Here is a 57,671-nt window from a genome sequence, read left to right on the forward strand (position 1 = left end):
CCCAGCCGGATGCGGTGGTTCGCCACATGCTTCGAGTCGGCGGACCACTCCTGGATGAAGGTCGTGCCGATGTGCGCGTCGCGTCCGGTGACGATCTCGACGCCTTCGGCCAGCCGCGCGTCGCCGTCGTGTTCAACGACGACGTCGCCGTGCACCTGGTCGCGCGCGACGATGACGAGGTGCAGCGCGTCGGGGTCGAGCCCCTCGCCGTGCACCTGCACGAGCACCGGATGCGCCGGCTCGCGCTTGAGTTCGACGACCCATGCCCTCCTCGCGCTGTTCCATTCGACGGCCGCGGCGCGGTCGGACGGCTTGCCGACGGTGCCGCACGGCGCCTCGCCGATCGCGACCTCGCGCACGTCCACGTCGTCGTCGTCCAGCGGCGAGCCGTCGATGTAACCCACCGAGATGCGCGTGGCGCCGCTCGGCTCGAAGGGTTCGAAGAACTCGGGGATGCGTTCGACCGGAGTGAAGCGCCAGTCGTCCTGCTTGCGCGTCGGCGTGGCGAAGTCGGCCACGTCGAAGGAGCGCGGGCTCGTGTCGGCGCTCGACGGCATCGCCGCCGGCACCGCGTACGGATCATCGGGATCCGCGACCGGGATGTTGATTTCCGCGTTGTCTGCCATCGGTCAGCCCACCGATCCTTCCATCTGCAGTTCGACGAGTCTGTTGAGTTCGAGCGCGTATTCCATCGGCAGCTCGCGGCTGATCGGCTCGACGAAGCCGCGCACGATCATCGCCATCGCCTCCTTCTCCTCGATGCCGCGGCTCATCAGATAGAAGAGCTGGTCCTCGGAGACCTTCGAGACGGTCGCCTCGTGCGCCATCGAGACGTCGTCCTCGCGCACGTCCACATGCGGGTACGTGTCGGAGCGCGAGAAGTCGTCGACGAGCAGTGCGTCGCACACGACGTTCGAGCTGGCGCCCTCGGCGCCGTCGACGATCTTCACCAGTCCGCGGTAGGCGGAGCGTCCGCCGCCGCGCGAGATCGACTTCGCGACGATCGTCGAGCTCGTGTGCGGCGCCAGATGGATCATCTTCGCGCCGGTGTCCTGATACTGCCCGGCGCCGGCGAAGCCGAGCGACATCGTCGAGGCGTTCGCGTACGGCTCGGCGAGGATGCACGCCGGGTACTTCATCGTCGCCTTCGAGCCGATGTTGCCGTCGACCCATTCCATCGTCGCGCCCTCGCGCACGTAGGCGCGCTGCGTGACGAGGTTGTAGACGTTGTTCGACCAGTTCTGCACCGTCGTGTAGCGCACGCGCGCGTTCTTCTCGACGATGATCTCGACGATGGCCGCGTGCAGCGAGTCGGTCGAGTAGATCGGCGCCGTGCAGCCCTCGACGTAGTGCACGTAGGAGCCTTCGTCGGCGATGATGAGCGTGCGCTCGAACTGGCCCATGTTCGGCGTGTTGATGCGGAAGTAGGCCTGCAGCGGGATGTCGACGTGCACGCCCTTGGGCACGTAGACGAACGAGCCTCCGGACCATGCGGCCGTGTTGAGCGCGCCGAACTTGTTGTCCTCCGGCGGCACGACGGTGCCGAAGTACTTCCTGACCAGATCGGGGTATTCACGCACCGCGGTGTCGGTGTCCACGAAGATGACGCCCTGCTTGGCCAGATCCTCCTGAATAGAGTTGTAGATGACCTCGGACTCGTACTGCGCGGCGACGCCGGAGACGAGACGGCTCTTCTCGGCCTCGGGGATGCCGAGACGGTCGTAGGTCTCGCGAATGTCGTCGGGCAGGTCCTCCCAGCGGGCCGCCTGCTTGCCGACGGGCTTGACGTAGTATTTGAAATCCTGCGCGTGGAAGCCGGACAGGTCGACGCCCCACTTGGGCATCGGCTGTTCGACGAACGCCCGGTAGCCGCGCAGGCGCATGTCGAGCATCCATTCGGGTTCGTGCTTGTCGGCCGAGATCTCGCGCACGACGTGCTCGTCGATGCCCTTCCTCGCCGCCTCGCCGGCCGCGTCGGAATCGTGCCAGCCGTACGAGTATTCGCCGAACTGACCGATGATCTCGTCATCCTGTCTTATCTTGTCCTCGTTGACGCGGCCGCGATCAGCCAGATACTGATTCATCTCCACGTCGGACGCTGCGTTGGGCATCTGATCGTCTGCCACAGGTCGCCGCCTCTCGTTCTTCTTGGTTGTTCCGCATTACATGGTAACGGACAGTGTATGGACACGCCAGAGCGTTTCGCGGCCGCCGCATGCCGCATCCGCCGCGCACCGCGACGTCCACGAAAACGGCGGCAGGCCGGAACCCTGTGGGGTCCCGGCCTGCGATGCGCGTGGGGCCGCGAAGAGCAGCCTACTGTTGGACGTGCACGGTGACGCCGTGGTCGGCGCCCTGCACGGCGAAGTCGTAGAACCATTCGGCGGCGTCCCAGCCGATGCCCACGCAGCCGTGCGACGTATTCGCGCCCATCGCGGCGATCTGCGCGTCGGTGTACGGCGTCTCGGTGGCGATGCGGTGAATCGCGCAGCCGGTCTTCGAGAAGTAGTTGACGAAGCCGACGTCGGGCGCGTCCCACGTCTCCTTCGTGCCGTCAGCGAGCGTGAGCGTGCCGCTCATGTGCTGCGACGGGTACTTGAGCCAGACCTCGAAGTCGCCCAGCGGCGTGCATAGGTCGCCGCTCGGCTGGCATGCGCCAGTGGCGTAGTCGTTGCCCTGACCGGCGGACATGTTGAAGGCCTTGATCTGCTTGCCGTTCTCGTAGGCGTAGACCTTATGGTCGCTCAGGTCGACGACGACGTGGCGCTTCGTCTTCTTGACGACCATCGGATCGACCTCGCCATCCACCGTCACGTCGCCGTCGCCGGCGGCGAAGGCCTTGGCGGCCTGCTCGCCGATCCGCGCGTCGGCACCGTCCTTGATGCGCACGCCGTCATGGCCTTCCTTGAGGACGACGACGTCCTCGTCGTTGTTGTTGACGATGACCTCGCGGTCCTCCTTGGTCGTCGAGTAGTGCGGCTTGATGTCCTCGTCGTAGTGGCTCTGCAGCTTGTTCGCGTCGAAGACGACGACGCCGGCGCGCGTCTCGCCGTCCTTGAGCGTCGATTCCTCGTTCGGCTCGATGCGCGAGGCGTCGAGGATCGCCTCCGGCGAGAAGGTCGCGACCTTCTCGCCCGCGATCGCGACGCCGGCCTTGGCGTCGATGAGCCGGTTGAGCGCGTCCCTGGCCTGATCGGCCGTCGCGTCGGGCACGTTCGGCTCAATCGTGTCCATCGTCAGCGTCACCGTTTTCGCGCCGTGCGAGCCGAGCGACTCGATCGCGGCGACGGCCTCGTCGGCGACGGCCTTCGCGTCGGCGCCGGAGCCGTTCGCGCCGGCGACGGTCTCGACGTGCGTGCCGTCCTCGGTGAGCTTGAGTGTGGCATCGACCGGCTTCGCGCTGTTCGTGCCGAGCTTGGCGTCGAGCACGGTCGGATCGGTCTCGGGCGTGATCGTCGGGGCGACGTCGCGGCGCTCCCACGGCAGGTAGCGCGTCCAGAAGGTGCCGTCGCGCTTGGCGTCGACGGCCTGCTTCGCGATCGCGTCCGCGTCGACGTCGATGCCGAGGTCGGCCGCGTCAATCGTCGCCTGCGTGCCCTCATAGGTGACGGGCACCTGCACGGCGGCGACCTGGTCATCGATCATGCGCGCGATCTGCTGCTCGTTCTTGCCGGCGACGGAGTGCCCCCACAGCGTCGTGCCCGGCAGCGCGCGGTTCTGGAAATAGGCGTAGGTCCCGCCGCACGCAGCCGCGGCGAGCACGGCGACGCCGAGCACGACCCACGGCCATACGCGGCGGCGCTTGCCCGTCTCGGGATCCTGCTGAGCGATCGCCAGTTCGTCGACCTGCGGCGCCGGCGGCACTGCGGGATTCGCGCGGAAGCCGTCCCCATCCGCGCCCATGCCATGGTTTCCATTGGGAAAAGACATAGAGTTCCTTGTACGAAAAATACGATGATTCGCTTCGATAATAGGGGAAGGTCGTGAACATGGCGAGCTTCACGGCCGAATGATGACAAAACATCCACGTTTGGCGTATATCCGCCCGGCGCATCCACTGCCGACCGGCCGGTCCCCGCAGAAGATCGCATGCGGGAACCGGCCGGCAGAGTGCATGAAGTGCGCGGAGTAGGCGGAATGCGCGGCGCGCTCGGGATGCGCGGGCGCGCCGGCATGCTCAGCGCTGCGCCTGATGGTCGAGCGCGGCCTTGACGAGGCCCGCGAACAGCGGATGCGGCTTCGTCGGGCGCGACTTGAACTCGGGGTGGGCCTGCGTCGAGACGTAGAACGGGTGCACGTCCTGCGGCAGCTCGACGAATTCGGTCAGCTCGCCGTCCGGGCTCTGGCCGGAGATGACGAGGCCGCCCTCGCGCAGCCGGTCCTTGTACGCGACGTTGACCTCGTAACGGTGGCGGTGGCGTTCGGTGACGTGGGTCGTGCCGTACAGGCGGGCGACGAGCGAATCCTCGAGCAGCTCCGCCGGGTACGAACCCAGACGCATCGTGTGGCCCATGTCGCCGTTGCCGGCGACGATGTCCTTCTGCTCCTCCATCGTCGCGATGACCGGGTTCGGGCAGTCCGGATCGAATTCGGTCGAGCCGGCGTCCTCGATGCCGAGCACGTCGCGCGCGTATTCGATGACCATCGACTGCAGGCCGAGGCACAGGCCGAGCACCGGCAGCTTGTGTTCGCGCGCGTAGCGCAGCGCGCCGATCTTGCCGTCGATGCCGCGGATGCCGAAGCCGCCGGGGATGACGATGCCGTCCATCTGGTCGAGCGCCGCGGCGGCGCCCTCCTCGGTCTCGCAGCGGTCGGCCGCGACCCACTTGACGTTGACCTTCGCCCAGTTGGCGAAGCCGCCGGCCTTGATGGCCTCGGTCACCGACAGGTAGGCGTCCGGCAAGTCGATGTACTTGCCGACGATCGCGATGCTGACCTCGTGCTTGGGATGGTGCACGCGCTCGAGCAGGTCCTCCCACTCGTCCCAGTCGACGTCGTGGAACGGCAGGCCGAGCTCGCGCACGACGTAAGTGTCGAGGCCCTCGTCGAAGAGCACCTTCGGCACGTCGTAGATGCTCGCGGCGTCCACGCAGTTGACGACGCCCTCGGGGTCGACGTCGCACATCAGCGAGATCTTGTCCTTGATGCCCTGGTTGAGCGGACGGTCGCTGCGCAGCACGAGCGCGTCCGGCGCGATGCCGAGTTGGCGCAGCATCATGACCGAATGCTGCGTCGGCTTCGTCTTAAGTTCATGGGCAGCAGCGATGTACGGCACGAGCGAGACGTGGATGAACATGCAGTTCTCCGGCCCCAGTTCGCGGCGCACCTCGCGCGCGGCCTCGAGGAAGGGCTGCGATTCGATGTCGCCGACGGTGCCGCCGATCTCGGTGATGATGACGTCGACGTCGTCCGACGCCTGCGCGCGCATGCGCGACTTGATCTCGTTGGTGATGTGCGGGATGACCTGCACGCACTGGCCGAGGTATTCGCCGGCTCGTTCCTTGCGCAGCACCTCCTGATAGATCTGGCCGGTCGTCACGTTCGCCTTCTGCGAGAGGAAGACGTCGAGGAAACGCTCGTAGTGGCCGATGTCAAGATCGGTCTCGGCGCCGTCCTCGGTCACGTAGACCTCGCCGTGCTGGAACGGGTTCATCGTGCCCGGATCGACGTTGATGTACGGATCGAGCTTCTGCTGGAGGACGCGGATGCCGCGACTGCGCAGCAGGCGTCCGAGGGAGGATGCGGTCAGTCCCTTGCCGAGGGAGGACACGACGCCTCCGGTGACGAAGATGTGCTTGGTGACGTGTTCCTGAGCATTGCCATGTTGTCTTCTTGCCATGGGTCTTCATGGTATCGCCGCGTCGTGACATGCACAAGAAGGCGTTTCCGCTTCATCTCGCCTCGATGATCAGCTCGCTCGCCACGCCGTTGAGCTCGACGACGTTGGGCGAATCCTCGTCCACATGCACGCCCGCGCCCACGATCGTGCGCGTGCGCAGCCCGCGTGTGCGCACGGCGAGCGGACGGTCCTTCGGCACCGTGATTCGCGAGGTCGCGGACAGCTGGTTGACGTCGACGCGGCCGTCGAGCGACAGGCATGCGATGTCCATGTCGAGGTTGCAGTTCACCTCGACGTGCGCGTGCACGTCGTCGAGCGTGAGCCGCTGCGTGCGCACGTCGAGTTCGACGCCGGCGCAGTCGAGGCCGTGCACCTCCACCTCGTACGCCTTCGCCGCGCATTCCATCGTCGTGACGTAGCGCAGCGGCACCGACAGCACGACGGAGACGTCGTCCTTGGCGAGCGTCTCGCTGATGCCCGGGCCGCGGTTGACGACGACGTCGAGGCGTTTCGGGCGGTCGTCAATCGAGACCTTGAAATGCCGCGCGAGCGTCGCAACAGTATTCGACACGACGCGCACGCGCAGCTGTTCGCCGTCGTAGCCGCGGACCGTGCACGCGTAGAGCGACCCGCAGTCGATGTCGAAATGCTTGGCCTGCCCGATGTCGTAGTTCGTGACGCTTTCGTAGCGGTATTCGCCGGCGCCGCCGGCCTGGTCGATCGCGATGCCGAGCAGCGCGTCGACGCTGACGGCGAACACGTCGGCGAGCGCGACGAGGTTCTCGAGTTCGGGGCGGCCGGTGCCGCTCTCCCATTTGGAGATCGCCTGCCTGGAGACGCCGACGCGGTTCGCGAGCTGCTCCTGCGAGAATCCCGACTGCCTGCGCAGGTCCTTGAGTTTTGTCGTGAAATCCATGGATGTCTTATTCCTTTTCTTGCATTTTCTTGCATTGCCGTGGTGTTGGAGTGCATTGACGACATATATTGTTTTGTCTCGGCATGGGCGCGGCCGACGTCGCTCACCGGGTGATGAGCGCATAGAGCAACGTGGATTTGCCGGCGCCCGACGGTCCCATGATTGCCGTGACGTCGCCGCGGCGCATGTCCAGATCGAGGCCGTCGAGCACCTTCTGGTCGCCGCCGGCGCCGGCGAAGGTCTGCGTCAGGCCCCGGGCGCTGATGATCGTCGATCCGGGCATGCGCCCCTCGGCTTCGGCGCGCCGCGGCTGCGCAGTGCGCTGCTGTGTCATCGTGGTTTCCCATCTGCTTGGCGGGAATGCCCTGATGGCGTTCCCGTATCGACGGCTCCACGCTAGAGGGGCGATGCACGGCCGTTCCAGCAACGGACACCGGCACATGCGCCCGCGGACGCAACGATGCGTAGCATCGGCGTCATTGCAACGTTTGCAACGCCTCGTTCATCATTGCGACGTCTCGTTCACCACTGCGACGCTCTGCTCACCACTGCGGGGTCGACGGGTCGACGGCGCGCGACGCGGCCGGGTGCGTCCCTTTCGTCGCTCCCGCGTACAGCGCGACGGCCGAGGTCGGCGCAAGCGTCACCTGCACCTTGCCCTTGCGCACCTTCACGGTCTTCGAGCAGTCCTCGACGGCGTAGACGTCGCAGTACTCGCCGTCGGGCATCGTCGTGGCGAACTCGTGCGTGACCTCCTTTGCGCCGTTGTTGAACGCGACGAAGCCCTTGTCGCCGCGCGAGAACGCGAGCAGCGACGAGTCCGGCTCCTGCAGATCCTCGACCTTCGTGCCGTGCACGTAGTTGTGGAACGCGATCATGCCGCGCGTCGGCGTCCAGCGCTGCTGGCAGTTCCAGTCGCCGCCGGCGGCCGCACACGCCTCGTCGAAGTCGACGGCCGGCACCGACGTGTCGGTCGCGCCGGGAGCCCCGGCGTCGCGGTCGGCGAAACGGTAGTCGGAGAGCAGCCGCGGCGTGCCGTAGTCATAGGCGAGCAGGAACGCGTTCGCGAGCGCGTAGAGCGCGCCGTCCTTGTAGGTGATCGCCTGACCGGGGTTGCGCGCCGTGTCCCAGTTCGTCACGAAGACGTTCGCGTCCTTCGAGGCGATCGCGAACTTGTTGCGGCCGGTGTCGCCGAGGCGTTCGCCGAGGTCGGCGAGCGCCGAGACGTCGCCGCGCAGCGCCGAGTTGAGGTTGGAGACGTAGGCGAACTGCGTGACGGAGCCGGTGTTGAGGTAGTTGCGCGGCTGGATTCCGGACGCCTCCGCGGCGTTGCCGATGACCTCCTGGATCCAGTAGATGTCGTCGGGATCCTTGCCGACCTTCTCGGCCATCTGGTCCTTGATGGCCTTCATGTCCTCGTTGTTGATGTGCTTGACGGCGTCCATGCGGAAGCCCTTGACGCCCATCTTGTAGAGCTTCTTGAGGTAGTCGGTCTGGATGTCGCGCACCTTGTCGCTGGACGTGTCGAAGTCCCACATGCCGCTCAGGCGCCCCTCCTGCACCTCCTGCTGGTCCATGTACCCGGAGATGCTCGCGCCGTGCTCCCAGTCGTGGAAGTCCTTCGCATCGACGCCCTGCGGGTACTGGTCGTGGCCGCCGGTGAAGGCCGGGTATGCGCCGGTCGTCGGATCGTACTTCGAGCCGGCCACGCCCTCCTTCCATCCGCCGTCGTGCGCGGCGCCGGTCGTCTGGTTGAGCACGACGTCGGCGATGATGCCGACGCCCGCGGCAGCGCACGTGTCGATCATGTCCTTGAATTCGGCTTCGGTGCCGAGTTTCGAATCGAGCTTGTAGCTCACCGGCTGGTAGCTCGTCCACCACTGCGTGCCCTGAATCGACTCCTGCGGCGGCGAGACCTCGACATAGGCGACGCCTTCCGGACCATAGGTGTTCGTGCATTCCTTCGCGATTGACGTCCACGGCTGCTGGAACGCGATGACCTCGACGTCGGTGCGTTTCGTCGTCGCCGCGCTGCCGGTGTCCTTTGCGCCGCACGCCGGTGCCGCCGCGACGACGAGCGCCGCGCATGCGCATGCCGCCGCCGTCCTGATCGATGCCCCGCGCCTGTTCCCGTATGCCATGTTGACCGCCTTTCCTCCCGCCGTCGACCTCGACGACGTCGCACCCACTCTAGCGCATGGCCGCGCGTGGCGCGTCACATCGCCGGCAGGCGGATGGATATCGATGGAAGGAGGGAAAAGATGATTGATGATCGATATAGAACATCGATACCAAAAAGAGGAGGAAACCCGCTGTGGGTTTCCTCCTCCCCTGTCATCCGCGCTTGTCATCCGCGCTGCGTCGTCATGCGCGCGTCATCGGCGTGCGGATGACGGCCGAATCAGTTACGCGTCGCGCGCTTTGAGGCGAGCAGCGTGACGCCGGCGAGCGCCAGAGCGGCGATCGCCGCAAGCGCCAGCGCGATCGACGAGCCGGTGCTCGCGATGTCCGCGGGGGTCGTCGTCGCGTCCGACGGCGTCTGTGCGCCGTCCGCCTCAGGCTTCACGGCAGGCGTGGCGTCCGGCTTGCCGGCGTCGCCGGGCTTGTCGGTGTCGCCGGGATCGTCGGTGTCGCCGGGATCGTTAGCGTCGCCGCCGTCGGCGCGTTCGAAGACGGCCTCCACGTAGACGGCTTCGCCCGGCATCGCGAAGGTACCGTCGGCGCCGACCTCGACGCCACCCTTCGTCACCTTCCAGCCGGCGAGTCGGTAGCCCTCGTCCGGCGTCGCGGTCAGCGTCACCGTCGTGCCGGGCGCGACATCCTGCATGCGGTCGGCGCTCGCGGTGCCGCCGATGCCGGCGGTGACGTGCACCGGGAACATCGTGTTCGCCACGCGCCACAGCTGGGTGCCGTAGAACGGGTTGGCGGTGCCGATGAGCATATGGTCATCGGTGTTCACGAAGATGCGCAGGCCGTGGTTGAAGGGGTCGCCGAAGCCGTCGTCGGCGACGGTCGTCACGTTGACGCCGCCGTCGGCCTGTTCGCTGATCTCGAAGAGGTTGAAGCCGCGCTTCGATTTGGCCAGATACGGCAGCGACTTGAAGAAGGCCTTGAGGTTGTTGACGCTGAGCAGCTTGACGAGCGTCTCGTAGATCTTCTTGAGGTTCTCAGGCATCTGCGGCGCGGCGGCGAGCAGCTGCTCGGTCTCCTCGTACATCTCGGCGAAGTCCTCAGAGGCCTTCTCGTCGAGCTGCGTGCCGAGCACGGTGAGCAGGTCGTTCGCCTGCAGCATGCGGGCGGCGGACTCCTCGTCGTTCAGGCTGCCGGGGACGATCGAGCCGTCGTTGATGCCGTCGACGAGCGCCTTGCGCTGCGCGTCGCTCAGCGTGACGTGCTGCGCCTCCTCGTCGGCGTCGTCCATGTCGGCGAGCGTCGCGGCGTTCAGGCGCGCGTCGGCGGCCTTGACCGCCCAGTCGACGAGCGCGTCGGCGTCGTCGGAGCGCGGACGGTCGTCGTTCTGCGCAGTGTCGCCGTCCTCGGACGCAAGCGTCGCAGCGGACGCCGTGTCGCGGTTGAGGATGAGCTCGACGAAGGTGCGCAGGTAGTGGACGGTGTTGTTCCAGTCCTTCTCGCTCATGTTGAGGATGTCGCCGTTCGTGAACTGCGCGATCGGCTCGAGCAGCGTCGTCGTGTTCATCGTCGACAGGTACATCTTGCCCTCGTGCACGGTCGTCTGCCACGTGTACTGGTTCATGTGGTTGCCGTATCCAGAGCCCAGGCCCGTTGTGCCGCCGTCGGGGAAGGTCTCGTTCGGGTCGCCGACGAGCATTTCGACGTTTTCGTCGGCGTCCATGCGGTACAGGTTGATCGACTGTTCGAGGTTCGTCGCCTGTGTCACGAAGTTCATGCGCAGCGCGAAGCCCTGCAGCGCGCTCGAGACGTCGTTGTAGTCGCCGATGTACAGGTGGTCGTTGTAGATCTGCAGCGTGCACGCGCCGGCGCTCACGCGGCTCGCGTCGAGGCCGAAGGTGTACTTCGCGCCCTTCGACTTGTCACCGACGAGCGGACGCCACGTCCAGTCGGCCTTCTCGGTCGGGTCGCCGGAGTTCTCACCGACGTAGATCGCGAAGGAGCGCACGGTGCCGGTCTGCTCGTTGCGTGTGTCGACGCTGCCGGTGCACACGACGACGTACAGCTTGCCCTTGAATTCGAGCACCTGGTAGATGCCGCCGCCACCGTTGACGTCGGAGCGGTGGATCGCCGGGAGGTTGTCGAAGCTGGCCATGTCGGCGATGACCTTGTAGGAGCCGGGCTCCGAAGGCGTGTTTGACGCGACGAGGTAGGCCGCGCCCTTGCCGTCGGCGGTCGGCTTCAGGTCGCCGGCGATGAGCGTGTCCTTGAACGAGCCGATCGCACGCGTCGACGTGAACACGTTCTGCTTGACAAGTTCGCGGAAACCGGCGGCGTCGACGCTGTCGTAGACCTTCGTCAGCTTGTCGCCGTTGGCCGGGTCGACCTCGTAGATGCACGGGAAGCCGTTCTGCATCGCCATCGCCGTGCCGATCTCCTGGGCGGTCAGGTCCTTGTTGTTCGTGTCCATGACCATGCCCTCGAAGTACAGCTTGCCGTTCATCTTGAACGCGCTGCGGAAGGTCGGGATGACGCCCTTGCCGCCTTCGATGCCTTCGGACTGGGACATGAGGATCTGCGTCTCGCCGGTCTTCACGTTGAATTTGAACAGCGTGCCGCCGGCGCTCTTGCCGTCCGGCTCGCCGAGGTACATGTTGCCGGCGTAGAGCGTCTGGATGAGCGCGGTCGCCTCCTCGACGCTCATGCCCATGTTGGCCGACAGGCTGCCCTTGAGGATCGCCTGGACGCCGAGGCCGCCGTACATCGTGCCGATGTAGACCCAGTCGCCGACCGATTCGGCGGCGTAGCTGTAGGACTGGCCGCGGTCGCCCTGACCCTTGTCCTTGGCCGAGATCGCACCGTTGCCAACGTAGTCGACGACGCCGTCGGCCGTCTCGAGGCCGTTTTCGGGATGGCTGACCTTCTGGAAGGCCATGCCGTTGCCGGCCGTGTAGACGTTCGTGATGTGTCCATCGAGATCGGTCTCCTGCGCGCCGGCGGGGCCGACGAGCGCGCCGATGAGCACGGCGCATGCCGAGACCGCGCCAATGGCGGCGCGTAGTTTGGTGGTCATTGTTCTCCTCGAAGTTCGCTCGTTGGGGGAAAAGGACGGCGCGGGTGATTGCGCCTACGGCGAACAAGCATAGCATGCCGGGATGCATCCGCAGGCCCTATTCACGCAACGTTTGCTTCCTTGCCACGCAACGTGCCCTCGATGCCACGCGGCGTGTCCGGTGCATGGCCGTGCACGACGGGCGCATACGCGAAAGCGGGCAGACGGACCCGAAGGTCAGTCTGCCCGCTTTTGGTTGCCGTGACGCCGTTCAGGAGGACGACGTCATGTCAGCGTCCGACGCTCAGTGCGAGCGGCGCTCGCGGTTCACCACGAGCAGCACCGCGGCCGCGATGATTGCGACCACCGCGACGACGATGACGATGGCGACCGAGGAACCGGTCGAAGCCATGTCGCTCACCGTGCCGGCGGCGTTCGTGGAGCCCGTGTCCACATGGTCGTTCGCGCCCGGCTGTCCCGGCTTGCCCGTGTTGCCCGGATTGCCCGGCTGGTCCGGGTTGTCCGGGTTGTCCGGGTTGTCCGGCTCGACCGGGTCGACGAGCGCCGACTCGGGGCCGAGCACGAGCGCGCTGTTGGCCGGCACGACGACCGAGTCGCCGTCATGCACGGCGATCTTCGCGCCGGCGACCGACGCGTCGACGCCCTGCACGGCCTCGTCGGCCTGCGCCGCGGCCTCGGGGGCGTGGCGGTAGGTGCGGCCGTTCGAGACGAGCACGCCGTAGTCGCCGGAGGTGACTCCCGGCAGCGCGACCGCGTCGGCGTTGTTGTTGAGCGCGACGACGTAGGTGCCGCTGTCGTCGGAGATCTCGTAGGCCACGACGCCATCGGCGGACTTGAGGACCTTCGAGTTCCTGCCGATCGCGTCGTAGTCGCCGATGCGGAACGCGGCGGTCTTTTTGCGCAGCGCGATGAGGTCGGCCACATACTGGGCGTTGTCGCCGTAGGCGGCGTCGTTCATGCGGTCCCAGTCGAGCGCGTTCTTCGTGGCGGCGTTCTTGTAGCTGTTGCCATCGCCGTCCTTCGAACGCAGGAACTCCTGGCCCAGCTGGATCTCGGAGATGCCGTTGGCGAGGAAGATCGACGAGTTCGCGAGCTTCGAGGCGGCCACCTTCTGCGCGACCTGACCCTCGTCGAGTCCGTCGTCGGTCTTGGCGCCGAACATCGAGACATTGAGCTTGTCGTTGAGCGTCAGGTTGTCGTGGATTTCGACGTAGTTGACGATCTGGTTCGCGTTGTCGTACTTGACGTTGGCGTTGCCGTTCGTGCAGTACGCACCGTCGAACTCCTCGCCGTTGCGGCAGCCGAGCATGTTGTTGAGGATCAGCTGCTCGGTGTTCGCCTTGCCGGTCGCGAAGCCGGTGTCCTCGTCGGAGAACACGGAGCCCTTGAGCCCGTCGCGGATCGAGTCGTTGAAGAACGCGACCGTCGAGTTGTGGGTGTCGAGCTCGTAGGCGTTCGGCTGGATCGACATGAGGGACTTGTCCATCGTCGTATTCATGTCCCAGCCCTCGCCGACGATGACGATCGACGGGTCGATCGCGTCGAGCGCGGCGCGCACGGCCTTCATCGTGTCGAGGTCGTGCAGGCCCATGAGGTCGAAGCGGAAGCCGTCCATGTTGTATTCCTTCGCCCAGTAGGTGACGGAATCGACGATGTACTTGCGCATCATCGCACGTTCGGACGCCGTGTCGTTGCCGCAGCCGGAGTTGGAGACGAGCGAGCCGTTCTGGTAGCGGAAGTAGTATCCCGGCACCGTCAGGTTGAACGGGTTCGTGTTGACGTCGCCGACGTGGTTGTAGACGACGTCCATGATCACGCGAAGGCCGTTCTTATGCAGCCCGTTGACCATCTCCTTGGCTTCGACGATGCGCGCCTTCGGATCGGCGGCGTTCGACGAGTAGGAGCCTTCCGGAACGTTGTAGTTCTCCGGATCGTAGCCCCAGTTGTAGTTGTTGTCGTCGGTCGGCTTCGTCTCGTCGACGCTCAGGTAGTCGTACATCGGCTGGATCTGCACATGCGTGACGCCGAGTTCCTTGAGGTAGTCGACGCCGGTCGCCTTGCCCTCGGAGTTCTTCGTGCCGTTCTCGATCATGCCGAGGTACTTGCCGCGGTTGGCTTCCGAGACGCCGGAGTTGGCGTTGCTCGAGAAGTCGTGCACATGGGTCTCGGCGATGACCGCGTCCGTGTTCTTCGAGAACGGGGCCATGCGGTCGGAGCCTTCAACCGTCGTCTGCTCGTCAGACAGGACGACGGAGCGGCGGCCGTTGACGACCGATGCGCGCGCGTACGGATCCGGCGAGTCGTTCTTCGTGCCGTCGGCGAAGGAGACGCGGTAGACGTAGGCGGTGCCCGGCGCGACCGTCTCGGTCGCGGACCACACGCCCTTGGCGCCGCGCTTCATCGCGACCGTCTTGTCCTCGGGCGCGTCGGCGGTGTCGGAGGCCTTGAACGTGACGAGCTCGACCTTCGCCGCGGTCGGCGCCCACAACTTGAACGTGGAGCCGGCGTCGTTATAGGTCGCGCCGAGATCGTCGCCGTCGTAGGCGTATTCCTTGTCGAATGCGTCGGTGCGCACGACGGATCCGGCGACGGCGTCGGCGGAGCCGAAGCCTTCGATCGTCACCGTGTACTTCGCGGTCAGGTCGAGGTCGTCCTTGAGCGTGACCGTGACGACGGTGCCGTCGGTCTTCACGTCGGCGATCGCGAGCTTGTTGCCGTCGGCGTCGGTCACCTTGACGTCCGACGCCTTGACGTCGGCCGGCTTCGTGAGCTTCGCGTCGATCGCGTTGTTCTGCGCGATCTCGGCCGTGGAGATGCGGGCGCCGAGCGCCGGACGCGCCGTGTAGACGGTCGGGTCGTCCTGCATGAGCCACACTTCGGCCTTCGCGGTGCCGTCTGCGGAGAAGACGAGCGCGTCGGCGCTCATCTTGATGTCGCCGTCGGAGCCGTCCTTCTTCTTCCACTCGTCGACGCCGTAGCGGCGCAGCAGGCCGAAGTCGGAGTCACCGTTCGAAGCCTGGTAGGTGTAGTTGGAGAAGGAGGCCGTGGCCAGCTCGCCCCAGTCGTCATGGCTCGTGAACTTCGCGGCGAAGCCGTTGCTGTTCGAGTTCCACATCCACAGATCCCACTGCGGGACCTTCGTGTCGGCGTCGGCGGCGTCGAAGTACAGGCCGTCGTTGCGCATGTAGTGGACGGTCACGTCGACCTTGTCCGCCTTGCACTTGTAGTCGGCGGGAGCCTCGGTGAGCGTCGCGTTTGCGTCGCCGGTGCCGTCGACCCACACCTCGACGGTGCCGGTCTTGCTCACGGTGACGCTGCGGTCGCCGCCGAACTTGTTCCAGTCCTCGGTCGTGATGATGAAGCCGAGGTCCTCGAACTTGCCGTCGAAGGTGAGGTCCGCGACCTTGCCGTAGCAATCCTCGCCGGTGAACGGATGGTTCACGGCCGTCATGTCGGCACCGGCGGTGTCCTTGCCCCAGACGTAGACGCCGCGGTTCGCGGTGGCCTCATCGGCCGCCGGCTTGTAGTGCACGACGAGACGGGTCTGCGCGCCGATCGCCTCCGGGTTGCCCACGCTGAGCGCGCCGTTCTCGACGCCGACCTGCGTGATGCCCTTGGCGATCAGGTAGTTGGAGCCGTTGTTGCTGTCCCAGTCGCTACCGCCGTCGTTGAAGCAGATCTGGTGCTCCTCGCCCTTGGTGTCGATCGTCTTCTTGTAGTAGCCCTGCGCGTCCGGTCCTTCCATCTCCTCGCCGGGGGCGGCCGTCCAGTCGCTGCCGGCGCCGTGGTGCACGAAGACCTTGTCCCACTTCTTGGTCGGCTTGTACCAGACGGTCGTCGTCTGGTCGTCCGGCTTGACGGTGGTGTCCGGGATCACGACGTCCGGGGTGCTCGGATCGACGGCCACGTCGGAGGCCGGGTGCGTCGCCTTCGTGGCGCCGCCGTAGATCGCGACGGCCTGCATCGCCGGCACCGTCGTCTTGACCTTGCCGCCGGAGACGGTGACCGTCTTCGAGCAGTCCTGCACGGCGTAGACGTCGCAGTACTCGCCGTCGGGCATCGAGGTCGCGTATTCGGCCTCCTTGTCCTCGGTCGAGTTGTTGATCGCGACGAAGCCCTTGTCACCGCGCGAGAACGCGATGTTGTTGGCGCCGTCGTCCTGCCAATCGGAGACCGACGTGCCGTCGACGTAGTTGTGGAAGGCGATCATGCCGCGCGTCGTCGTCCAACGCTGCTGGCAGTTCCAGTCGCCGTCCTTCGTCGAGCACGCCTGGTCGAAGTCGACGTCCGGCACCGAGGTCTCGGTCGCGCCAGGGGCGCCGGCGGCGTTGTCGTCGTACTTGTAGTCGGAGAGCAGACGTGGCGTGCCGTAGTCATAGGCGAGCATGAATGCGTTCGCGAGCGCGTACATCGAATCGTTCTTGTACGTGATCGCACCGTCGTTGCGAGCGGTGTCCCAGTTCGTCACGAAGACGTTCGCGTCCTTGGACGCAATCGCGTTCGGATTCGACGACAGGTCGCCGATGCGCGCCGAGAGGTCCTTGAGTTCGGCGATCTTGCCCTTGAACTTCGCGTTGAGGTCCGACTTGTAGTCGAACTGCGTCACGGTGCCGGTCTCCAGGTAATTGCGCGGCTGGATGCCGGGCGCTTCGCTCGCATTGCCGATGACTTCCTGGATCCAGTAGATGTCGTTGGCGTTCTTGCCAACCTTCGTGGCCATCTGGTCCTTGATGGCCTTCATGTCCTCGTTGTTGATGTGCTTGACCGCGTCCATGCGGAAGCCCTGCACGCCCATCTTGTAGAGCTTGGCGAGGTAGTCGGACTGGATGTCCTGCACCTTGGCCGACGACGTGTCGAAGTCCCACATCGAGTTCAGGCGGCCTTCCTGCACCTCCTGCTGGTTCTTGTAATCGGAGACGCTTGCGCCGTTGTTGTAGTCATGGAAGTCGGCGGCGGTCACACCTTGCGGATATTGGCCGTTTTCGCCGGTGAAGCCCGGATAGTCGCCGGTCAAGCCGTTGTACTTTGTGCCCGCCACACCGGTCTGCTCGCCTGCAGCGACATCCAAACCGGTCGTCTGGTTGAGCACGACGTCGGCGATGATGCCGACGCCCGCCGCGTCGCAGGTCTCGATCATGTCCTGGAACTCGGCTTCGGTGCCGAGCTTCGAATCGAGCCTGTAGCTGACCGGCTGGTAGCTCGTCCACCACTGCGTGCCCTGGATCGATTCCTGCGGCGGCGAGACCTCGACGTATTTGACGCCCTGCGGCCCGTAGGTGTTCGTGCACTCCTTCGCGATCGACTTCCAGGTCTGCTGGAACGCGATGACCTGCACGTCGGTCGCCGCGGGAAGCGCCGTGCTTCCCGTGTCGGCAGGGGCGGCGTTGGCCGCCATCGGCACCGTGAGCAGCGCACCCGAGCAGGCCATGGCGAAGGCCACGCCCATCCCGGTCGTGCGGCGCATCGCAGTGCGGAACTGCTGATTCACCATATGTTGTCATTCCCTTTTTCTCTGACCGGCCAGGTCCGCCGGCGGCATCGCGATGCCGGCCGTCTCGCCCATCCGGTTTGCCAATGTATGCAGACCCGCTTGCATATCATGCAAGGATTTCCGGGGCATTCGCCAACGAATGGTGCATACGTTTGCAGCGAAATCATCCCTCATAATACCTCAGCTGTGAGCAAAAATCCACCGGAACGCGCGTGCGTGGACGATGCACGTCCCCCTTTTCCCTCCCCCACCACCTTGCTGGGGCCTCTTCAGCCATCGTCGCCCCATGCGGCAGCCAACCCGGAGTCACTTCGGAAACCGCCGATGGCATCCGTATCTGTGGGACGACGAAAAACGTCCGGGTCCCGCAATCCTCTTGGATTATTGCGGGACCCCGACGTCGTCCGCCGCGATATACGCGTACTTCAGGAAATGCACTCCGGCTTCGAACGCGCTCAGCCCTTCGTCAGTTCGGCGACGGCCTCGAGCGCGAGCTTGTAGCCGAGGAAGCCGAGGCCGGTGATCGTGCCGGTGGCCACCGGGCTGATCACCGAACGCTTGCGAAACTCGTCGCGCGCCGCCGGGTTCGAGATATGCACCTCGATGAGCGGCATGTCCGCGTCGAGCACCATGTGCGCCGCGTCGGCGAGCGCATACGAGTAATGCGTGAACGCCGCCGGGTTCATGACGACCGCCTTGAGCTGCTCGGCGGCCTCGTGCATCCACTGCACCATCTGCGCCTCGTCGTCGGTCTGCCGCACGTCCACGTCGAGTCCGAGCCCTTCGCCCCACTGCGTGCACAGCCTGCGCAGCTGCTCGAGGTCCTGCCTGCCGTACACGTCCGGCTGGCGCACCCCGAGGCGACCGAGGTTCGGCCCGTTGACGACGATCACCTTGACCGGCTCATTTTCGGCCATATCCACTCCATTCCTTGGAAAACGTTGTCAGCCCCATGATAGTGCGCGACGATGCCGGGCGTCGTGCGCGTTACGCCTGCTGGCGCACCCGTTCGAAGGCCTTGCGCACCGCCTGAGGGTCGGGGTCGTCGAGGTGGAATGGCCTGCCGATCTCCTCGAGGCCGACGAAGCGCAGCGTGTTGCCGCGCGCCTTCTTGTCGCGGTGCATGAGCGCGAGCACCTCGTCGAAATCTGCGCCGTTCCACGAGGTCGGCAGCCCCAGACGCTCGAGCAGGTCGTAGGTGTATTCGACGGTCGGCCGGTCGAGGTGCCCGGTCAGGTTGGACAGTTCGGCCGCGTAGACCATGCCCACAGCGACCGCGTTGCCGTGCCGCCAGCGGAAATGCTCAAGCTGTTCGATCGCATGGCCGAAGGTGTGCCCGTAGTTGAGGAACTCGCGCAGGCCGGCCTCCTTGAGGTCGGCGGACACATGGTGGGCCTTGACGCGCACCGTGCGTTCGATGAGCTCGGCGACGACCGGCTTGAGCGGCGAGTCGAGGAAGGTCTCGCCGTCGAAGGCGCGCAGTTCGTCGGCGTGGTCCTCGAGGATCGTGAGGATCTCGGGGTCGCGGATGAAGCCGGATTTGGCTACCTCGCCGAGTCCTTCAATGAAGATGTCGTTCGGCAGCGACGTGAGCGTGCGCAGATCGGCGAGCACGCCGGCAGGCGTGTAGAACGAGCCGACGAGGTTCTTGCCCTGCGGCGTGTTGACGCCGGTCTTGCCGCCGGTGGACGCGTCGACCATCGCGAGCAGCGACGTCGGGCAGTTCACGTAGCGCACGCCGCGCATCCACGTGGCCGCGACGAAGCCGGCGAGATCGGTGCAGGCGCCGCCGCCGAGACCGACGATCGCGTCGGAGCGCGTGAAGCCCTCGTTGCCGAGCCGCTGCCAGATGCCGTCGGCGACCTGGACGGTCTTGCCGGCCTCGGCATCCGGGATCATGATGTCACTCACCTGATAGCCGGCCTTGCGCAGGATCGCGCGCGCACGGTCGGAGTGCCGCTGCACCGACTGCGTGTGGATGAGCGCGACGCGCACCGGCCTCTCGCCGAGCACGTCGGGCAGATGGTTGAGCGCTCCCTCGCCGATTCTCACGTCGTAGGGTTCGATGCCCGCGCCGTCCACATGGACGATGCCTTCGTTCGTCATGTCGATCATCTTCCTTGCCGCTGCCTTGGGCGTCATGCCGTGCGTGCGCACGATTACGTTCGCCACCTTCCTGTAGATCGGGTCGCGCTTCTCGTAGAGCGCCATCCAGCGCGCGTCGGCGTCGCCGTCGAGCATCGGGCGTCCGCCTCCCCTGCGCGCGCGTTCCATCGCCTCCGCCGGATCGGCGAGCAGATAGATGACGCGTCCGCCGTGCGCGGCGTAGTCATGCAGCGCCTCGCGCACCGCCGGCGTCATCGGCGCGCCGCCGCCGAGCGCGTAGATGCCGTCGAAGGAGACGAGCGTATCAGCGACGACGCGCCGTTCGACGTCGCGGAACGCCGCCTCGCCGTGTCGGGCGAAGTACTTCGGGATCGACATGCCGATCTCGTCCTCAATCTGCTGGTCCGCGTCCTCGAAGCCGATGCCGAGCATCTGCGACATCTCCTTGCCCAGACGTGTCTTGCCGGCGCCCATCATGCCGACGATGACGGCGGCCGGGCGCCTGCGCGCGCCGGCGCCGTGTCTGCTGTGCCTTGCCATGGCCGTCCCTCCGCGCGCTCAGCGCATGTGCTCGGGCCAGGAGGCGAGGTACGACTCGATGTTGCGGCGCGTCTCGTCGACGCTGTCGCCGCCGAACTTCTCGAGCAAATACTTGGCGAGCGTGAGCCTGACCATCGCCTCGGCGACGACGGCCGCCGCCGGCACCGCCGTGCTGTCGGAACGCTGGTTGATCGCCTGCGCCGCCTCGCCGGTCGTCACGTCGACGGTGCGCAGCGCCTTGGGGATCGACGGGATCGGCTTCATCGCGGCGCGCACACGGATCGGCTGCCCGTTGGACATGCCGCCTTCGATGCCACCGGCGCGGTTCGTCAGCCGTTCGATGCGGCCGTCGGCGCCGGCGACCATCTCGTCGTGCGCCTGCGAGCCCGGGCGCATCGCCTCGAGGAAGCCGTCGCCGATCTCGACGCCCTTGATCGCCTGGATGCCCATGAGCGCCGAGGCGAGCGCCGCGTCGAGCCTGCGGTCGGATTCCACATAGGTGCCGACGCCGGCGGGCATGCCGTAGGCGATCACCTCGATGACGCCGCCGAGCGTGTCCGCGTTCGCCTTCGCCTCGTCGATGCGGGCGACCATGCGCGCCTCGGCCGTCTTGTCGAGTGTGCGCACCGGGGACGCATCGAGCATGTCGACGTCGTCGGGCGTCGGCAGCGGCATCGTCGTCGGATCGTCGACGCCGACACCACCGATCGAGACGACGTGGCTGACGGTGCGCACGCCGGCCACCTGTTCGAGCAACTGGCGCGCCACCTCACCGAGCGCGACGCGCGACGCCGTCTCGCGCGCGCTCGAGCGTTCGAGCACCGGACGGGCGTCGTCGAAGCCGTACTTGCGCATGCCGGTCAGGTCGGCGTGGCCCGGACGCGGACGGCTCAGCGGCGCGTTGCGGCCTTCGCGCGCGAGCTCGTGGTCGAGCGGGTCGGCGCTCATGACCTCGGTCCATTTCGGCCATTCGGTGTTGCCGATCTCGATCGCGATCGGCGAGCCGAGCGTGCTGCCGAAGCGCACGCCGGTGAGCATGCGCACCTGGTCCTGCTCGAACTTCATGCGCGCGCCGCGGCCGTAGCCGAGACGGCGCCGGGCGAGCGCCCCCCGGATGTCGTCCAACGCGATTTTCACTCCTGCGGGGACGCCCTCGATCATCGCGACGAGCGCCTCGCCGTGGGATTCACCGGCGGTCTGCCAACGCAACATGCCAACTCCTTTGGTCCGTGGGAAAACTGTGACTATCTTAACGGTATGCCGTACCTTTGCTGCCTTCCGGGACTGCTTTGTGGAATCGCGGCGTGCGTGACCGACCTCAGGCGGCGCACGGTCCCGCGGCGGCTGATCATGACCGGGATCGCGATCCAGCTGCTCGCATGCGTGCTACTGGCGTGGCTCGGCGCCGATCCGGCCGCGCCGCTGCGCGCGTGCGCCGGTCTTCTGTGCGGCGCGGGGATCCAGCTCGCGTTCGCCCTCGTGCGTCCTGGCTCGCTCGGCTTCGGCGACGTCACGGCGAGCGCGCTCGTCGGCTGCGCCGTCGGCGTGTTCGGCCCAGCCGCCTTCGTGCTGTGGTGGCTCGGGATGGCCGCGCTTGGCATGCCGTGGCTCGCGGCGTGGTCCCGGTATACGAAACGGCGCCCCGGCATCGATGTCAGGGCGCCATTCGTGCCGGTGATTGTCGCGGCGGGGCTGTTCGCCGTGCTTGCGACGCTCGTCTGAGGTTCGGACGCAAGCGTTCGGGCGCGGGCGCGCACCCGAACCGGTCAGTTCGCGTGCTCGTTGTTGGCCTTGTACTCCTGCACGTATTGCTCGAACTGGTCATAGTTGGACGTGAACTTCGTCTCGCCGGTCTTCAGGTCGGTCGTCACGAAGTACAGCCAGTCGCCGTCCTCGGGGTGCATCGCCGCCTGGATCGCGTCGTCGCCGGGGTTGGAGATCGGCGTCGGAGGCAGCCCCTTGTTCACGCGCGTGTTGAAGGGGTTCGAGCCGTCGTTGAGCTGCTCGTTCGTCAGCTCGGTGCCTTTGATCTTGAATCCGTAGGCGACCGTCGAGTCCATGCCGAGCGGCATGTCGTCCTTGAGCCTGTTCTCGATGACGCGGCTGACCTTGCCGTAGTACTCCTGCGAGTTGACCTCGGCCTCGACGATCGACGCGATGATCAGGATGCGTTCGCGCTGGTCGCCTTCGGGTACGCCGAGCTCGTTGAGCTTCTCGATCCTCGCCTGCACCATCTGCTGCAGGATCGAGGCAGGTGTCGGATTCTCGCCGATGTTGTACACGCCGGGTTCGAGCCAGCCCTCGAGCTCGCCCTTCGCACAGGCGGGCAGGATCTGGCCGGTCTTCGTGGCGTCGGACGCGTAGTCCTCGAATTCCTTGAGCTCGATGCCGGAGGATTCGGCGGCCGTCTTGAGCACGTCGTCGAGGCGTTCGCCCTGACGCACCTCGACGAAGCCCTTCGCGTTGCCCTCGTCGGAGAGGATCTTCGCGGCGGCCGACGCCTTCATGTGGCGTTTGAGCTCGTAGGTGCCCGGATACAGCGTGTAGGAGTTGCTTGCGACGACGGACGTGAACGCGTCGACCGATTTGATGACGTCCGCGCGCTGCAGGCCTTCGGCGATCTCGGCGACGCCCTGTCCGGACTCGACGGTGAAGGCGACGTCGCCCTCCCCCGGCCCTGGGTAGTCGTCGACGACCGCCGTGTCGGCGAGCGTGCTGCGACGCCACTGCTTGACCTTGCCGACGGCGAAGACGCCGACGCCGATGCACAGCGCGACGACGATGATCGATGCGATGACGACGATGAACCGCTTGCGGCGCTTGCGCTTGCGGTGCCGGCGCATATCGCGGCGCGAATGCGGCGGCTTCGGCGGCCGTGGCGTCTCGTCGCCCCCGGCGGCGGGATGGTCGGCTCCGGTGCCGTCATCCCATGCGTCGTCGCTGAAAAAATCGTGCAAATCCTCAGGCACTCTCACTCCTCTGAACCGTGCGCGTCGGCGCGACGTCCGTCCAACGCCGTCTGCAGGATCGTCACCGCCGCCTGCTGGTCCACGACGGCGCGGTGCCGACGGGTGCCCAGCTGCGCGGCGGACAGCAGACGATGCGCGTCGACCGTCGTCAGGCGTTCATCCACGAGCATAATATCAGGCATCCAGTCGATGCCGGACAGTTCGTCTTCCATTTCGGCCGCGAGCCGCCTGTCGAGCGACTTCGCCCACCGGCGCGCCTTCTTCGCGCTCGCACCCTCGGTGCCGTCCATCTGCAACGGCAGGCCGACGACGACGCGTTCGACGTGCTCGTCCTCGATGACGTTGAGGACGTCATCGAATGCCTGAAAATAGTCACCGTGCACGGTGACGTTGCCCGCAGGGTGCGCGAAGGTCAGCTCCGGGTCGGACAGCGCGAGTCCGACCCGGGCATTTCCTAGATCGATGCCTAACCAGACCATGTGGCGAAGGCTCAGCCCTTGCGCGCGTCCTTGATGAGCGCCGCAACGGCGTCGTCGACCTTCGACGCGTCAGAGCCGCCGCCCTGGGCGAAGTCCGGCTTGCCGCCGCCACCGCCGCCGAGGATCTTCGATGCGCCGCGCACGAGGTCGCCGGCCTTGATGCCTTCCTTGCGGGCCGCCTCGTTCGTCGCGACGGCGACCATCGGCTTATCGTCCTCGTTGACGCCGGCGAGCGCCACGACGACCGGGCGGTCGTCGCCCAGACGGTTGCGGATGTCCATGACGGTCTTGCGCAGCACGTCGAAGGAACCGAAGTGGCCGACGTTCTTCGCCGCCACGACTATCGGCGCATTGGAGCCCTTCGCATCCTCGACGATCTGCGGGACGGACGCGGCGAGCTGTGCCTCGTACATCGCCGCCAGACGGCGGTCGGAGTCCTTGAGCTTGGCGAGCAGCGTGTTGACGCGTTCGGCGAGCTCGTCGGGGCGCGCGTTGAGCGTGTCGGACAGCTGCGAGACGAGCGCGTGCTCGCGGGCGTTGAAGTCGTAGGCGCCCTGACCGACGAGCGCGTCGACGCGGCGCACGCCGGAGCCGACGGAGGCTTCGGACATGATGTTGACCAGGCCGATCTTGCCGGCGAAGTCGACGTGCGTGCCGCCGCACAGCTCACGGCTCCAGCCGTCGTCGCCGATTGTGACGACGCGCACGACATCGCCGTACTTCTCGCCGAACAGATGCATCGCGCCGAGCGCGATCGCATCGTCGAACTTCATCTCCTGCGTCGAAACGTGCAGGTTGTCGCGCACGCGGTCGTTGACGCGCGCCTCGACAGCGCTCATCAGCTCCTTTGTCGGCGCCTTCGGCCACTGGAAGTCGAAGCGCAGACGGTTCGGGGCGTCCTCGGAACCGCGCTGCGTCGCCTGCGGGCCAAGCTCCTCGCGCAGCGCCTTGTGCACGATGTGCGTCGCGGTGTGCGAACGGGCGATCGCGCCACGGCGTTCAATGTCGATCTCGGCGGTCACTTCGGCGCCGACAACAAGCGTGCCCTCGACAAGGCGGCACTGGTGCACAATGAGGTCCTTGATCGGCTTCTGCACGTCGTCGACCTCGAGCACGGCGCCGTCGTCGGAGACGATGTCGCCCTGGTCGGCGAGCTGTCCGCCGGCCTCGGCGTAGAACGGCGTGCGGTCGAGGATGACCTCGACGGTCGCCGGCGCGGAGACGGCCGGCACGGCGCCGACGCCCTCCATCATGATGCCGAGGACACGGCTGCGCGATGTCATGTCGGTGTAGCCGAGGAACTCGATCGGCGCCTCGAGCTTGTTCTTGAAGTCGTCGTATTCGCTCAGGTCCACGTTGTGGCGCTTCTTGAGCGCGTCCTGACGGGCGCGGGACTTCTGCTCGTTCATGAGCTCGCGGAACTTCTCCTCGTCCACCTTGACGCCCTGCTCGGCCGCCATCTCGAGTGTGAGTTCGATCGGGAAGCCGTAGGTGTCGTGCAGCGTGAACGCGGCGTCGCCGGAGACAACCGGCTGCGCGTCGTCCTTGCCGGCCTGCGCCTTCGCCTTGTTCACGGCCATGTCGAAGATCTCGATGCCGTTCGTCAGCGTGCGGCGGAACGCGTCCTCCTCGCCGTAGGCGGCCTCGGAGACGTCGTGGAAGGTGTTCGCGAGCTCCGGATAGTTCGGCTCCATCGCGGCCTCGGAGACCGGCAGCAGCTCGGGCATGACCGGCGTCGTGACACCGAGCACGCGCATCGCCTCGATCGTGCGGCGCAGCAGGCGGCGCAGCACGTAGCCGCGGCCGGCGTTGCTCGGACGCACGCCGTCGCTCATGATCATCAGGGCGGAGCGCACATGGTCGGCGACGACGCGCATCTTGACGTCAGCGTCCTTGTCCTCGCCGTACTTGATGCCCGAAAGCTTCTCGGCGGCCTCGATGACCGGGAAGACCTCGTCGGTCTCGTAGATGTTCTGCTTGCCCTGCAGCAGGTAGGCGAGACGTTCGAGGCCGGCGCCGGTGTCGATGTTCTTGTGCTTGAGCTCGCCGGCGATGTGCAGTTCGGTCTTCGACTTGACGTTGTCGACCATGTAGTTCTCGAAGACGAGGTCCCAGATCTCGATGTAGCGGTTCTCGTCGGCGATCGGGCCGCCCTCCTTGCCGTATTCGGGGCCGCGGTCTACGTAGATCTCGGAGCACGGGCCGCCGGGGCCGGGGCCGCCGGTCGTCCAGAAGTTGTCCTCCATGCCCAGGATCTGGATGTGCTCAGGGTCGACGCCCTCGTTCTTCCAGATCGCGCGCGCCTCGTCGTCGTCGGTGAAGGTGGTGAACCACAGCTTCTCGACGTCGAATCCGTAGCCGCCCTGCTCGACCGGGGTCGTCAGCAGCTCGTAGGCGTAGTGAATCGCCTCCTCCTTGAAGTAGTCGCCGAAGGAGAAGTTACCGAGCATCTGGAAGAAGGTGCCGTGGCGCGTCGTCTTGCCGACCTCGTCGATGTCGAGCGTGCGCACGCACTTCTGGTTGCTGGCCATGCGGTGGCTCGGCGGCGTCTGCTCGCCCATCAGGTACGGGATGAACGGCACCATGCCGGCGATCGTGAAGAGCGTCGTCGGGTTCGGCGAGATGAGCGAGGCGGATGGCACGATGAGGTGGTCCTGCTTCTTGAAGTAGTTGAGATATCGCTGGGCGATCTCCGCGGTGCGCATTGCTTGCGGCTCCTTACGTACTTGGATGTCCATGGATGGATGAAAGCGATGGATGATATGAAAAACTTGAAAGACTACAGACTACAACGAACGGCCGGCATCGGCAATGCCAACGCCAACGCGAGCGATGGGCCGCGCACGTGCGCATGTCCGTGTGCAAAACCCATGCGGGTGTCGTATGCAGCGTGCGGCCGGGCGTCCCTACGAAAGGCGGTCCATGTAGCGGCTGTTGAGCTCCGCCTCGCGGGCGCGGCGCACGTCGGTGAACTCGGTGATGAGTCCCTGCAGCGTGCGCATGCCGACGTGTTCCTGATCAGGTCCGAGCAGGAACTGACGCGCCTTGTCGGGGGTGTTGGCCTTCACGTAGGCGTTGGCCTTGCTGACGGCGATGACGCCGGCGATCATGCCGAGCGCGATCCACAGTAGACGTTTGCGCATGGGTCACTCCCCTTTGGTTGCGGTGGCGGTCTTGGCGTCCTGCGCCGGCTGCTGGCCCTTGTTCATGAACGAGCGCGCCGTGGTCCTCAACGCGTAGAAGGTCGAGGCGAGCTTGATGATCGGCTTGCCGAGGAAGGATCCGTACAGGTTCGTCAGCGCGCCGATGTTGTTGGCGGTGCTCGAGGCGGCCGACGAGATCTCGTTGACGTCGGCGAGCGACTTGTTGACCTGCTGCACCGTCGTCACGCCCTCGTCGAGCGCGGGCAGCGCGTGGTCGCCGGTCTCCTTGACGGTGTCGGCGAGCTGGTCGAACAGCTTGCCGAGGCGGATCAGCGGATAGATCAGGAATCCGGCAAGCACAGCGAAGGCTATCGCCGCGATCAGACCAGCAATTTCTCCAGCACCCATGTTCTCGTGCACCTCTTTCCTGTTACGACGTGCATGTCACGACGCGTTGTTCCTACCCGCATCAGGGTACCCAATCGCCCAGACGGGGTGATCAGCGCCGGTTGTAGGAGATGACGGCGAGCGCCGAGGCGAAGTCGGCGTCCGTGTCCAGATCGAATTCGCTGACCGATCCGTTCGCCGGCCGCTCGCTCAGGTCATAGCCCTCCGGCGCGAAGCGCTGCATGAGGCTCAGCAGCGTGTTGCCATGGGAGATCTGCAGGATGTGGTCGCCGTCTTCAAGGTGCGGGTTCGCGGCGATGAGCGCGTAGCCGCCGGCGATGCGCCGCCAGTATTCGTCGTCCGATTCGGCGTCGTGGAAGGGGTCGGCCTCCTTGAGGAAGTCGCGGGTCGCGGCGACGCCGTAGCGTTCGACGATCGCGTTGTAGGTGGGCGCCCCGTGCGGACCGCCGGCGGCGAGCCACGCCATGTCCATGTCCTGTCCCTCGTAGTAGCCGTAGCATTGTTCGCGGAAATGCATGTCGCTGATCAGCGTCGGACGCGTGTGCCCGTGGGCCGTGTTGACATCGAGGATGCGTTCGGCGGTGACCTGCGCGCGAGTCGTATCCGAGCAGTAGGCGGCGGCGAAGTCGACGTCGGCGAGCAGCTGACCGGCATGCGTCGCGTCGTCGAGCCCCGCGTCGGTCAGCGGCGAGTTCGACCATCCCTGCAGGCGGTTGTATCGGTTGAAGAGGGTCTGTCCGTGGCGGACGAGATGCAGATGAAGGATCATGGTTACCGATTATCGCACTTGGCTGCCATAATCGGCTCATGCGTGATTTTCTTATTCGCTGGGCGATCCTGACGATCGCCGCGGGCGTCATGGTCGTGCTGCTGCCCGGCATGCACGTCGTCGGACATCCCCCGATCCTCGGCGTCGCCGCGTTCTCGTTGTTCATGGCACTGCTCAACGCATCGATCAAGCCGGTCGTGCAGATGCTTGCACTGCCGTTCTCGATCCTGACCTTCGGGCTGCTCGCCCTCGTCATCAACTGGCTGTTCATGGAGCTCGCCTCGTGGCTCGCGATCAGCCTGTTCGACGTCGGCGTGACGATCGACGGCTTCCTGTGGGCGGTGCTCGGCTCGCTGATCATGTCGATCGTCAGCGGCATCGTCAGCGCCGCGTTCTCCTCCTGACGCCGTCCACTCCCCTGTTGCGACAACACGCAAGGCCCCGCGATCTGCATCGCGGGGCCTTGCGCTGTATGTCCTTATACTGTATCGATTTACAGTACGTGAATCCAGATCAGCGGGCGTAGAATTCGACCACGTACTGGATGTTGACCTGCACCGGGATCTCCTCCGCCTCGGGCTTGCGGGTCAGCGTCGCCTTGAGCTGGGCGAGGTTGACGTCCAGATAGCCGGGGACCGGCGGCAGCACGTCGCGGTGCGTGCCTTCGGCGGCGATCTGGAACGGGACCATCGTCTGGCTCTTCGGCTTGACCTGGATGGTCTGGCCCGGCTTGACGCGGTAGGACGGGCGGTCGACGATGTTGCCGTCGACGAGGATGTGGCGGTGCACCACGAACTGGCGGGCCTGCGCGGTCGTACGGGCGATGCCGGCACGCAGCACGAGGGCGTCGAGACGGGTCTCGAGATCGGTCAGCATCGCGTTGCCGGTCTGGCCCGCGGTGTGCGTGCCCTTCTCGTAGGCGGCGCGCAGCTGCTTCTCGGAGATGCCGTACTGGGCGCGCAGACGCTGCTTCTCGCGCAGACGGACCGCGTAATCGGATTCGGCGCGGCGACGGGTGCGGCCATGCTCACCAGGGGCATACGGACGCTTTTCGAAGATGCGCTGAGCCTTCGGGGTCAGTGCGATGCCGAGGGCGCGCGAGAGGCGCACCTGACGGCGGGAACGCTGAACGTTCGTCATTGGTTTGTATCCTTCTTTGTTCTGTCGTTGTCTGAACGGAACACGGCGTGGGTCCCACGCCATGCGAGCCAGCCTCTCCAGCGCTTCGCCGTGCAAGCACGAACGATCCCGTGCGGGACCGCCGATCCGCTGATGGGCCAAGGCTCCAGACGATGCCATCCCACTCGAGACGGCACCAATCGACGATTGTACACCTCAGCCATGGACGAACGACGCGCGCCGCCCCGCCGCGCCTCAGAGCTTCTCGATCGGCGCGACGCGCAGCATGAGCCGCTTGACGCCGGCGGAGCCGAAGTCGACGGTGATGATCGAGTTGCGGCCCTTGTCTTGCGTTTCAAGCACGGTGCCCAGACCGAAGCTGTCGTGCGACACCTTGTCGCCGACGCGGAAGTCGTTGATGTCGAGACGGTTGTCCTTATCGAGCGACGACGCCGGCTTCGGCGACGTCCTGCGCGTCGTCACCTTCCCCGAACGCGACGATGACGAATGGGAGGATGCCGCCGAACCGAAGCGCAACGAACGCGACGACGGCGACGAGCTCACGCCGTAGCTGAAGTGTGCGCCGCCCGACGTGGACGACGAGGACGACGAGGATCGCTCGCGCGCGGCCGAGCCGAAGCGCGGCGCGGCGTCATCGGAGGAACGCACGCGCGACGACGAGCCATACGAGGATGACGAGCCGTAGGAGGAACCATAGGACGATGAGCCGTAGGAGGAACGGCCATACGAGGACGAACCTCCATAGGACGAACCGCCATAGGACGGTTCGGTGAAATCGTCGTCCCAGCCGCCGAACTCGTCGAGACCCTCTTCCCAGTCGTCGCGGCCGCGCGAGCCGCCGGCGGCATGCCCCCAGCCGGAGCGCATGCGTTCGACGCCGGCCTCGCGGCGCTTCCAGTCGATGAGGCCGTCAGGAATCTCGTCGAGGAACTGGCTCGGCATCATCTCGCTCGCCCTGCCCCACTGCGCACGCACGGCGGCGCGCGTGAGATACAGGCGACGCTTGGCACGCGTGATGCCGACGTACGAGAGACGCCGTTCCTCGCTCAGCTCGCTCGTGTCCTCCATCGCGCGCGAGTGCGGGAACGTGCCCTGCTCCATGCCGGTAAGGAAGACGACCGGGTATTCGAGTCCCTTCGCCGTGTGCAGCGTCATCAGCGTGACCTTGCCGCTGTCCTCGGCCTCGTCGGGCAGCTGGTCGGAGTCGGCGACGAGCGCCGTCGTCTCAAGGAAGCCGGCGAGCGTGGCATCGGGCGTGTTCTGCTCGTATTCGGCGGCCACCGACTGCAGCTGCGACAGGTTCTCGACGCGTGACTGGTCCTGCGGGTCGGTCGACTTGCGCAGCTCCTCAAGCAGGCCGCTTTGCGCAAGCACCTCGGCGACGACCTGCGAGGGCTGCCGGTCGTGCTCGGCGGCGAAGGCGCGCAGCTGCGTCATCATCGCGGCGAAACGCCTGAGCGGGTTGAGCGTGCGCGTCGTCATCCCCTCGATCCGTTCGGCCTGTTCGACGCCCTGCCAGAAGGTCAGCCCACGCTCGTCCGCCCAAGCCGTGACCATCGATTCTGCGCGTGCGCCGAGGCCGCGTTTGGGCACGTTGAGGATGCGGCGCATGTTGATGCCGTCCGCCGGGTTGACGATCGCCTGCAGATACGCGAGCGCGTCCTTGACCTCACGGCGTTCGTAGAACTTCGTGCCGCCGATAAGCTGGTAGGGCACATGCGCCTGGATGAGCCCCTCCTCGAGCGAGCGCGACTGCGCGTTCGCCCGGTACATGATGGCGATGTCGGAGTAGCGCAGCCCCTCCTCCTGATGCAGCCGGCGGATCTCGTGGGCGATCCAGTGCGCCTCGAGCTGCGCGGTGTCGGCGGCATAGCCGGTGATCGGCGCGCCCTTACCGGCGGCCGTCCACAGTTTCTTCGGCTTGCGTCCCTCGTTGTGCGCAATGACGGCGTTCGCGGCGTCGAGGATCGTCTGCGTGGAGCGGTAGTTCTGCTCGAGCATGATTGTGCGCGCGTCCGGGAAGTCCTGTTCGAAGTCCTGGATGTTGCTGATGTCGGCGCCGCGGAACGCGTAGATCGACTGGTCGGAGTCGCCGACGACGGTGATCCACGCCGGTCCCTGACGGCCGACCCCGGGCGCGTCGGGCGCGGGACGCTCGCCGGAGTCGACGCCGGCGAGCTCGCGTACAAGCACGTACTGCGCGTGGTTCGTGTCCTGGTATTCGTCGACGAGGATGTAGCGGAACTTGCGATGGTAGTATTCGGCGACGTCCGGCTGCGTGCGCAGCAGTTCGACGGTGCGCGCGATGAGGTCGTCGAAGTCGACGGCGTTCGCGAGTGCGAGCCGGTGCTGGTATTCGGCGTAGACGATCGCGTAGATCTCCTCGACGTTGCCGACCCGTCCGATGCGGAAGCCGCGCGTGCCGGGACGGAAGTCGGGCGCGTACTGGGCGAGTGTTTCACGCACGCCGGTGAGGTTGTTCTTGTAGTCGGAGATGCGCGCGAGGATCTGGCGCGGCGTGTAGCGCTTGATGTCGATGTTGAAGTCGGTGGCGATGAGTTTGACGAGGCGTTCGCAGTCGGCGGTGTCGTAGATCGTGAACCCGGATTTCAGGCCGATCCGTTCTCCGTCGCGACGCAGGATGCGCACGCATGCGGAGTGGAACGTGGAGACCCACATGCGCTGCGCGACCGGACCGATGAGCGCCGACAGGCGTTCGCGCATCTCGGCGGCGGCCTTGTTCGTGAACGTGATCGCGAGAATCTGGCTCGGCCATGCGCCGAACTGGGTGAGGATCCATGCGATGCGGCGCGTCAGCACGCGCGTCTTGCCGGATCCGGCGCCCGCGCCGATGAGCAGCGCGGGACCCCGGAACTGCACGGCCTGTGCCTGCTGCTCGTTGAGGTCGCCGACGAGTTCCTGCGGCGAGCGGACGATGACTTCCGGATCGTTGTGCACTGTCGTGTCCTTTCGTTGCCTGCGTTCGCATGTGTTCGCCATGCCCGCCCCGGAGGCCGCGCGTCTGCGTCCCGGGCGACGCCCCTACGGATGGGTGGTTTCCGTTACGGTCGGCATCGGTCGTGCGCATCACACACGGCGCTTCACCCACTCGTTACGGGTGGCACTTGGCGAAAACCGGCTTTCATTTTTAGCACACGCTTTGGTCAGTCGCCGTGCCGGCGCCGCACGCCTCGGCAAGGACCACGCGCCTCCCGTAACAGCGCACTTCCCATACAAGGTGAGGGGACGCATACATAAGAGATTAGAGACATAGATATAGAAGATCGAACTACCCGTAAGCGTGCGCTACCCGTAAGCGTGCGCTACCCGTAGCGCAGGCGTCCTCGTCATTTGCACGGCGTAAGCTGAATCGCCATCACCAGCCGACGTTTGCGCCGCCGTGTCCGATCGGCGCGGCGCGCACGAACGTACTCACAGACACACCGGATGAAAGGGCGGACGTACAAATGAAGGAACTTGAGGAGCGCATCGCGCGAGAGGGAACGGTCAAGCCGGGCAACGTGCTCAAGGTGGACGCGTTCCTCAACCACCAGTGCGACGTCGCGCTGTTCAACGCGATGGGCGCCGCGTGGGCCAAGCATTTCGCCGGCAAGACGATCACGAAGATCCTGACGATCGAGGCGTCCGGCATCGGCATCGCCTGCATCGCCGCGCAGCATTTCGGCGACGTGCCGGTCGTGTTCGCGAAGAAGGCGCAGTCGATCAACCTCGACGGCGACCAGTACGTGACGCGTGTCTTCTCGTTCACGAAGCAGAAGGAGTTCCCAGTCATCGTCTCGAAGAAGTTCCTCAACGCGGGCGACCACATCCTCATCATCGACGACTTCCTCGCGAACGGGCAGGCGCTCGCCGGCCTCATCGAGCTGTGCGAGGACGCCGGCGCGACCGTCGAAGGCATCGGCATCGCGATCGAGAAGGGTTTTCAGGGCGGCGGCGACGGCCTGCGCGCCGAGGGCTACGACCTCGATTCGCTCGCGATCATCGACGCGATGGACGCCGAGACCGGTTCGGTCACCTTCCGCGCCTGACATCCGTTTTCACCCACGGCGAACACATAGGTGTCGTGCCGCCGCGCCTTCGCGCACACAGTCGCGCCGATCGTGCGGTTGTTTCCTTCCCGTAACGAGACGGCGCCTACTGTGATTGTCGTTCCATTCCGCACAGAGGCCGGCCCATGTCACGCATGGGCCGGCCGACGCATTTCCCGGAGGTCCCATGAATTCCCCTGTCGGCAAATCCGATGCTCCGAATGACCGTCTCGAATCCACCTTCGAGACCGACGAGCTCAAACGCGACGAGGCCACGGCCACGCCCGCCGAGGAACGGCGTGAGGCGAAGCGCTCCGGCGTCTCCTTCGAGACGCTCTCGAGCCTCGACGCGCCGGTCTCCTTCTGGAAGGGCATACCGTTCGGCCTGCAGCATGTGCTCGCGATGTTCGTCGCCAACCTCGCGCCGATCTTCCTCGTGGCCGCCGCAGGCAACATGTCCGCGGCCGACTCCGCGAAGATCATCCAGTCCGGCCTGCTCGTCGCCGGACTCGGCACGTGCCTGCAGCTCTACGGCGTGTGGCGTTTCGGCTCGCGCCTGCCGATGGTCACCGGCATCTCCTTCACCTATGTGGCCGCCGCCATCGCAATCGTCTCCCATCAGGGCTACGACGCCGTCGTCGGCGCCGTCATCGTCGGCGGCCTGCTCGAGGTTGCGCTCGGCCTGACCGCGAAATATTGGCAGCGTTTCGTCCCGCCAATCGTCTCGGCGATCGTCGTCACCGCGATTGGCTTCTCCCTGTTGTCGGTCGGCGCCGAAAGCTTCGGCGGCGGCGCCGGCGCGAAGGACTTCGGCAGCTGGCAGAACCTCACACTCGGTCTGATCTCGCTCGTCGCCTGCCTCGTGTTCCAGCTGTGCATGAAGGGCACCGCCAAGCAGCTGTCGGTGCTCTTCGGCCTGCTCATCGGCTATGTGGTGGCGATCTTCTTCGGCAAGGTCGACTTCTCTGGCTTCCAGCATCTTCAGGTAGTGAGCGTGCCTTCATTCATGCCGTTCAAGCCTGAGTTCGACTGGGGCGCGATCATTTCGATCGGCCTACTCTACGTCGTCTCCTCCGTGGAGGTGCTCGGCGACACGGCGGCGCTCACGAAGGTGGGTCTCGACCGCAAGCCCACGCAGCGCGAGACCTCCGGCGCGATCGCCGGCGACGGCCTGATCTCGTCGGTCTCCGGCGTCTTCGGATGCCTGCCGCTGACGTCCTTCGCGCAGAACATCGGCCTGGTCGCGATGACGAAGGTCGTCAACAGGAAGGTCATCCTCTCCGGCGGCGTGCTGCTCATCCTCGCGAGCTTCGTGCCGGCCATCTCCGAGGTCTTCAATTCGATGCCGCAGGCGGTGCTCGGCGGCTGCACGATCATGATGTTCGGCAACATCATCCTCTCGGGCTTCCAGATGATCTCCGACGCCGGCTACACGCAGCGCAACATCACGATCGCCGCGCTGTCGCTGACGATCGGCATCGGCTTCACGCAGGTCTCGAGCATCTTCGAGCACTTCCCTCCTCTGTTCCAGTCGATCTTCGCATCGAACTGCATCGCCGTCGCCTTCGTCGTCGCCGTCATCCTCAACCTCTGTCTGCCCGGCGAGGAACGGTTCCTCTCGACGCCGAAGCAACCGAAGTGAGACGCGCGCCCGCGCATTCCTCCCACGACGCCGTCCGCACCCGCTGCGGGCGGCGTCCTTTTGTTTGTTCGGCGATTTCGTCGTTCCGTCGATTGTCGTTGTTCCATTGATCTCCGTTGCTCCGACATTTCCTACGCTCCCCCGCAACTGATGCCACGTCCCTCACGCCTCGCCGGCGACGATATGCGCGCCGCGAATGACCGACCACACGATTTCGAATCGGTTCATCGGCGAACATGATTGTGCGCCCCGCGGCGCCCTCCTACAATGAGCCGCAGTCGACAACCCAACGGCCTTGCGCGACGCGCGGTCCATCAATGAACGAAAGACAGGACGATGCAGGAAATCCGCGAACAGAAACTCACCGGCGAACGTGCGCTGTTCGCCCAACACGACGCGCTCATCACCGACTGCGTGTTCGAGGACGGCGAATCCCCGCTCAAGGAATCACGCGACATCACCGTCAACCATAGCGTGTTCCGCTGGAAGTACCCGCTGTGGTACTCCGACAACGTCGACGTGCACGATACGCTCTTCGAGTTCGACGCACACGCCGCGTTCTGGTACAGCAAGCACATGCGCTTCACCGACTGCACGATCCAAGCACCCAAGGAGTTCCGCAGGAACGACGACGTCGTGCTCGACAACGTCGCATTCACGAACGCCGCGGAGACGCTCTGGCATTGCAGCAACGTCACGCTGCGGCACGTCGTCGCCAACGGTGACTACTTCGGCATGGACAGCGACCATCTGACCATCGGCGACTTCCAGCTCACCGGCAACTACTGTTTCGACGGCTGCCGCGACGTCAGGGTGGACAACGCCCGCCTGATGTGCAAGGACGCGTTCTGGAACTGCGAGAACGTCGTCGTGCGGAACTCGTTCATCGCCGGCGAATACCTGGCATGGAACACGAGGAACATCACCTTCGAGAACTGCACAATCCAGAGCCTGCAAGGCCTGTGCTACGTCGACGAGCTCACGCTGCGCAACTGCCGACTGATTGACACGACGCGCTCGTTCGAATACTGCACGGACGTCGACGCCGACGTGACGACGCGCATCGACGGCGTCGTCAACCCGGTCTCCGGCACGATCCGCGCGGCCGACTTCGGCGAGATCGTCCAAAACGACAAGAACATCGACACGAGCGCCGTCCACCTGCTCACGCGCGACGGCGACGAGCTCGGCGCGGCCGTCGGCAAGCGCGCCTGAGCGATGCCGGACGACGAACGACAAGCACACAGCGAAAGGATTGACGACGACATGAGCGCAGCACTTGAACATGTGAGCGGATTCGACGACGAGGTGAGCCGCGACGGCATCTTCTCGATGAAATGGGACGTCGCAAGCGGCGAACTGCCGATGTGGGTCGCGGACATGGACTTCCGCACAGCACCCGCCATCCGCGAGGCGCTCGCCAAACGCGTCGAGAACGGTACCTTCGGCTACACGGACGTCCCCGCCGAGTTCATGCGTGCGGTCGCACAATGGTGGGGGCGGCAGTACGGCATGGACGTCGACCCGGCGCACGTCACCTTTGTCTCGGGCGTCGTGCCGGCGATCTCGTCGCTCGTGCGCTCGCTGACGAACGTGGCGGAGAAGGTCGTCATCCAGCCGCCCGTCTACAACATCTTCACGAACTCGATCGTCAACAACGGCCGTCGCGTGCTGACCAATCCGCTGAAATACGAGCACGGCCGCTATGCAATCGATTTCGACGACCTCGAGGAGAAGCTCGCCGACCCGCTGGCGCGCCTGATGATCGTCTGCAACCCGCACAACCCGACCGGCAACGTCTGGAGTCGGGAGGATCTGGCGCACATCGGCGAACTGTGCGCGAAGCATGACGTGACCGTCGTCTCCGACGAGATCCACTGCGACGTCATCCGTCCTGGCATGACGCATACGCCGTTCGCGGCGGCGAGCGAGACGAACCGCCGCATCAGCGTGACCTGCTCCTCGCCGTCGAAGGCGTTCAACACGGCCGGCCTACATTCCGCGTATTTCTTCGCCGACGACGCGGGGCTCCGTGCACGCGCCGTGCGCGGCGTCAACACCGACGAGGTCGCCGAGCCGAACGATTTCGCGGTCCAGACGCTCATCGCCGCCTACACCGACGGCGCCGACTGGCTCCGTCGGCTCAACGCCGTCGTGCAGCGCAACAAGGATTACGCGGCAGAACAACTCGCCGCGCACGCCGCCGGCCTGACGCCGGCGCCGTCCGACGCCACCTACCTGCTGTGGATCGACTGCTCGCGGCTGCTCGACGAGGCCGGCGACACGACCGCCGAACGCTTCTGCGACTATCTGCGCGAACACACCGGGCTCGCGCTCTCATACGGCGGCATCTACGGCGTCAACGGCGAACGCTTCGTGCGCATGAACCTTGGCACGCGCGCCGACCTCGTCGTCGACGGCGTCGGTCGTCTGATCGCCGGCGCGCGCGACTACGTCGGACATCGGTGACGGAATCGACATCAGCAAAGCTCATCTCAGACTCATCATCAGCTAAGGAGACGCGATGCAATACACGACATTGGGCAACACGGACATCAAGGTGTCCAAGATCTGCGTGGGATGCATGAGTTTCGGCGAGCCGGGCTCGATGCATCAGTGGACGCTCGACCAGGACGGGACCGACGCTGTCGTGGCCGAAGCGCTCGACATGGGCCTCAACTTCTTCGACACGGCGAACGTCTACTCGAAGGGCACGAGCGAGGAGTACCTCGGCAATGCGCTGCGCAAATCCACGCAGCGCGACAAGGTCGTCATCGCCTCGAAGGTCTACTTCAACCCCGGACGCCTCTCCTCGAAGGCAATCCATCACGAGATCGACGGCACGCTCAAGCGACTCGACACCGATTATCTCGACCTGTACATCATCCATCGCTTCGATTACGACACGCCGATCGAGGAGACGATGGAAGCGCTCAATGATCTGATCGAGCAGGGCAAGGTGCGCGCGATCGGCGCGTCGGCGATGTACGGATACCAGTTCTTCGAGATGCAGATCGCCGCGCGCGACAACAACTGGGCACAGTTCCAGACGATGGAGGACCACTACAACCTGCTGTATCGCGAAGACGAGCGCGAGCTCATCCCGATCTGCAAGCAGATGAACGTCTCGCTGATGCCGTACTCGCCGCTCGCCGGCGGCCACCTGACGCGCCCCACATGGGACGCGGACACACTGCGCAGCGAGACCGACCCGGTGCTGCGCGGCAAATACGACAACGCCAAGAGTGACGACATGCGCATCATCGCGCGCGTCAATGAGCTCGCGCACAAGCACGGCGTCAAGATGTCACAGATCGCTCTCGCATGGCTGTGGGCGAAGAGCGTCGCCGCACCCATCGTCGGCGCCACGAAGGCCTCGCATCTCGCCGACGCCGCGGCCGCGCTCGACGTGGCGCTCACGCCGGAGGAGATCGCCTACCTCGAGGAACCGTACACGCCGCATCGCGTCGTCGGCGCAATCGACCACAATCCGCCGCAGGGCACCGTGCTGCTCGACGCGAAATAGGAACATGCTCCCTGCGCTCGTATGTGCAACGCTTACATAAGCCTGCTTCCATGAGCGCAGGGAGCATGTCAACTACAGGCTCCCGTAAAGGCTCTCAGGATGCGCCGGCTAGCCTCGTCGCTGCCATGCAGAAACTCCGGATGCCACTGCACCGCCTGAACGAACGTGCTAGCGGGAGCATAGACCGCTTCGACAAGCCCGTCCTCGCTGATCGCCATCGGCCGCAGTCCCTCACCAAGTTTACGGACCGCCTGATGATGGTAGCTGTTTACGGGTAGCACACCATCCTCCCCCAGCGTCGCGGCAAGCACATCATGCAACGGGCTGCCTTGCACCACCCGTACATCATGGACGGTGCGGTCGTATGACGGGCGTTGATGATGGTCGACATCGGAATCGAACTCGTGGGGAAGGTCCTGATACAACGTGCCGCCGAAGAACACGTTCATGATCTGCAATCCGCGGCATATGCCGAACACCGGCTTATCGGCGGCAAGCGCAAGCGCAAGCAGCCGCAATTCCATCTCGTCGCGCGCTTCGCTGAACTCCATGTCCGGATAACGCGGCTGTTGCCCGTAACGAATAGGGTGCACATCATGGCCGCCAGTCAGCAGGAGGCCATCGCACATCGAGAAGATCTGCTCGATCTCGTCGGCGTCGCGCGTCAACGCCGGCATGAACGGCAGCGCACCTGCTTGCCGTAACGCATCGAAATACCCGGGCAGCATCCAGTAACTGTCACGAGCGTCGTCAACGAGCGGCATCACCGCAATCACCGGTTTCATGGAACTCCTCCAAGGATTCGGATCGGCATATTCGAGTCCACACGCTACCCGTAAACGGCACATGCGCGATGACCGGACGATTACGAACCCATTTCAGACACGCAAGACGCAAGCCTACACGTACATCCCATACGTTGCGAGCATGGGACCTACCGCACCCGACTTCCAGTCGATGCGCTGATCCGGCTGTTCGACGTGGGTGTGCGCAACATCGATTCGGCAGTCGCCGACAGCGCTACACACATGCTGCCCGTTGGCGTGGGACCTATGGGTTTCCATAGCAGACCGCAGGCCCCGCGCCAACGGGCGGCATTCACCGCAGTAGCGAAGCTAGCGGATGCTCGGTTCCGTGTGCTTATGAGCATGTTTTTTGCGAAAACCGAGTGCCCCCAGTACAAAGAACACGAGCAAGAACCCGCACAGAACGAGCAGATCCACGCCAATCGCAAGGAACCCTTCGCCGCGCAGCATCACGCCGCGCAGGAACAGTCCGGAAGACAATGTGCAGAATCGTCTCGAACAAGCGATGCTCACGCGACTCATCACGCAGTCCGTCGACAAGATCACCGTGCGCGAGCTCACCGAGGACTGCCACTGCAACCGCAGCACGTTCTACTACTATTCCGACAACATCGACAAACTCGCCGATGCCGCGCTCGAACGGGCGCTTCCGTATGAACTACCGCTAGCATTGCTGTCGTTCCTCACCGCCGGCAACGCCCCGGACAACGCCAACAGGCAATTGGACGCGATAGTCAAAGAACGGGTGTCGATGAGAAGCGAGTACATCGACATGCTGTGCCGGCTGCTCAACGGACCGAATGCATCACTGGTGGAACGCGAGGTGAAGGCAGCGATGATGCAGATGCTGCCCGTCATCATCACACGTCTTTTCCCGGACAAGAAGGTGGATGAAGTCAGCGCACGCATCGTCTTCGAAAGCGCCACCGGTAGCATCCTGAGCATGATGGCCTATCGTGGAGCGAGCGACCTCAAGATACCCGTAGAACGAATCATCCTCACGATGGCGCCGGAACTGCCGCAGGCGTTCATCGCCTGTCTCAAGCGCGCCACCGCCGAACATGGGCAGCCGACCACGGACCGTCAATCACCATTACCCGAAGCAGACTAGTCGAAGTCGGGCTCGTACTTGCGGCGCGCCGCGCGCATCACAAACACCTCACAGATCGCGGCGATGATGTACACGGCTGCAATCGGCACCCAGAAATACACGGTGTGCAGCGTGGGCAGATAGTACAGCGCGAATGCCGCGAGAACGGCGAGGATCACCGCAAACGTCTTGATCGACGAGTAGATGCTCGAGAGCCGCTTCTCGCCGATGAGCCGCTCGCGCTCATCGGCATCCTGGTTGAGGCCGAGTTCATAGATGTTCACGTGTCTGAGTGCGCGGAAATTATAGGAGAAGAGATTGGTGCGCCCCGCCATGTCGAATCCATGGATGAGCAGCCACACGCCCACCGCCACACTGAGCATGGACAGTGCCTGCACGAGTGCACTCGGACAATTCACGGCGAACACCGCCAGCAATAGGTGCGCGATGGCGATCACCAACGCACCCGCGAGCGCGGACAGCCAGCCGCGCACACGGTAACGACGGCGTTGTGCGGGCGTGTAGAACTGCTCGATGCGGTGGAACGTCGCCACATAATCGTCATCCTGACGCTGCGTGTGTCTGAGAATGATGCATCCGACGATCACACCGAGTACTTCCACAATGAACGATTCCGGGTGCCGTTGATTCTCCGGCAGGTCCACGAGTTCCTTCGTCATGATGCCGATTGCACGGTCGAGCCCTTTGATGATCTCGTCGATGTCCGCGCTGTTGTGCTGCGGCAGCAGCATCAGGAAGTGACCGATTGCGAATCCGAGCAGGATCACGGCCACACCATTCGCCGTGCGTAGCGCATGCAGCCGCATGTGGTGGTCGTATCCGAAGACGCCACTGCCCTCGGCCAGTTTCTGCAGCCGCTGTTGTTTCGTGTCCGCCATGCCTGACTCTCCTCACTCCATGAATGTGTTTCATCCTAATGAGCCTCGGGTGCACTACCGGTTGATTTCTCTACGGCCTGAGCCGATTTGCAGGCAGCGCTCGATTGCCATCACCTTGCAGCCGGCCGAACAATCTGACCACTCACACGCCCAGAGCAACCGTTCACCTGTGTTGACCCAAAATCTGCCGAGCGCAACGTTAGGCTGAATACATACACACACTCAGACACTTATCGCACGAAGGAGCATGATGCGAGTCGAATTGACCATGCGACCCACCATCGCCAAGGAACAGGCGCGCATAGCGGCCAGGTCCGCATCGCCGGAACTTGACCATGCGGTCGCACTGCTTGCCTCGATCGGCGCCGATTCCACGATCATCGAGCAGGAGCAGGCACTGAAGAACGCGGTCATCGGCATGCAGGGAGGCAGTGCGATCATCGTGCAGGCCCCCGACGTGTACATCGCACGCACGGACAAGGGCACCGTACAGCTCGTGACCGCGAAAGGCACGCTCACCTCGCACAGTCGACTGTATGAACTCGAGCACACGCTTGGCAATGATTTCATCCGCATCAGCAAATCCGCGATTGTGAATCTGCATGCCATCGACCGCATAGAACCGGGCTTCGGCGGCGCGATGAGCGTGCGCATGCACGATGGCTCGGAGGAATGGATCTCACGCCGGTATCTGCGCGCGTTCAAACGGGCACTCGGCATGTAAGAGCCGTCCTCTCATCCCGCCACAGAGCTCCTCAGATATACCCTCACTCAACACAAAGGATAATCATGAACAACTCCAATCCATCCATCGGAAAGACGCTCGCCATATACACCGCAACGGGCATCGGCATCGCCTCATTCATCGGCTCGCTTTTTTCGGGTATCGTCGGCATGATCATGGGAGGAAGTACCGGTTCGATGCTGGTGAAGCAGTTCGTGGCCACACTCGTCATCGGCATCGCATTCGGCGCGCCCGCCATCATCTGGGTCAGCGACCGGCTCGCCACCTGGATCAAGCTCATCGTCGCCATCGTCCCCGGCACGATCATCTACACGTGCATCGCATGGTGGATCGGCTGGATTCCGCGCGAATACGGCGTCTGGGCCGTCATCTCGACGATTGTGATGATTCTCGTGGTGACGCTCATCATCTGCGCGATCTGCGGCGTCGTGTTCCGCAGCAATGTGCGCACGATGAACGATTATCTCAAGCGCCGTCAGCAGATCTCCCACTGATGACGAGTCGTACCGTCAATGATTCACACATCCTCCGTCATAGCTCAGCGTGCCGGTCTCCTGACACGCATAGGGCAGTCAACATTCGTGTCGTGGATTTCTTCTCTGATTACTCTCTTCAGTGGTATGATGTCACTCTTCCGCGCGGTTGCACAACCGCATCGAAATGACATCAGACTAGCGAGCCGGCATCCGCTACCACAACCATTGCTCAGTGACCGGTCGATTATCCTCGACGACCGGTCGCTGATTAGCGGTGACACCAATCATCGAGGAATCGTGGACGAACTTGCACTAGTAGACGCCGTATACGCCCGCTTGTGTTACCGATGGCGTTCAGCAAGCATGCGCGCTCGGATACCGAGCCTATGACAGCCATCGCATAATCCAAGAGATACGCGACTGGCCGGAAGCAGTACGCGGATTGCACAACATCGCGAACGGATTCTCCTCGCAGAACCACGGTTCGGGCAGGAGATCCGCAAGGCCGACGACGATAAATCGGACGGCAGCATGCGCACACGCGCCTTTCACTACGACATATGCACGAATCGCCGCATGCTTTCCCCTTTCGGATACATGCGACGCTGTAGCATGACGCCATGGATACACAGGACACCCACACCCGGCTGATCATCGTCGAAGGTCTGCCGGGCAGCGGAAAGAGCACGACTGCCGAGATGATCGCCGCCGATCTGCGGGCGCGCGGCAGGGATGTCGTCTGCGTCGACGAGGGAGCCACAAGCCATCCCGCAGACGTCGGCGACTACGACTTCCCCGATTTCGCGACGGAACGCGCCACGATACTCGATGCATGGCGCACGTTCGCCGCCCACGTCAGACCTGATACGGTCTACGTGTTCAATTGCATCCTGCTGCAGAACCCGATGTGCGAGACGATGATGCGCTTCGGCATGGACGAAGACGAATCACGACGCTATATCAGCGAGATCGCGGCGATCATCGAACCATTGCGTCCGACGGTCGTCTACATCGACGAGCCGGACGCGCGCGCCGCAATCGACGGCGTTCGCAACGAACGCGGCGATGGCTGGCTCAACGCCGTCATCGACTACCACACATCACAGGGGTATGGCGAAGCGCATGGACTGCGCGGATACGAGGGATACATCGCCTGCCTTGAAGAGCGGAGGAACCGGGAACTGCGCATCCTGCATTCGCTCGCGCTCGACAGCCGCGTCATCGCGCCATTGAGCGATGCCGAACAAATCGCGGCATTGCTGGATTCGGTGGGATGATCGGCTCACCGGGAAAAGAACCACGCTGCCCGGAAGTTGCGACGCCCTACAGCCACTGGATGAAGGCGGTCTTGTCGGTGCTGTTGTAACCGGCATGGCGATAGAAGTCGAGCGTCTCCGGGTCATGGGATCCGGTGAGCAGCATCATCTTGTAGCAGCCAGCCCTCCGCGCAAGCATACGCGCATGGTCGAGGCACGCGGTCGCATAGCCACGGCCGCGCGCGTCCGCCTGCGTCACTACATTCTCGACGAACGCATATGGCCTCACTCCGCGTGTCAGGTTCGGGATGACGACGCACACGCATGAGGAGACGATGCGCCCGTCCTCCTCGCAGACGATGAGATGGTGGTCGGGATCGGCGAGGATGCGCGCCCATGCATCCCACAATCGTTCGTCATGCTCCGGAACCGACCGCTCGTGCAGATCAAGATACAGTTCGAGCAACGCATCAAGATCCTCTTCGTTCGCTTCCCTGATCATCATCGGGTGCCCCCTCTCCTCGGCGGAAACCGTCTTACGGTGCGATACGATTATCAGGCAACACCCGAAGCCCGATCGCCGCCGTCTCATTTCCACGACGACATGTCTCACCAGAAAGCTCGGCCGTCGACGGCAGCCATCACTGCATGTGTGAAGGGCGCGCAGACAACGTCGGTCACGCACCCTTCACAATATCCGATCATCCAGCCGTGGATCTCCTCGTAACGGCATAACGGACGAAACAGCCGCCCGATACGAGCAGCAGGAATGTGATGGTGAGGGCATCCGAGATCTCGAACTCCGGCTCACCAAGCATATGCGACAGGATGAGGTTGATGGCAATTTCAAGCAACGCCGCCAGTGCGCAGAAGACGCCCCACGCAATCAGCCGACGACGCCCGCCATATGTCCGCAAGACGAAGGCCGCCGCCCACAGGAGCACGAACGCGGGAATCGACACCGCGGCACCGATCGACAGCACGCGCCCGACATGCAGCAGACGGCTGAGCACGAACAGATACGGAATCGTGAACGCCGTCAACGCGCCCAGAGCGACGTACAGGCCACTGCCTCGCATGAGCATCGCCGGCACGATGACCATCCACGCGTAGAGGATGGAGCTGACGGGGATCAGCGACCATGTGAGCGTCCCCGATGTCGACAGATCGCAGATCAGGCAGGTCAGCATGCCCACGAGCATCAGCGCGGAAAGCGCGATCGCCGTGACGCGGTTCCAGTGCACGGCGCGCTCGCCCTTGCGTCGCAGCGCGAGCAGGTTCTCGTCCGCCTTGCGTCCCGCGTCCTCGTTCGTCAGCTCCTCACCGCTGAGCAGTTCGTTCACCGTGATGCCCAATATGGCGCACAGCGGCAACATGATGGACGCGTCGGGCAAGCTCTTGCCCGTCTCCCATTTTGAGACCGCGCGGTCGGTGATGTTCAATTTGCGCGCCAACTGCAGCTGGGTCAGGTTCTTCGCCTTGCGGCGCTCGGCGATGAACGCGCCGATCGTTGTCTGATTCATCGTCTTCGCTCCTTTCGCCATTCACGCTACAGGCATCCGGACCACAAGACGGCGCCGACATCCATTTTTCACACACACCGTTGGTTGAATCGGCCGACTCAACCAACGGTTGAGCCGGCATGAGGCCGTCGGAAAGTCAAACAGAACGAGCAGGCCGGGACTTACCAACGTCATCGCCGGCAGCATATACGCGAGTGTCCGGAAGCCGACGTTCCTTCGGGGAAAACCGATGAGCTGAATCGAAATCCACAGGATGATTGACGACTGTACGAACGACAGCACACCGAACACGGCCGCGACCGATCAGCCCCATCGCGCATCACCCATATTGCGCGCGCACATCGGCGAGCGCCGCCTCGAATTCGTCGCGTGAGCGCAACGTGCACACACGCACGCCACGCCGGGCCGCATCATCGAGCATATGGACGAGCTGTGGCCGGCAGTCGCGCGGAAAATCGATGATGTATCACCTGAACTCTCCGTCGAACTCGCGCTCCACCCACGGCAGTTCCTCGCGCCGCACACCGATGCGCGCCTCGACGCCGGCGAGGCACGTCTCGGTTCGGCACATCGAGGAAATAGACGGTGTCGCAGCGTTCGAGGCGCCATTCCAGCGTCCTCATATAGTTGCCGTCGATGATCCATGCGTCCCCTTCGAGGATCCCCCGCAGACGTGCGTCGAATTCGTCGGTCGTGACCGTCGTCATGTCCGGTTTGTGCCACAGCAGGTCCAGATGATGCAACGGCAATCCGGTCACGTCCCGCAGCCTGCGCGAGAACGTGCTTTTGCCGGTGCCGGGGCACCCGACGACAAGGACGCGTCGCATCCGGCGCGCCCAGCACACGGACGGTGACGTCCCGCTCGCAGGCCCGGACGAATCGTGGGTCATGGCTCCTCCGTCCCGAAGTCCGCATCGAGGTCGACGTCATAGACGTCGTCGACGAGCAGGACATCGACGCCGTGCGCGCGGGCCTGCGCGAGCGTGCGCGCGTTGTCGTCGATGATGTGCTCCATCGTGCACGACGAGCCGTCGATGCGCCGCTCGATAACGTTCGCGTAGCGCAGGACGTCGTCGAAATGCGCGCGGATGTAGCGTTCGCTCAGCACGATGCAACGGTAGCGTATGTGCGCAAGGTAGCGCGGTTCGAAATCGCGCGCCCAGTCGAACGGGATGTAGCAGCCTTCGACGATGAGATGCTGCCCGTTCTCGATGGCGGTCTTGACCATCTCGCGCACGATCGGCCACAGGTAATCGGTGAGCACGTCGTCGTCCTCGGGCGTCAGCGGCGTACGACCGGCGCGGATCAGCCCCATCTTCAGATGATCGATCGACAGGTACGGGTAGCCGTGGCGTTCGAGCAACCGCTGCGCGAGCGCCGTCTTGCCGGCATGCGAGGCACCGGCGATCAGGATGATCATCAAGGCCACCTTTCACAGGTCACGGGAGGGGACGCAAGGACGATGACGGGCGGCGTCCGCCGAATCGAAAATTCGACGGACGCCGCCCGTAAGGAAGGACGTCACGGAAGGACGACCGCGCGATCGGCGGCGTCACTCCCACTCGATCGTCGCCGGCGGCTTCGACGTGCAGTCGAGCACAACGCGGTTGATCTGGCGGCATTCGTTCGTGATGCGCGTCGAGATCGTCGCGAGCACGTCGTACGGCACGCGCGACCAGTCGGCCGTCATCGCGTCCTCCGAGCTGACCGGACGCAGCACGATCGGCGAGCCGTAGGTGCGTTCGTCGCCCTGGACGCCCACCGAGTGCACGTCGGCGAGCAGCACGACCGGGCACTGCCAGATGTCGCGGTCGAGGCCGGCCTTCGACAGCTCCTCGCGGGCGATCGCGTCGGCGTCGCGCAGCAGGTCGAGGCGTTCCTTCGTGATCTCGCCGATGATGCGGATGCCCAGTCCCGGACCCGGGAACGGCTGACGCCAGACGATCTCGTCGGGCAAGCCAAGCTCGGTGCCGATGGCGCGCACCTCGTCCTTGAACAGCGAGCGCAGCGGCTCGATAAGTTCGAACTTGATGTCCTTGGGCAGGCCGCCGACGTTGTGGTGGGACTTGATGTTCGACGCGCCGTCGCCGCCGCCGGACTCGACGACGTCCGGATACAGCGTGCCCTGCACGAGGAACTTGACCTCCTTGCCCTGCGCGCCGGCCTCCTCGATCACCTGACGCTGCGCCTTCTCGAAGGTGCGGATGAACTTCTCGCCGATGATCTTGCGCTTCGTCTCGGGGTCGGAGACACCCTTGAGCGCGTCGAGGAAGTCCTCGGAGGCGTCGACGGCGATGAGCTTGATGCCGGTGGCGGCGACGAAGTCGTGCTTGACCTGCTCGGCCTCGCCCTTGCGCAGCAGGCCGTGGTCGACGAAGACGCAGGTGAGCTGGTCGCCGATCGCACGGTGCACGAGGGCTGCGGCCACGGCGGAGTCGACGCCGCCGGACAGGCCGCAGATGACCTGCGCGTCGCCGACCTTCTCGCGGATCGCCTCGACCTGCTCGTCGATGATGTTCTTCGCGTTCCAATCGGCGGGGATGCCGGCGCACTCGTGCAGGAAGTTCTCGATGAGGTCCTGGCCGAGCGGCGTGTGGCGGACCTCGGGGTGCCACTGCACGCCGTAGAGCTTTCGCGATTCATCCTCCATCGCGGCCACCGGCGCGCCCTCGGTGTGCGCGAGGACCTCGAAGCCCTCGGGCGCCTTGTTCACGGCGACGCCGTGGCTCATCCACGTCGTCTGCAGCGACGGCGAGCCGTCGAGGATGCCGGTCGGCTCGTCGATGACGGCCTCGGTCTTGCCGTACTCACCGAGCGCGGCCTTGTCCACGTCGCCGCCGAGCTCGTGGGCCATCACCTGGAAGCCATAGCAGATACCGAGCACCGGCACGCCGGCGCCGAAGACCTTCGGATCGATCGTCGGGGCGCCCGGCTCGTAAACGGACGCGGGACCGCCGGACAGGATGATCGCCGAGGGGTTCTTGGCGAGCATCTCGTCGACGGGCATCGAATGCGGGACCAGTTCGGAATACACATTGGCCTCACGTACGCGGCGCGCGATGAGCTGCGCGTACTGGGCTCCGAAATCAACGACGAGGACAGGACCGGTTGCCATACAACTCCCTTTGACGGACGGATTGCACTCTTACGGGCATTACAACACAGATATTGTGCTGCCGCAAGGAGACATTGGCCATATCCGCGGCCCCGCGGGCGCATGCGCCGGCACGGGCGGCGCTGAAGCGTTCAAGTGCGCCCCGCACAAGGGTCGGGACGCATTGGAAGGACTATATGCAACACGCCGCGATCCGTACACGGAATCGAACGGCGACGGAAGTCGGAATCATACAGAAACCCCGTGATTCCAATGGTTTTCAGCATTGTTCACTCGTCGGCCGAATTCACATTTCAACAGCAGATTCTTCCAAAATGCATAAGAAATCAAACATTTCCGCACACACCTAACCAAAAGAACGCAAAACGTCAGCGAGTCCGCGTAACATGTTCCTCGACCGGACACGGGGTTCCTTCCTCACGGAGGGACATGCGGATCCCGTGTCCCCACCGAAAAAATCAATCGCACACTATGTGCAGGAGTACAGGAGCACACATGACTAATCCTGTTATTGGCACCCCTTGGCAGAAGCTGGATCGCCCGGTTTCGGAAGAAGCCATCGAAGGCATGGACAAGTACTGGCGCGTCGCCAACTACATGTCCATCGGCCAGATTTATCTTCGCAGCAACCCGCTGATGAAGGAGCCGTTCACCCGCGACGACGTCAAGCACCGTCTCGTCGGCCACTGGGGCACCACCCCGGGCCTGAACTTCCTTCTGGCCCACATCAACCGCCTCATCGCCGACCACCAGCAGAACACCGTGTTCATCATGGGTCCTGGCCACGGCGGCCCGGCCGGTACGGCGCAGTCCTACATCGATGGCACCTACACCGAGTACTACCCGAACATCACCAAGGATGAGGCTGGCCTGCAGAAGTTCTTCCGCCAGTTCTCCTACCCGGGCGGCATCCCGTCCCACTTCGCTCCGGAGACCCCGGGCTCGATCCACGAAGGCGGCGAGCTCGGCTACGCGCTCTCCCACGCCTACGGCGCGATCATGAACAACCCGAGCCTGTTCGTCCCGTGCATCATCGGCGACGGTGAAGCCGAGACCGGCCCGCTGGCCACCGGCTGGCAGTCCAACAAGCTCGTCAACCCGCGCACCGACGGCATCGTCCTTCCGATTCTGCACCTCAACGGCTACAAGATCGCGAACCCGACGATCCTCGCCCGCATCTCCGACGAAGAGCTGCACGACTTCTTCCGCGGCATGGGCTACCACCCGTACGAGTTCGTCGCCGGCTTCGACAACGAGGATCACATGTCGATCCACCGTCGCTTCGCCGAGCTCTTCGAGACGATCTTCGACGAGATCTGCGACATCAAGGCCGCGGCCCAGACGGACGACATGACCCGCCCGTTCTACCCGATGCTCATCTTCCGCACCCCGAAGGGCTGGACCTGCCCGAAGTTCATCGACGGCAAGAAGACCGAAGGCTCCTGGCGTGCGCACCAGGTTCCGCTGGCCTCCGCCCGCGACACCGAGGAGCACTTCGAGGTCCTCAAGGGCTGGATGGAGTCCTACAAGCCGGAGGAGCTCTTCAACGCCGACGGCTCGATCAAGGACGACGTCACCGAGTTCATGCCGAAGGGCGAGCTGCGCATCGGCGCCAACCCGAACGCCAACGGCGGCCGCATCCGTCAGGAGCTGAACCTGCCGGAGCTCGATCAGTACGAGATCAAGGGCGTCAAGGAATACGGCCATGGCTGGGGCCAGGTCGAGGCTCCGCGCTCGCTGGGCGCCTACAGCCGTGACATCATCAAGAACAACCCGGATTCGTTCCGTATCTTCGGACCGGACGAGACCGCTTCCAACCGTCTGAACGCGACCTACGAGGTCACGAAGAAGCAGTGGGACAACGGCTACCTGTCCGCTCTCGTCGACGAGAACATGGCCGTCACCGGCCAGGTCGTCGAGCAGCTGTCCGAGCATCAGTGCGAGGGCTGGCTCGAGGGCTACATCCTCACCGGCCGCCACGGCATGTGGAGCACCTATGAGTCCTTCGCCCACGTGATCGACTCGATGCTCAACCAGCATGCGAAGTGGCTCGAGGCCACCGTCCGTGAGATCCCGTGGCGCAAGCCGATCTCGTCGGTCAACCTGCTGATCTCGTCGCACGTGTGGCGTCAGGATCACAACGGCTTCTCGCATCAGGACCCGGGTGTCACCTCCGTCCTGATCAACAAGACGTTCAACAACGACCACGTGACGAACATCTACTTCGCGACCGACGCCAACATGCTGCTCGCGATCGCCGAGAAGTGCTTCAAGTCGACCAACAAGATCAACGCGATCTTCTCCGGCAAGCAGCCGGCTCCGACGTGGATCACCCTCGACGAGGCTCGCGCCGAGCTCGAGGCCGGCGCCGCCGAGTGGAAGTGGGCTTCGAACGCCAAGAGCAACGACGAGGTCCAGGTCGTCCTCGCCGCCGCCGGCGACGTCCCGACGCAGGAGATCATGGCCGCTTCCGACGCCCTGAACAAGGAAGGCATCAAGTTCAAGGTCGTCAACGTCGTTGACCTCCTCAAGCTGCAGTCCCCGGAGAACAATGACGAAGCCATGTCCAACGAGGACTTCGCCGAGCTCTTCACCGCCGACAAGCCGGTCCTGTTCGCGTACCACTCCTATGCCCAGGACGTCCGCGGCCTCATCTACGACCGCCCGAACCACGACAACTTCCACGTCGTCGGCTACAAGGAGCAGGGCTCCACGACCACGCCGTTCGACATGGTCCGCGTCAACGACATGGATCGCTACGCGCTCGAAGCTCAGGCTCTCGAACTGATCGACGCCGACAAGTACGCCGACAAGATCAAGGAGCTCAACGAGTTCCGCAAGAAGGCGTTCCAGTTCGCGGTCGACAACGGCTACGACATCCCGGAGTTCACCGACTGGGTGTATCCGGACGTCAAGGTCGACGAGACGCAGATGCTCTCCGCCACCGCGGCCACCGCGGGCGACAACGAGTGAGTCCCATTCAGGACTGACATCGTCTAGTCGATAGGAACGGGGATTCGGACAGTGTCCGGATCCCCGTTCTTCGTATCATCAAACTGTTATCTAGCTCACATTTGCGTCCGGTGTGCGTGCCGGACGACCTGCGCGCATCGCCGCTGGGTAGAATGGTCGCTTGTGAACAACGCCGTTACCCTGCCCTCCGGCGCTACGCCGATCCGGGGCATCCCCGCACTTGCAAACCGCAGAAGGAGCGAACAGTGAGTCTCAAGAACGTCAGCATCCTCAGCCCGAATCCCGGCAACGGACGCAACGCCGTCGCGCTCGGAGTCGTCAACGCACTCTCCAGGCATCTGCGCACCAGCATCTTCCGTCCCGCCGTCTCCCCTGACGAGACCTTCACCGACACGCTGCTCAAGTACACGTCATCGGGCCAGACGCGTGCGCAGGCCATCGGCGTCACGCTGCAGACGGCGCGGCTGCGCAAGAAGGAGGCACGCGAGCAGATCGTCGCCAACTTCATCGACACGAACGCCGTGCTCAGGTCGCAGGCGCGCGTCATCGTCGGCTCCGACAAGACCAAGGTCGGCGACCCCGAACGCTTCTTGTTCAACGCGGACGTCTCCGCGGATCTGCAGTCGCCGGTCCTGCTCACCGTGTGCACGATCGGGCGTGCGCCCGACGAGGTGCTCGAGACGATCGAATCATGCTCCGAGGTCGTGACGAACGCGGGCACCAAGGTCATCGGCGTGTTCGTCACCGGCTGCAAGGACGATCAGGCGTCGACGCTCAAGGAGTACTTCAAGGACTACGACGTGCGCGTGTGGACGCTGCCGTTCATCGACCTGTCCGATCTGTCACACGCCGACGAGGCGATCGCGCTGTTCGACGAGCACGTCCCCGAACACGAACTGATGGAGACGCTCGACTCCCCCTTCGTGCCGCCGACGACGCCGTACGCGTTCCAGTATGATCTGCTCGCGCGCGCGAAGGCGGACCGCAAGACGATCGTGCTGCCGGAAGGTTCCGACGACCGCATCATCCAGGCCGCCGACTATCTGCTGCAGTCCGACATCTGCGACCTCATCATCATCGGCGAGCAGAACGACATCCTCGAGCGCGGACGCACCCTCGGACTGCGTTCCCTCGACAAGGCGCGCTTCCAGTCAATGGAGGACGAGCAGCTGCTCGCCGTCATGGTCGACCGTCTGTGCGAGCTGCGCGCGAAGAAGGGCATGACGCCCGACGTGGCACGCAAGACGCTGCGCGACCCGAACTACTTCGGCACGATGCTCGTCGTGCTCGGACAGGCCGACGGCCTCGTCTCCGGCGCGATCAGCTCGACGGCGAACACGGTGCGACCGGCGCTGCAGCTCATCAAGACGAAGCCCGGCATCAAGTCGGTCTCCGGCGCGTTCCTCATGTGTCTCAAGGACCACGTCTCGGTCTTCGCCGACTGCGCGATCAACCTCGACCCGGACCCCGAGCAGCTCGCGGACATCGCGCTGCAGTCGGCGCAGACGGCGAAGGCCTTCTCCGTCGAGCCGCGTGTCGGCATGCTCTCCTATTCGACGCTCGGCTCGGGCAAGGGACCGGATGTCGATCTGGTCGACGCAGCGACGAGCATCGTGAGGCAGAAGGCGCCGGATCTCGAACTCGTCGGCCCGATCCAGTTCGACGCGGCATGGTCGCCCGAAGTGGCCTCCGTCAAGGCCGCCGGCAACCCGGTGGCCGGACGCGTCACCGTCTTCGTGTTCCCCGATCTCGATTCGGGCAACATCTGCTACAAGGCGGTGCAGCGCACGGCGAACGCCGTCGCGATCGGACCGATTCTGCAGGGCCTGAACAAGCCGGTGAACGACCTGTCGCGCGGCGCGCTCGTCCAGGACATCATCAATACGATCGCGCTGACCGCGATTGAAGCCCAGCAGAACGACTGAGCACGGCGCACCTCACGGTTGGCCGGGCGCTCCCCAATCGGGAGCGCCCGGCCAACATCGTTCTGCGAGGACGTATCGGGCGACGCAGGTAACGGGCGCGTGTCCATATTCGGTCATGTCGTTCGACTGTTTGTAGCATTCGCTGAGTAATCTGTCTTGAGGAAAGTCGCAACCGCGGCGAACGTAATAACCCAATGGAGGATGCCACAATGGCGAAAACCGTCCTTGTTATCAACTCGGGCTCCAGCTCGATCAAGTACCAGCTCGTCGACCTCGAGACCGGCGAGGGAATCGCATCGGGTCTCGTCGAGAAGATCGGTGAGCCGATCGACGGTCATTACAAGTACGAATACAATGGCGAGAAGCATGAGCTCGAAGAGCGTATCGAGAACCATGAGCAGGGCCTCAAGCGCGTGCTCGGCTTCTTCGAGGAGTACGGCCCGAAACTCGACGAGGCGGGCATCATCGCCGTCGGCCACCGCGTCGTCCAGGGCGGCAACACCTTCCCGGATCCGGCGCTCGTGACCCCGGCCACGACGGAGAAGGTCGAGGAACTCGCCGTGCTCGCCCCGCTGCACAACGGACCGGAGGCGAAGGGCGCGCGCGTCATGCGTCAGCTGATGCCGGAAGTGCCGCAGGTCTACGTCTTCGATTCCTCCTTCTTCCAGCAGTTGCCGAAGGCCTCCAGCACCTACGCGCTCAACAAGGAAGTCGCCGACAAGTACAAGATCCGCCGCTACGGCGCGCACGGCACCTCCCACTGGTTCGTCTCCTCGCGCATCCCGGAGTTCCTCGGCATCGACGCGCAGGCCGCAAAGAGCCTCAAGCAGATCGTCCTGCACATCGGCAACGGCGCGTCCGCATCCGCCGAGCTCGGTGGCCGTCCGATCGAGACATCGATGGGCCTGACCCCGCTCGAGGGCCTCGTCATGGGTTCGCGCACCGGCGACATCGATCCCGCCGCCGTCTTCCACCTGATGCGCAACGCGCAGATGGACGTTGACGAGCTCGACGACCTCTTCAACAAGAAGTCCGGCATGATGGGCATGACCGGCTTCGGCGACATGCGTGAAGTGCATCGTCTCGTCGCCGAGGGCAACGAGGACGCGAAGCTCGCGCTCGACGTCTACGTCCACCGTATCGTCAGCTACATCGGTGCCTACACTGCGCAGCTCGGCGGCCTTGATGTGCTCACCTTCACCGCCGGCGTCGGCGAGAACGACGAAATCGTGCGCCGCATGGTATGCGAGAAGCTCGCGCCGTTCGGCGTCAAGCTCGACATGGAGAAGAACGACACGCGTTCCAAGGAACCGCGCATCATCTCCACGCCGGATTCCTCGGTGATCGTCGTTGTCTACCCGACGAACGAGGAACTCGCGATCGCGCAGCGTGCGCAGGCGATCGTCGAGAAGGGCGAGGACACGTACGGCAACAAGATCGCCGACTGAGCGTATCCGTCATCGCGCAGTGCGACACCGGTCGTGACGACCACATGTCGCACATGACACACGCATGACAGGGAGGGACGACGAATAAGTCGTCCCTCCTTTTTTCGTTGCTGCGCCGGCCTCGTCTTACGGGCAACACCTCGCCTTACGGGCGGCGCTGTCTTTCGTACAGGCAGCACTCCTATGGGCAGCATCTTTCTTACAGGCAGTACTTCATCCTTACGGGGGCGCCTTTCTTACGGGCGGCATCTTGCTTACGGGTAGCGCTCGCTGCAGGCAGCTTCCGCTTGATCCGTTACGGGCGACCGCGTCGGCGAAACGATTCCGTCATGAGTGTCACGGGATGCAGCCACGCAGACGTGACTGCCCGTAAGAGTGACTACCCGTAAGAATCGCCGCCCATAGACGCAACTGCCCGTAAGAGCGATCGCTTACGGGAACGACTACCCGTAGATATGGCTACCCGTAAGAACGACTACCCGTAAGCATATGAAGGCGGGCGCCGTCCGGGGTGGAGGCGCCCACGAAAGAGGGGTCGGCGTAGTTGCCGTTTGTGGAGTGCGGTGGTTGGGTCACTGATGCTGGGCGAGCATCGACGTCCACATGCCGGTGAAATCGGGGATCGTCTTGCGCGTCGTCTGCACGTCCTTGATTTCGATGCCGGGGATGCGCAGTCCGAGCATCGCCGCGAAAGTGGCCATACGATGGTCGGCGTAGGTCTCCATGACCGCGCCGTGCAGTTCGTCGTCGGCGACCGGTTCGATGGCGATGCCGTTGTCGAGTTCCTCGGCGTGCGCGCCGACACGTTCGATCTCGGTGACGAGCGCCTTGAGACGATTCGTCTCATGGCCACGCAGATGTCCGATGCCGACGAGTTCGGACGGCCCGTCCGCGAGCGTCGCGATGGCGGCGATGCTCGGCGCGATCTCGCCCGCCGCGGACAGATCGAGTTCGCCGAGTCCGCGGATCGCGCCGTCACCGCTCACACACAGCAGACCGGAGAAGTCGTCGTTGAACATTTCACAATCGTTGATTTCGCTGAACGGCTCGCCGTCGAGCATGATCGTCGCTCCGAACTTGTGCAGCATCGACGGCAGCAGACCTCCCGGCTGCGTCGTGTGCGCCGGCCAGTTCGGCACACGCACGTCGCCGCCCGCGATGAGCGCGGCGCCCAGGAACGGCGCGGCGTTCGACAGGTCGGGTTCGACGGTCACGGTGCGCGGCAAATCGAGGATACGCGGCTGCACAAGCCAACGTCCCCGTTCCGGCATCGTCACATCGCCGCCGGCCGCGTTGATGTCCTCCATCGTCATGCGGATGTGCGGCAGGCTCGGCAACGTACGGCCGGTGTGGCGCAGCAGCACGCCTCCGGGAATTCGGGAAGCCGCGAGCAGCAGGCCGGAGACGAACTGCGAGGACGACGATGAATCGACGCGAATCTTGATCGGCTTGCCGTCAGAGGAACCGAGTTTCGTCGGCGGCGTCACCGTGAACGGGAGGCATCCTTCCTCGCCGTGGTATTCGACATGTGCGCCGAGCTGCTTGAGGCCGAACAGCAGCGGCTCCATCGGCCGCGCATACGCCTGCTCGTCGCCGTCGAAACGCACGGGGCCGTCGGCGAACAGCACGAGCGGCGGCACAAAGCGCATCACCGTTCCAGCGAGGCCGCAGAAGACATCCGCGCCACCCCTGAACACGCCGTTCGGCGGCGGCGTCACCGTGACCGTCGTCGGGTCGTCGGCGTCCTCCTGACAGGTCACGCCGAGCGCACGCAACGCATTCATCATCAGGTCGGTGTCGCGCGAGCGCAGCAGACCGCGGATGCGCACGGGGTCGACGCTCAACGCGGCGAGAATGAGATAACGGTTGGAAAGCGATTTGCTGCCCGGAATCGTGACGGTCGCATCCAATGGTGCGGTCGCGAGCGGCGCGGGCCACGGATCGGCCACGACGGCCGTAGGGTTCGGTTCATTCATGCCTCCCATCGTAACGGAGGCGGCTGAACTCGGTGCACGCTGGCCCGCATGCCGAAGAGGGTGCGCGATGGCCACGGAAACGCACACACGACCATCCCTGGCCGGTGCCGTCGCCCACGGCGATCCGATAACGAAAAAGCCGCCCGGAGGCGGCTTGTTGGCTCCTGCGACTGGGCTTGAACCAGTGACCGTCCGATTAACAGTCGGATGCTCTGCCAACTGAGCTACGCAGGAATACTGCTTCGTCGAATCTCTTCAACGCAACAGAAAGACAATATACGCGCCGCACACACGATATGCAAATCGGCGTGTCGCCAGCAGAGCATCCGACCGATTCCCGGCGCCGCCCTCCCCCGCGCGCCGACGTCCACACACATCAATGAATCAACGAAAGAACACCGATTTCAGAGGACACGCCGGAGCAAGAAAAAAGAAGTCAGCCCAAGGCCGGCGGATAAGCCGCGGATCCCGCGCCCCCGAAACCAGTTGACGCGAACCACCCATGCGTCCGTCGAAATCCGTCACGATGCCGGCCTTGAACTGACAATGTCCACTGTACGCGCTTTGTCCGCGAGGGGCACATGTTTGCTCATTTGCATACAAATCCCCCATACTTGCTTCACGATTCGACCATATTCGTCCCCGAAATCCCTGTAATTCCGGCGATTCCGACAATCCCAGCCGCCCGCGCACGAACGCGCAGCACACGCCCTGCGAAACGAGAAAGCCGCCCAAAGGCGGCTTGTTGGCTCCTGCGACTGGGCTTGAACCAGTGACCGTCCGATTAACAGTCGGATGCTCTGCCAACTGAGCTACGCAGGAATACTGCTTCGTCGAATCTCTTCAACGCAACAGAAAGATAATATACGCGTCACACACACGATATGCAAATCGGCGTGTCGTCATCACGGCATCACGATTTGTTCGAGCGGCATCGCCGAATCGATCGGGAAATCCGTCGACGACGGCGTGATGCCCGCCTGCACGAGGTTCGAGCCGAGCATCGCCACCATAGCCCCGTTGTCGGTGCACAGCGCGATGCGTGGCAGTCGCACGTCGACGCCGTGCTCCTCGCCGGCCGTGAGCAGCGCCTGCCGCAGCTGCGAGTTCGCCGAGAACCCGCCGCCGACGATGAGCGTGTCCGCATCGTACTGCGCGCAGCCGCGCATCGCCTTCTTCGCGAGCACGTCGGCGACCGATGCCGCAAGCGACGCGCACA

At 64.5% G+C, this 57,671-nt stretch carries 43 protein-coding genes and 2 tRNA genes (2 of these 45 running past the window's edge); 14 read left to right on the forward strand and 31 right to left on the reverse strand.

The genetic code is table 11. The features are described 5' to 3' along the window. From sufD to aroC, 12 genes are all read right to left on the reverse strand, one after another. Positions 1-626 carry the 5' portion of a Fe-S cluster assembly protein SufD gene (sufD, locus tag CGZ88_RS02470; protein WP_026645399.1) on the reverse strand. The gene continues 601 nt to the left of window position 1, outside the view, so 626 of the gene's 1,227 nt are visible here — the first part of the coding sequence; its start codon is at positions 624-626; the stop codon falls past the left edge of the window. A 3-nt stretch (positions 627-629) separates the two neighbouring features. Then, a complete protein-coding gene (sufB, locus tag CGZ88_RS02475; RefSeq protein ID WP_231371453.1) occupies positions 630-2,111 on the reverse strand; it encodes a Fe-S cluster assembly protein SufB in 1,482 nt (493 codons plus the stop codon). Positions 2,112-2,316: 205 nt separating this feature from the next. Further along, positions 2,317-3,930, reverse strand: a complete 1,614-nt coding sequence (locus CGZ88_RS02480) for a L,D-transpeptidase (RefSeq protein ID WP_101670991.1) — start codon at positions 3,928-3,930, stop codon at positions 2,317-2,319. A 247-nt stretch (positions 3,931-4,177) separates the two neighbouring features. Next, a complete protein-coding gene (locus tag CGZ88_RS02485) occupies positions 4,178-5,839 on the reverse strand; it encodes a CTP synthase (protein ID WP_101670992.1) in 1,662 nt (553 codons plus the stop codon). 52 nt (positions 5,840-5,891) lie between these two features. After that, the gene (locus CGZ88_RS02490) at positions 5,892-6,755 is read right to left on the reverse strand and encodes a helix-turn-helix domain-containing protein (protein WP_165778686.1); all 864 of its coding nucleotides are present in this window, start codon (positions 6,753-6,755) and stop codon (positions 5,892-5,894) included. A 103-nt stretch (positions 6,756-6,858) separates the two neighbouring features. After that, entirely contained in the window at positions 6,859-7,089 is a 231-nt protein-coding gene (locus CGZ88_RS09170) for an ATP-binding cassette domain-containing protein (RefSeq protein ID WP_279324751.1), read from the reverse strand. A gap of 208 nt (positions 7,090-7,297) precedes the next feature. Further along, positions 7,298-8,896 (reverse strand): alpha-amylase, encoded by a 1,599-nt coding sequence (locus tag CGZ88_RS02500; RefSeq protein ID WP_101670994.1) that lies wholly within the window; start codon positions 8,894-8,896, stop codon positions 7,298-7,300. 260 nt (positions 8,897-9,156) lie between these two features. Beyond that, positions 9,157-11,958: an InlB B-repeat-containing protein gene (locus tag CGZ88_RS02505; protein ID WP_101670995.1), complete on the reverse strand. Its 2,802-nt coding sequence runs from the start codon at positions 11,956-11,958 to the stop codon at positions 9,157-9,159. 283 nt (positions 11,959-12,241) lie between these two features. Continuing rightward, positions 12,242-17,449, reverse strand: a complete 5,208-nt coding sequence (gene pulA / locus CGZ88_RS02510; RefSeq protein WP_101670996.1) for a type I pullulanase — start codon at positions 17,447-17,449, stop codon at positions 12,242-12,244. Positions 17,450-17,904: 455 nt separating this feature from the next. Beyond that, the gene (gene aroQ / locus CGZ88_RS02515; protein ID WP_026644284.1) at positions 17,905-18,366 is read right to left on the reverse strand and encodes a type II 3-dehydroquinate dehydratase; all 462 of its coding nucleotides are present in this window, start codon (positions 18,364-18,366) and stop codon (positions 17,905-17,907) included. A 70-nt stretch (positions 18,367-18,436) separates the two neighbouring features. Next, positions 18,437-20,095: a bifunctional shikimate kinase/3-dehydroquinate synthase gene (locus CGZ88_RS02520; RefSeq protein ID WP_051198213.1), complete on the reverse strand. Its 1,659-nt coding sequence runs from the start codon at positions 20,093-20,095 to the stop codon at positions 18,437-18,439. A gap of 18 nt (positions 20,096-20,113) precedes the next feature. Beyond that, complete coding sequence (gene aroC, locus CGZ88_RS02525) at positions 20,114-21,307, reverse strand: chorismate synthase (RefSeq protein ID WP_101670997.1); 1,194 nt, start codon at positions 21,305-21,307, stop codon at positions 20,114-20,116. Between the two features lie 45 nt (positions 21,308-21,352). On the opposite strand from aroC, the gene CGZ88_RS02530 reads away from it, so the two are divergent. Next, positions 21,353-21,817: a prepilin peptidase gene (locus CGZ88_RS02530; protein WP_026644287.1), complete on the forward strand. Its 465-nt coding sequence runs from the start codon at positions 21,353-21,355 to the stop codon at positions 21,815-21,817. A 44-nt stretch (positions 21,818-21,861) separates the two neighbouring features. Here CGZ88_RS02530 and mltG read toward each other — a convergent pair whose 3' ends face one another. From mltG to CGZ88_RS02560, 6 genes are all read right to left on the reverse strand, one after another. Beyond that, a complete protein-coding gene (gene mltG, locus CGZ88_RS02535; protein WP_026644288.1) occupies positions 21,862-23,064 on the reverse strand; it encodes an endolytic transglycosylase MltG in 1,203 nt (400 codons plus the stop codon). A 2-nt stretch (positions 23,065-23,066) separates the two neighbouring features. Continuing rightward, a complete protein-coding gene (ruvX, locus tag CGZ88_RS02540) occupies positions 23,067-23,543 on the reverse strand; it encodes a Holliday junction resolvase RuvX (RefSeq protein ID WP_026644289.1) in 477 nt (158 codons plus the stop codon). Between the two features lie 11 nt (positions 23,544-23,554). Beyond that, positions 23,555-26,248 (reverse strand): alanine--tRNA ligase, encoded by a 2,694-nt coding sequence (gene alaS, locus CGZ88_RS02545; protein ID WP_101670998.1) that lies wholly within the window; start codon positions 26,246-26,248, stop codon positions 23,555-23,557. Between the two features lie 201 nt (positions 26,249-26,449). Next, positions 26,450-26,686: a hypothetical protein gene (locus CGZ88_RS02550; RefSeq protein ID WP_026644291.1), complete on the reverse strand. Its 237-nt coding sequence runs from the start codon at positions 26,684-26,686 to the stop codon at positions 26,450-26,452. A 3-nt stretch (positions 26,687-26,689) separates the two neighbouring features. Continuing rightward, entirely contained in the window at positions 26,690-27,094 is a 405-nt protein-coding gene (locus CGZ88_RS02555; RefSeq protein WP_026644292.1) for a DUF948 domain-containing protein, read from the reverse strand. 91 nt (positions 27,095-27,185) lie between these two features. After that, the gene (locus CGZ88_RS02560) at positions 27,186-27,863 is read right to left on the reverse strand and encodes a histidine phosphatase family protein (protein WP_101670999.1); all 678 of its coding nucleotides are present in this window, start codon (positions 27,861-27,863) and stop codon (positions 27,186-27,188) included. A gap of 38 nt (positions 27,864-27,901) precedes the next feature. Here CGZ88_RS02560 and CGZ88_RS02565 point away from each other — a divergent pair, with 38 nt between their 5' ends. Beyond that, positions 27,902-28,267, forward strand: coding sequence for a phage holin family protein (locus CGZ88_RS02565; RefSeq protein ID WP_026644294.1), 366 nt, complete (start codon positions 27,902-27,904; stop codon positions 28,265-28,267). Between the two features lie 109 nt (positions 28,268-28,376). Here the strand turns inward: CGZ88_RS02565 and rpsD are convergent, their stop codons facing one another. Continuing rightward, positions 28,377-29,003, reverse strand: coding sequence for a 30S ribosomal protein S4 (gene rpsD / locus CGZ88_RS02570; RefSeq protein WP_024541410.1), 627 nt, complete (start codon positions 29,001-29,003; stop codon positions 28,377-28,379). 234 nt (positions 29,004-29,237) lie between these two features. After that, entirely contained in the window at positions 29,238-31,961 is a 2,724-nt protein-coding gene (locus CGZ88_RS02575; RefSeq protein ID WP_101671000.1) for a UvrD-helicase domain-containing protein, read from the reverse strand. A gap of 509 nt (positions 31,962-32,470) precedes the next feature. Here CGZ88_RS02575 and CGZ88_RS02580 point away from each other — a divergent pair. From CGZ88_RS02580 to CGZ88_RS02600, 5 genes are all read left to right on the forward strand, one after another. Beyond that, positions 32,471-33,052 carry a xanthine phosphoribosyltransferase gene (locus CGZ88_RS02580; RefSeq protein ID WP_026644296.1) on the forward strand — a complete coding sequence of 194 codons (582 nt, stop codon included), beginning with the start codon at positions 32,471-32,473 and terminating at the stop codon, positions 33,050-33,052. 187 nt (positions 33,053-33,239) lie between these two features. Then, entirely contained in the window at positions 33,240-34,694 is a 1,455-nt protein-coding gene (locus CGZ88_RS02585) for a nucleobase:cation symporter-2 family protein (RefSeq protein WP_026644297.1), read from the forward strand. Between the two features lie 336 nt (positions 34,695-35,030). Then, positions 35,031-35,909 carry a DUF3737 family protein gene (locus tag CGZ88_RS02590; protein WP_101671001.1) on the forward strand — a complete coding sequence of 293 codons (879 nt, stop codon included), beginning with the start codon at positions 35,031-35,033 and terminating at the stop codon, positions 35,907-35,909. A 51-nt stretch (positions 35,910-35,960) separates the two neighbouring features. Then, a complete protein-coding gene (locus CGZ88_RS02595) occupies positions 35,961-37,163 on the forward strand; it encodes a MalY/PatB family protein (RefSeq protein ID WP_101671120.1) in 1,203 nt (400 codons plus the stop codon). Between the two features lie 55 nt (positions 37,164-37,218). Further along, positions 37,219-38,220, forward strand: a complete 1,002-nt coding sequence (locus CGZ88_RS02600) for an aldo/keto reductase (protein WP_101671002.1) — start codon at positions 37,219-37,221, stop codon at positions 38,218-38,220. Between the two features lie 68 nt (positions 38,221-38,288). Here CGZ88_RS02600 and CGZ88_RS02605 read toward each other — a convergent pair whose 3' ends face one another. Continuing rightward, on the reverse strand, positions 38,289-39,005 hold the full coding sequence (locus CGZ88_RS02605; RefSeq protein ID WP_101671003.1) for a gamma-glutamyl-gamma-aminobutyrate hydrolase family protein: 717 nt from the start codon (positions 39,003-39,005) through the stop codon (positions 38,289-38,291). 330 nt (positions 39,006-39,335) lie between these two features. After that, on the reverse strand, positions 39,336-39,506 hold the full coding sequence (locus CGZ88_RS08925; protein ID WP_165778688.1) for a hypothetical protein: 171 nt from the start codon (positions 39,504-39,506) through the stop codon (positions 39,336-39,338). A gap of 67 nt (positions 39,507-39,573) precedes the next feature. On the opposite strand from CGZ88_RS08925, the gene CGZ88_RS02610 reads away from it, so the two are divergent. Continuing rightward, entirely contained in the window at positions 39,574-40,137 is a 564-nt protein-coding gene (locus tag CGZ88_RS02610) for a hypothetical protein (RefSeq protein WP_133120875.1), read from the forward strand. Here CGZ88_RS02610 and CGZ88_RS02615 read toward each other — a convergent pair. Further along, positions 40,134-41,015 (reverse strand): hypothetical protein, encoded by an 882-nt coding sequence (locus CGZ88_RS02615; protein WP_051198227.1) that lies wholly within the window; start codon positions 41,013-41,015, stop codon positions 40,134-40,136. The genes CGZ88_RS02610 and CGZ88_RS02615 overlap by 4 nt on opposite strands. 250 nt (positions 41,016-41,265) lie before the next feature. Between CGZ88_RS02615 and CGZ88_RS02620 the strand changes: the two genes are divergently transcribed. The 3 genes from CGZ88_RS02620 (at position 41,266) to CGZ88_RS02630 (ending at position 43,513) form a co-directional block, all read left to right on the forward strand. Next, positions 41,266-41,739, forward strand: a complete 474-nt coding sequence (locus tag CGZ88_RS02620; protein ID WP_231371357.1) for a LytTR family DNA-binding domain-containing protein — start codon at positions 41,266-41,268, stop codon at positions 41,737-41,739. A 65-nt stretch (positions 41,740-41,804) separates the two neighbouring features. After that, positions 41,805-42,254, forward strand: a complete 450-nt coding sequence (locus CGZ88_RS02625) for a DUF3021 family protein (protein ID WP_165778689.1) — start codon at positions 41,805-41,807, stop codon at positions 42,252-42,254. 602 nt (positions 42,255-42,856) lie between these two features. Continuing rightward, entirely contained in the window at positions 42,857-43,513 is a 657-nt protein-coding gene (locus tag CGZ88_RS02630) for a P-loop NTPase family protein (RefSeq protein ID WP_101671005.1), read from the forward strand. 46 nt (positions 43,514-43,559) lie between these two features. Here CGZ88_RS02630 and CGZ88_RS02635 read toward each other — a convergent pair whose 3' ends face one another. The 4 genes from CGZ88_RS02635 to guaA form a co-directional block, all read right to left on the reverse strand. Further along, positions 43,560-43,997, reverse strand: a complete 438-nt coding sequence (locus CGZ88_RS02635; RefSeq protein ID WP_231371358.1) for a GNAT family N-acetyltransferase — start codon at positions 43,995-43,997, stop codon at positions 43,560-43,562. Between the two features lie 196 nt (positions 43,998-44,193). Continuing rightward, entirely contained in the window at positions 44,194-45,015 is an 822-nt protein-coding gene (locus tag CGZ88_RS02640) for a helix-turn-helix domain-containing protein (protein ID WP_026644308.1), read from the reverse strand. A gap of 886 nt (positions 45,016-45,901) precedes the next feature. Then, complete coding sequence (locus CGZ88_RS02650; protein ID WP_423734397.1) at positions 45,902-46,438, reverse strand: hypothetical protein; 537 nt, start codon at positions 46,436-46,438, stop codon at positions 45,902-45,904. Positions 46,439-46,567: 129 nt separating this feature from the next. Next, a complete protein-coding gene (gene guaA, locus CGZ88_RS02655) occupies positions 46,568-48,130 on the reverse strand; it encodes a glutamine-hydrolyzing GMP synthase (protein ID WP_026644310.1) in 1,563 nt (520 codons plus the stop codon). A gap of 495 nt (positions 48,131-48,625) precedes the next feature. Here guaA and CGZ88_RS02660 point away from each other — a divergent pair, with 495 nt between their 5' ends. The 3 genes from CGZ88_RS02660 (at position 48,626) to CGZ88_RS02670 (ending at position 54,476) form a co-directional block, all read left to right on the forward strand. Beyond that, positions 48,626-51,103, forward strand: coding sequence for a phosphoketolase (locus CGZ88_RS02660; protein ID WP_026644311.1), 2,478 nt, complete (start codon positions 48,626-48,628; stop codon positions 51,101-51,103). 245 nt (positions 51,104-51,348) lie between these two features. Continuing rightward, positions 51,349-53,028, forward strand: coding sequence for a phosphate acetyltransferase (gene pta, locus CGZ88_RS02665; RefSeq protein WP_101671007.1), 1,680 nt, complete (start codon positions 51,349-51,351; stop codon positions 53,026-53,028). A gap of 209 nt (positions 53,029-53,237) precedes the next feature. Next, a complete protein-coding gene (locus CGZ88_RS02670) occupies positions 53,238-54,476 on the forward strand; it encodes an acetate/propionate family kinase (protein WP_026644313.1) in 1,239 nt (412 codons plus the stop codon). Between the two features lie 572 nt (positions 54,477-55,048). Here the strand turns inward: CGZ88_RS02670 and aroA are convergent. From aroA to tsaD, 4 genes are all read right to left on the reverse strand, one after another. After that, positions 55,049-56,452 (reverse strand): 3-phosphoshikimate 1-carboxyvinyltransferase, encoded by a 1,404-nt coding sequence (gene aroA, locus CGZ88_RS02675; protein ID WP_165778691.1) that lies wholly within the window; start codon positions 56,450-56,452, stop codon positions 55,049-55,051. A 158-nt stretch (positions 56,453-56,610) separates the two neighbouring features. Then, a tRNA-Asn gene (locus CGZ88_RS02680) sits at positions 56,611-56,686 on the reverse strand. A 512-nt stretch (positions 56,687-57,198) separates the two neighbouring features. Then, a tRNA-Asn gene (locus CGZ88_RS02685) sits at positions 57,199-57,274 on the reverse strand. An 83-nt stretch (positions 57,275-57,357) separates the two neighbouring features. After that, positions 57,358-57,671: the final stretch of a tRNA (adenosine(37)-N6)-threonylcarbamoyltransferase complex transferase subunit TsaD gene (gene tsaD, locus CGZ88_RS02690; RefSeq protein ID WP_101671121.1), read on the reverse strand. Its footprint extends 772 nt past the window's final position; 314 of the gene's 1,086 nt are visible here — the last part of the coding sequence; the start codon falls outside the window, past its right edge — the gene reads right to left on this strand; its stop codon occupies positions 57,358-57,360.

Origin of the sequence: Bifidobacterium anseris (assembly GCF_002860345.1) — a bacterium.
Taxonomy (GTDB): Bacteria; Actinomycetota; Actinomycetes; order Actinomycetales; family Bifidobacteriaceae; genus Bifidobacterium; species Bifidobacterium anseris.

What these genes read in the sequence shown, in the direction of transcription:
- CGZ88_RS02555 (WP_026644292.1), bottom strand. Translation starts at nt 27,094, where the DNA reads ATGGGTGCTGGAGAAATTGCTGGTCTGATCGCGGCGATAGCCTTCGCT.
- CGZ88_RS02600 (WP_101671002.1), top strand. Translation starts at nt 37,219, where the DNA reads ATGCAATACACGACATTGGGCAACACGGACATCAAGGTGTCCAAGATC.
- CGZ88_RS02670 (WP_026644313.1), top strand. Translation starts at nt 53,238, where the DNA reads ATGGCGAAAACCGTCCTTGTTATCAACTCGGGCTCCAGCTCGATCAAG.
- CGZ88_RS02485 (WP_101670992.1), bottom strand. Translation starts at nt 5,839, where the DNA reads ATGGCAAGAAGACAACATGGCAATGCTCAGGAACACGTCACCAAGCAC.
- CGZ88_RS02560 (WP_101670999.1), bottom strand. Translation starts at nt 27,863, where the DNA reads ATGATCCTTCATCTGCATCTCGTCCGCCACGGACAGACCCTCTTCAAC.
- CGZ88_RS02625 (WP_165778689.1), top strand. Translation starts at nt 41,805, where the DNA reads ATGAACAACTCCAATCCATCCATCGGAAAGACGCTCGCCATATACACC.
- CGZ88_RS02580 (WP_026644296.1), top strand. Translation starts at nt 32,471, where the DNA reads ATGAAGGAACTTGAGGAGCGCATCGCGCGAGAGGGAACGGTCAAGCCG.
- aroQ (WP_026644284.1), bottom strand. Translation starts at nt 18,366, where the DNA reads ATGGCCGAAAATGAGCCGGTCAAGGTGATCGTCGTCAACGGGCCGAAC.
- CGZ88_RS02500 (WP_101670994.1), bottom strand. Translation starts at nt 8,896, where the DNA reads ATGGCATACGGGAACAGGCGCGGGGCATCGATCAGGACGGCGGCGGCA.
- CGZ88_RS02630 (WP_101671005.1), top strand. Translation starts at nt 42,857, where the DNA reads ATGGATACACAGGACACCCACACCCGGCTGATCATCGTCGAAGGTCTG.
- alaS (WP_101670998.1), bottom strand. Translation starts at nt 26,248, where the DNA reads ATGCGCACCGCGGAGATCGCCCAGCGATATCTCAACTACTTCAAGAAG.
- CGZ88_RS02480 (WP_101670991.1), bottom strand. Translation starts at nt 3,930, where the DNA reads ATGTCTTTTCCCAATGGAAACCATGGCATGGGCGCGGATGGGGACGGC.
- CGZ88_RS02505 (WP_101670995.1), bottom strand. Translation starts at nt 11,958, where the DNA reads ATGACCACCAAACTACGCGCCGCCATTGGCGCGGTCTCGGCATGCGCC.
- CGZ88_RS02550 (WP_026644291.1), bottom strand. Translation starts at nt 26,686, where the DNA reads ATGCGCAAACGTCTACTGTGGATCGCGCTCGGCATGATCGCCGGCGTC.
- CGZ88_RS02565 (WP_026644294.1), top strand. Translation starts at nt 27,902, where the DNA reads ATGCGTGATTTTCTTATTCGCTGGGCGATCCTGACGATCGCCGCGGGC.
- CGZ88_RS02490 (WP_165778686.1), bottom strand. Translation starts at nt 6,755, where the DNA reads ATGGATTTCACGACAAAACTCAAGGACCTGCGCAGGCAGTCGGGATTC.
- CGZ88_RS02615 (WP_051198227.1), bottom strand. Translation starts at nt 41,015, where the DNA reads ATGGCGGACACGAAACAACAGCGGCTGCAGAAACTGGCCGAGGGCAGT.
- CGZ88_RS02585 (WP_026644297.1), top strand. Translation starts at nt 33,240, where the DNA reads ATGAATTCCCCTGTCGGCAAATCCGATGCTCCGAATGACCGTCTCGAA.
- CGZ88_RS02520 (WP_051198213.1), bottom strand. Translation starts at nt 20,095, where the DNA reads ATGGCAAGGCACAGCAGACACGGCGCCGGCGCGCGCAGGCGCCCGGCC.
- CGZ88_RS02530 (WP_026644287.1), top strand. Translation starts at nt 21,353, where the DNA reads ATGCCGTACCTTTGCTGCCTTCCGGGACTGCTTTGTGGAATCGCGGCG.
- pulA (WP_101670996.1), bottom strand. Translation starts at nt 17,449, where the DNA reads ATGGTGAATCAGCAGTTCCGCACTGCGATGCGCCGCACGACCGGGATG.
- rpsD (WP_024541410.1), bottom strand. Translation starts at nt 29,003, where the DNA reads ATGACGAACGTTCAGCGTTCCCGCCGTCAGGTGCGCCTCTCGCGCGCC.
- guaA (WP_026644310.1), bottom strand. Translation starts at nt 48,130, where the DNA reads ATGGCAACCGGTCCTGTCCTCGTCGTTGATTTCGGAGCCCAGTACGCG.
- CGZ88_RS02620 (WP_231371357.1), top strand. Translation starts at nt 41,266, where the DNA reads ATGCGAGTCGAATTGACCATGCGACCCACCATCGCCAAGGAACAGGCG.
- sufB (WP_231371453.1), bottom strand. Translation starts at nt 2,111, where the DNA reads ATGCCCAACGCAGCGTCCGACGTGGAGATGAATCAGTATCTGGCTGAT.
- aroA (WP_165778691.1), bottom strand. Translation starts at nt 56,452, where the DNA reads ATGAATGAACCGAACCCTACGGCCGTCGTGGCCGATCCGTGGCCCGCG.
- CGZ88_RS02595 (WP_101671120.1), top strand. Translation starts at nt 35,961, where the DNA reads ATGAGCGCAGCACTTGAACATGTGAGCGGATTCGACGACGAGGTGAGC.
- CGZ88_RS02605 (WP_101671003.1), bottom strand. Translation starts at nt 39,005, where the DNA reads ATGAAACCGGTGATTGCGGTGATGCCGCTCGTTGACGACGCTCGTGAC.
- CGZ88_RS09170 (WP_279324751.1), bottom strand. Translation starts at nt 7,089, where the DNA reads ATGACACAGCAGCGCACTGCGCAGCCGCGGCGCGCCGAAGCCGAGGGG.
- aroC (WP_101670997.1), bottom strand. Translation starts at nt 21,307, where the DNA reads ATGTTGCGTTGGCAGACCGCCGGTGAATCCCACGGCGAGGCGCTCGTC.
- CGZ88_RS02635 (WP_231371358.1), bottom strand. Translation starts at nt 43,997, where the DNA reads ATGATGATCAGGGAAGCGAACGAAGAGGATCTTGATGCGTTGCTCGAA.
- CGZ88_RS02590 (WP_101671001.1), top strand. Translation starts at nt 35,031, where the DNA reads ATGCAGGAAATCCGCGAACAGAAACTCACCGGCGAACGTGCGCTGTTC.
- CGZ88_RS02640 (WP_026644308.1), bottom strand. Translation starts at nt 45,015, where the DNA reads ATGAATCAGACAACGATCGGCGCGTTCATCGCCGAGCGCCGCAAGGCG.
- CGZ88_RS02660 (WP_026644311.1), top strand. Translation starts at nt 48,626, where the DNA reads ATGACTAATCCTGTTATTGGCACCCCTTGGCAGAAGCTGGATCGCCCG.
- ruvX (WP_026644289.1), bottom strand. Translation starts at nt 23,543, where the DNA reads ATGGTCTGGTTAGGCATCGATCTAGGAAATGCCCGGGTCGGACTCGCG.